The organism is Demequina activiva, assembly GCF_016862815.1.
In the GTDB taxonomy this organism is placed as follows: Bacteria; Actinomycetota; Actinomycetes; order Actinomycetales; family Demequinaceae; genus Demequina; species Demequina activiva.
Window position 1 is genome coordinate 112,000 of the sequence record NZ_BONR01000004.1, and the last position, 54,737, is coordinate 166,736.

General features: G+C 69.8%; 55 protein-coding genes, 1 tRNA gene and 1 riboswitch (1 of these 57 running past the window's edge). Of the genes, 22 read left to right on the forward strand and 34 right to left on the reverse strand.

The window, feature by feature from the left end; genetic code table 11:
* Positions 1 to 6: 6 nt before the first annotated feature.
* The 7 genes from Dac01nite_RS09585 to Dac01nite_RS09615 all read right to left on the reverse strand — a co-directional run bounded on the left by Dac01nite_RS09585 (position 7) and on the right by Dac01nite_RS09615 (position 5,631).
* A tRNA-Gln gene (locus Dac01nite_RS09585) sits at positions 7 to 78 on the reverse strand.
* Between the two features lie 54 nt (positions 79 to 132).
* The gene (locus tag Dac01nite_RS09590) at positions 133 to 1,149 is read right to left on the reverse strand and encodes a hypothetical protein (protein ID WP_203656358.1); all 1,017 of its coding nucleotides are present in this window, start codon (positions 1,147 to 1,149) and stop codon (positions 133 to 135) included.
* 120 nt (positions 1,150 to 1,269) lie between these two features.
* Complete coding sequence (locus Dac01nite_RS09595) at positions 1,270 to 2,115, reverse strand: MerR family transcriptional regulator (RefSeq protein WP_203656359.1); 846 nt, start codon at positions 2,113 to 2,115, stop codon at positions 1,270 to 1,272.
* 34 nt (positions 2,116 to 2,149) lie between these two features.
* The gene (locus Dac01nite_RS09600) at positions 2,150 to 2,491 is read right to left on the reverse strand and encodes a YciI family protein (RefSeq protein ID WP_203656360.1); all 342 of its coding nucleotides are present in this window, start codon (positions 2,489 to 2,491) and stop codon (positions 2,150 to 2,152) included.
* A gap of 105 nt (positions 2,492 to 2,596) precedes the next feature.
* Positions 2,597 to 3,331 (reverse strand): HAD family hydrolase, encoded by a 735-nt coding sequence (locus Dac01nite_RS09605; RefSeq protein ID WP_203656362.1) that lies wholly within the window; start codon positions 3,329 to 3,331, stop codon positions 2,597 to 2,599.
* Positions 3,332 to 3,340: 9 nt separating this feature from the next.
* Positions 3,341 to 4,849, reverse strand: coding sequence for a glutamate--tRNA ligase (gene gltX, locus Dac01nite_RS09610; protein WP_203656363.1), 1,509 nt, complete (start codon positions 4,847 to 4,849; stop codon positions 3,341 to 3,343).
* Positions 4,846 to 5,631 carry a fumarylacetoacetate hydrolase family protein gene (locus Dac01nite_RS09615; protein WP_203656365.1) on the reverse strand — a complete coding sequence of 262 codons (786 nt, stop codon included), beginning with the start codon at positions 5,629 to 5,631 and terminating at the stop codon, positions 4,846 to 4,848. Before Dac01nite_RS09615 ends, gltX begins: the two co-directional genes overlap by 4 nt.
* A 63-nt stretch (positions 5,632 to 5,694) precedes the next feature.
* Between Dac01nite_RS09615 and Dac01nite_RS09620 the strand changes: the two genes are divergently transcribed.
* Genes Dac01nite_RS09620 through Dac01nite_RS09630 form a run of 3 tightly spaced genes read left to right on the forward strand, consistent with a single transcriptional unit; the run spans position 5,695 to position 8,159 of the window.
* The gene (locus Dac01nite_RS09620; RefSeq protein WP_203656367.1) at positions 5,695 to 6,186 is read left to right on the forward strand and encodes a ClbS/DfsB family four-helix bundle protein; all 492 of its coding nucleotides are present in this window, start codon (positions 5,695 to 5,697) and stop codon (positions 6,184 to 6,186) included.
* Positions 6,183 to 7,262: a heparan-alpha-glucosaminide N-acetyltransferase domain-containing protein gene (locus tag Dac01nite_RS09625; protein WP_203656369.1), complete on the forward strand. Its 1,080-nt coding sequence runs from the start codon at positions 6,183 to 6,185 to the stop codon at positions 7,260 to 7,262. The genes Dac01nite_RS09620 and Dac01nite_RS09625 overlap by 4 nt, the downstream gene beginning before the upstream one ends.
* A 27-nt stretch (positions 7,263 to 7,289) precedes the next feature.
* Complete coding sequence (locus Dac01nite_RS09630) at positions 7,290 to 8,159, forward strand: 3-methyladenine DNA glycosylase (protein WP_203656371.1); 870 nt, start codon at positions 7,290 to 7,292, stop codon at positions 8,157 to 8,159.
* A gap of 24 nt (positions 8,160 to 8,183) precedes the next feature.
* Here Dac01nite_RS09630 and Dac01nite_RS09635 read toward each other — a convergent pair whose 3' ends face one another.
* Complete coding sequence (locus Dac01nite_RS09635; RefSeq protein ID WP_203656373.1) at positions 8,184 to 8,747, reverse strand: TetR/AcrR family transcriptional regulator; 564 nt, start codon at positions 8,745 to 8,747, stop codon at positions 8,184 to 8,186.
* Between the two features lie 241 nt (positions 8,748 to 8,988).
* Between Dac01nite_RS09635 and Dac01nite_RS09640 the strand changes: the two genes are divergently transcribed.
* Entirely contained in the window at positions 8,989 to 10,566 is a 1,578-nt protein-coding gene (locus Dac01nite_RS09640) for an MFS transporter (protein WP_203656375.1), read from the forward strand.
* Positions 10,567 to 10,633: 67 nt separating this feature from the next.
* On the opposite strand, the gene Dac01nite_RS09645 is transcribed toward Dac01nite_RS09640, so the two are convergent.
* The 5 genes from Dac01nite_RS09645 to rnhA form a co-directional block, all read right to left on the reverse strand.
* A complete protein-coding gene (locus Dac01nite_RS09645; protein ID WP_203656376.1) occupies positions 10,634 to 10,786 on the reverse strand; it encodes a hypothetical protein in 153 nt (50 codons plus the stop codon).
* 103 nt (positions 10,787 to 10,889) lie between these two features.
* Complete coding sequence (locus Dac01nite_RS09650) at positions 10,890 to 11,534, reverse strand: CueP family metal-binding protein (RefSeq protein ID WP_203656377.1); 645 nt, start codon at positions 11,532 to 11,534, stop codon at positions 10,890 to 10,892.
* Between the two features lie 79 nt (positions 11,535 to 11,613).
* On the reverse strand, positions 11,614 to 12,024 hold the full coding sequence (locus tag Dac01nite_RS09655) for a DUF6153 family protein (protein WP_203656378.1): 411 nt from the start codon (positions 12,022 to 12,024) through the stop codon (positions 11,614 to 11,616).
* A gap of 58 nt (positions 12,025 to 12,082) precedes the next feature.
* On the reverse strand, positions 12,083 to 13,000 hold the full coding sequence (locus Dac01nite_RS09660; protein ID WP_203656379.1) for an EamA family transporter: 918 nt from the start codon (positions 12,998 to 13,000) through the stop codon (positions 12,083 to 12,085).
* Positions 13,001 to 13,039: 39 nt separating this feature from the next.
* Complete coding sequence (gene rnhA, locus Dac01nite_RS09665) at positions 13,040 to 13,465, reverse strand: ribonuclease HI (protein WP_203656681.1); 426 nt, start codon at positions 13,463 to 13,465, stop codon at positions 13,040 to 13,042.
* Between the two features lie 59 nt (positions 13,466 to 13,524).
* On the opposite strand from rnhA, the gene ybaK reads away from it, so the two are divergent.
* From ybaK to Dac01nite_RS09695, 6 genes are all read left to right on the forward strand, one after another.
* Entirely contained in the window at positions 13,525 to 14,019 is a 495-nt protein-coding gene (gene ybaK, locus Dac01nite_RS09670; RefSeq protein ID WP_203656381.1) for a Cys-tRNA(Pro) deacylase, read from the forward strand.
* A complete protein-coding gene (locus Dac01nite_RS09675; protein WP_203656385.1) occupies positions 14,016 to 14,753 on the forward strand; it encodes a YggS family pyridoxal phosphate-dependent enzyme in 738 nt (245 codons plus the stop codon). The genes ybaK and Dac01nite_RS09675 overlap by 4 nt, the downstream gene beginning before the upstream one ends.
* Before the next feature lie 81 nt (positions 14,754 to 14,834).
* Positions 14,835 to 17,528, forward strand: a complete 2,694-nt coding sequence (locus tag Dac01nite_RS09680) for a DEAD/DEAH box helicase (protein ID WP_203656386.1) — start codon at positions 14,835 to 14,837, stop codon at positions 17,526 to 17,528.
* 89 nt (positions 17,529 to 17,617) lie between these two features.
* Positions 17,618 to 17,809: a helix-turn-helix transcriptional regulator gene (locus Dac01nite_RS09685; protein ID WP_203656387.1), complete on the forward strand. Its 192-nt coding sequence runs from the start codon at positions 17,618 to 17,620 to the stop codon at positions 17,807 to 17,809.
* On the forward strand, positions 17,799 to 18,206 hold the full coding sequence (locus Dac01nite_RS09690) for a hypothetical protein (protein ID WP_203656388.1): 408 nt from the start codon (positions 17,799 to 17,801) through the stop codon (positions 18,204 to 18,206). Before Dac01nite_RS09685 ends, Dac01nite_RS09690 begins: the two co-directional genes overlap by 11 nt.
* 118 nt (positions 18,207 to 18,324) lie before the next feature.
* Positions 18,325 to 19,029 (forward strand): VIT1/CCC1 transporter family protein, encoded by a 705-nt coding sequence (locus Dac01nite_RS09695; protein WP_203656389.1) that lies wholly within the window; start codon positions 18,325 to 18,327, stop codon positions 19,027 to 19,029.
* Between the two features lie 250 nt (positions 19,030 to 19,279).
* Here the strand turns inward: Dac01nite_RS09695 and lplAB are convergent, their stop codons facing one another.
* A complete protein-coding gene (gene lplAB, locus Dac01nite_RS09700) occupies positions 19,280 to 20,338 on the reverse strand; it encodes a lipoate-protein ligase LplAB (RefSeq protein ID WP_203656390.1) in 1,059 nt (352 codons plus the stop codon).
* Between the two features lie 64 nt (positions 20,339 to 20,402).
* Entirely contained in the window at positions 20,403 to 21,998 is a 1,596-nt protein-coding gene (gene cimA, locus Dac01nite_RS09705) for a citramalate synthase (protein ID WP_203656392.1), read from the reverse strand.
* 265 nt (positions 21,999 to 22,263) lie between these two features.
* Between cimA and Dac01nite_RS09710 the strand changes: the two genes are divergently transcribed.
* The 3 genes from Dac01nite_RS09710 to Dac01nite_RS09720 are packed head-to-tail and all read left to right on the forward strand — an operon-like array spanning position 22,264 to position 28,157.
* Entirely contained in the window at positions 22,264 to 25,449 is a 3,186-nt protein-coding gene (locus Dac01nite_RS09710; RefSeq protein WP_203656394.1) for a CDP-glycerol glycerophosphotransferase family protein, read from the forward strand.
* A gap of 4 nt (positions 25,450 to 25,453) precedes the next feature.
* Positions 25,454 to 26,908: an MBOAT family O-acyltransferase gene (locus tag Dac01nite_RS09715; RefSeq protein ID WP_203656396.1), complete on the forward strand. Its 1,455-nt coding sequence runs from the start codon at positions 25,454 to 25,456 to the stop codon at positions 26,906 to 26,908.
* Position 26,909: 1 nt separating this feature from the next.
* Positions 26,910 to 28,157, forward strand: a complete 1,248-nt coding sequence (locus tag Dac01nite_RS09720) for a DHHW family protein (RefSeq protein WP_203656398.1) — start codon at positions 26,910 to 26,912, stop codon at positions 28,155 to 28,157.
* Between the two features lie 12 nt (positions 28,158 to 28,169).
* On the opposite strand, the gene Dac01nite_RS09725 is transcribed toward Dac01nite_RS09720, so the two are convergent.
* Complete coding sequence (locus Dac01nite_RS09725) at positions 28,170 to 28,727, reverse strand: M48 family metallopeptidase (protein WP_203656400.1); 558 nt, start codon at positions 28,725 to 28,727, stop codon at positions 28,170 to 28,172.
* Between the two features lie 133 nt (positions 28,728 to 28,860).
* Between Dac01nite_RS09725 and Dac01nite_RS09730 the strand changes: the two genes are divergently transcribed.
* A complete protein-coding gene (locus Dac01nite_RS09730) occupies positions 28,861 to 29,424 on the forward strand; it encodes an RNA polymerase sigma factor (RefSeq protein ID WP_203656402.1) in 564 nt (187 codons plus the stop codon).
* Positions 29,421 to 30,443: an endolytic transglycosylase MltG gene (mltG, locus tag Dac01nite_RS09735; RefSeq protein ID WP_203656409.1), complete on the forward strand. Its 1,023-nt coding sequence runs from the start codon at positions 29,421 to 29,423 to the stop codon at positions 30,441 to 30,443. The genes Dac01nite_RS09730 and mltG overlap by 4 nt, the downstream gene beginning before the upstream one ends.
* 186 nt (positions 30,444 to 30,629) lie before the next feature.
* On the opposite strand, the gene Dac01nite_RS09740 is transcribed toward mltG, so the two are convergent.
* From Dac01nite_RS09740 to Dac01nite_RS09760, 5 genes are all read right to left on the reverse strand, one after another.
* A complete protein-coding gene (locus tag Dac01nite_RS09740; protein ID WP_203656410.1) occupies positions 30,630 to 32,453 on the reverse strand; it encodes a glycoside hydrolase family 9 protein in 1,824 nt (607 codons plus the stop codon).
* Positions 32,454 to 32,492: 39 nt separating this feature from the next.
* Positions 32,493 to 33,602 (reverse strand): branched-chain amino acid aminotransferase, encoded by a 1,110-nt coding sequence (locus Dac01nite_RS09745; protein ID WP_203656411.1) that lies wholly within the window; start codon positions 33,600 to 33,602, stop codon positions 32,493 to 32,495.
* 68 nt (positions 33,603 to 33,670) lie between these two features.
* Positions 33,671 to 34,162: a hypothetical protein gene (locus tag Dac01nite_RS09750; RefSeq protein WP_203656412.1), complete on the reverse strand. Its 492-nt coding sequence runs from the start codon at positions 34,160 to 34,162 to the stop codon at positions 33,671 to 33,673.
* Positions 34,163 to 34,348: 186 nt separating this feature from the next.
* Positions 34,349 to 35,206, reverse strand: coding sequence for an ABC transporter permease (locus Dac01nite_RS09755; RefSeq protein ID WP_203656413.1), 858 nt, complete (start codon positions 35,204 to 35,206; stop codon positions 34,349 to 34,351).
* The gene (locus tag Dac01nite_RS09760; RefSeq protein WP_203656420.1) at positions 35,203 to 36,174 is read right to left on the reverse strand and encodes an ATP-binding cassette domain-containing protein; all 972 of its coding nucleotides are present in this window, start codon (positions 36,172 to 36,174) and stop codon (positions 35,203 to 35,205) included. The genes Dac01nite_RS09755 and Dac01nite_RS09760 overlap by 4 nt, the downstream gene beginning before the upstream one ends.
* Positions 36,175 to 36,286: 112 nt before the next feature.
* Here Dac01nite_RS09760 and Dac01nite_RS09765 point away from each other — a divergent pair, with 112 nt between their 5' ends.
* On the forward strand, positions 36,287 to 36,925 hold the full coding sequence (locus Dac01nite_RS09765; protein ID WP_239066605.1) for a TetR/AcrR family transcriptional regulator: 639 nt from the start codon (positions 36,287 to 36,289) through the stop codon (positions 36,923 to 36,925).
* Between the two features lie 54 nt (positions 36,926 to 36,979).
* Here Dac01nite_RS09765 and Dac01nite_RS09770 read toward each other — a convergent pair whose 3' ends face one another.
* Both Dac01nite_RS09770 and Dac01nite_RS09775 read right to left on the reverse strand, forming a co-directional pair.
* The gene (locus tag Dac01nite_RS09770) at positions 36,980 to 37,279 is read right to left on the reverse strand and encodes a DUF427 domain-containing protein (RefSeq protein WP_203656425.1); all 300 of its coding nucleotides are present in this window, start codon (positions 37,277 to 37,279) and stop codon (positions 36,980 to 36,982) included.
* A gap of 47 nt (positions 37,280 to 37,326) precedes the next feature.
* Positions 37,327 to 37,974 carry an NADPH-dependent F420 reductase gene (locus Dac01nite_RS09775; protein ID WP_203656426.1) on the reverse strand — a complete coding sequence of 216 codons (648 nt, stop codon included), beginning with the start codon at positions 37,972 to 37,974 and terminating at the stop codon, positions 37,327 to 37,329.
* Between the two features lie 82 nt (positions 37,975 to 38,056).
* Between Dac01nite_RS09775 and Dac01nite_RS09780 the strand changes: the two genes are divergently transcribed.
* Positions 38,057 to 38,932 (forward strand): HNH endonuclease, encoded by an 876-nt coding sequence (locus Dac01nite_RS09780; RefSeq protein WP_203656427.1) that lies wholly within the window; start codon positions 38,057 to 38,059, stop codon positions 38,930 to 38,932.
* An 88-nt stretch (positions 38,933 to 39,020) separates the two neighbouring features.
* The gene (locus Dac01nite_RS09785; RefSeq protein ID WP_203656428.1) at positions 39,021 to 39,590 is read left to right on the forward strand and encodes a dihydrofolate reductase family protein; all 570 of its coding nucleotides are present in this window, start codon (positions 39,021 to 39,023) and stop codon (positions 39,588 to 39,590) included.
* A 32-nt stretch (positions 39,591 to 39,622) separates the two neighbouring features.
* Here Dac01nite_RS09785 and Dac01nite_RS09790 read toward each other — a convergent pair whose 3' ends face one another.
* The 4 genes from Dac01nite_RS09790 to Dac01nite_RS09805 all read right to left on the reverse strand — a co-directional run bounded on the left by Dac01nite_RS09790 (position 39,623) and on the right by Dac01nite_RS09805 (position 43,644).
* Complete coding sequence (locus Dac01nite_RS09790; RefSeq protein ID WP_203656429.1) at positions 39,623 to 40,348, reverse strand: M50 family metallopeptidase; 726 nt, start codon at positions 40,346 to 40,348, stop codon at positions 39,623 to 39,625.
* A complete protein-coding gene (locus tag Dac01nite_RS09795) occupies positions 40,345 to 41,295 on the reverse strand; it encodes an alpha/beta fold hydrolase (RefSeq protein WP_203656430.1) in 951 nt (316 codons plus the stop codon). Before Dac01nite_RS09795 ends, Dac01nite_RS09790 begins: the two co-directional genes overlap by 4 nt.
* Positions 41,292 to 41,732, reverse strand: coding sequence for a YbhB/YbcL family Raf kinase inhibitor-like protein (locus Dac01nite_RS09800; RefSeq protein WP_239066606.1), 441 nt, complete (start codon positions 41,730 to 41,732; stop codon positions 41,292 to 41,294). The genes Dac01nite_RS09795 and Dac01nite_RS09800 overlap by 4 nt, the downstream gene beginning before the upstream one ends.
* 100 nt (positions 41,733 to 41,832) lie before the next feature.
* Positions 41,833 to 43,644 (reverse strand): AMP-dependent synthetase/ligase, encoded by a 1,812-nt coding sequence (locus tag Dac01nite_RS09805; protein ID WP_203656431.1) that lies wholly within the window; start codon positions 43,642 to 43,644, stop codon positions 41,833 to 41,835.
* 90 nt (positions 43,645 to 43,734) lie between these two features.
* A riboswitch (SAM riboswitch) is annotated at positions 43,735 to 43,849 on the forward strand.
* 11 nt (positions 43,850 to 43,860) lie between these two features.
* On the opposite strand from Dac01nite_RS09805, the gene Dac01nite_RS09810 reads away from it, so the two are divergent.
* Positions 43,861 to 44,217: a hypothetical protein gene (locus tag Dac01nite_RS09810; RefSeq protein WP_203656433.1), complete on the forward strand. Its 357-nt coding sequence runs from the start codon at positions 43,861 to 43,863 to the stop codon at positions 44,215 to 44,217.
* A 37-nt stretch (positions 44,218 to 44,254) separates the two neighbouring features.
* Here the strand turns inward: Dac01nite_RS09810 and Dac01nite_RS09815 are convergent, their stop codons facing one another.
* From Dac01nite_RS09815 to ilvD, 7 genes are all read right to left on the reverse strand, one after another.
* Complete coding sequence (locus Dac01nite_RS09815) at positions 44,255 to 45,379, reverse strand: branched-chain amino acid aminotransferase (protein ID WP_203656435.1); 1,125 nt, start codon at positions 45,377 to 45,379, stop codon at positions 44,255 to 44,257.
* A 102-nt stretch (positions 45,380 to 45,481) separates the two neighbouring features.
* Positions 45,482 to 46,525 carry a 3-isopropylmalate dehydrogenase gene (locus Dac01nite_RS09820; RefSeq protein WP_203656444.1) on the reverse strand — a complete coding sequence of 348 codons (1,044 nt, stop codon included), beginning with the start codon at positions 46,523 to 46,525 and terminating at the stop codon, positions 45,482 to 45,484.
* Complete coding sequence (gene ilvC / locus Dac01nite_RS09825; RefSeq protein ID WP_203656446.1) at positions 46,522 to 47,550, reverse strand: ketol-acid reductoisomerase; 1,029 nt, start codon at positions 47,548 to 47,550, stop codon at positions 46,522 to 46,524. The genes Dac01nite_RS09820 and ilvC overlap by 4 nt, the downstream gene beginning before the upstream one ends.
* Before the next feature lie 72 nt (positions 47,551 to 47,622).
* Complete coding sequence (ilvN, locus tag Dac01nite_RS09830) at positions 47,623 to 48,141, reverse strand: acetolactate synthase small subunit (RefSeq protein WP_203656451.1); 519 nt, start codon at positions 48,139 to 48,141, stop codon at positions 47,623 to 47,625.
* Positions 48,142 to 48,146: 5 nt separating this feature from the next.
* Positions 48,147 to 50,000, reverse strand: coding sequence for an acetolactate synthase large subunit (locus Dac01nite_RS09835; RefSeq protein ID WP_203656452.1), 1,854 nt, complete (start codon positions 49,998 to 50,000; stop codon positions 48,147 to 48,149).
* Between the two features lie 321 nt (positions 50,001 to 50,321).
* Entirely contained in the window at positions 50,322 to 50,612 is a 291-nt protein-coding gene (locus tag Dac01nite_RS09840) for a DUF1905 domain-containing protein (protein ID WP_203656455.1), read from the reverse strand.
* A 182-nt stretch (positions 50,613 to 50,794) separates the two neighbouring features.
* Complete coding sequence (gene ilvD, locus Dac01nite_RS09845) at positions 50,795 to 52,492, reverse strand: dihydroxy-acid dehydratase (RefSeq protein ID WP_203656456.1); 1,698 nt, start codon at positions 52,490 to 52,492, stop codon at positions 50,795 to 50,797.
* 94 nt (positions 52,493 to 52,586) lie between these two features.
* On the opposite strand from ilvD, the gene Dac01nite_RS09850 reads away from it, so the two are divergent.
* The 3 genes from Dac01nite_RS09850 to Dac01nite_RS09860 all read left to right on the forward strand — a co-directional run.
* Positions 52,587 to 53,378 carry a MerR family transcriptional regulator gene (locus Dac01nite_RS09850; RefSeq protein WP_203656457.1) on the forward strand — a complete coding sequence of 264 codons (792 nt, stop codon included), beginning with the start codon at positions 52,587 to 52,589 and terminating at the stop codon, positions 53,376 to 53,378.
* Between the two features lie 106 nt (positions 53,379 to 53,484).
* Entirely contained in the window at positions 53,485 to 54,177 is a 693-nt protein-coding gene (locus tag Dac01nite_RS09855; protein ID WP_203656463.1) for an NADPH-dependent FMN reductase, read from the forward strand.
* Between the two features lie 159 nt (positions 54,178 to 54,336).
* Positions 54,337 to 54,737, forward strand: partial view of an NADPH-dependent FMN reductase gene (locus Dac01nite_RS09860; RefSeq protein WP_203656465.1) — the 5' portion only. Its footprint extends 163 nt past the window's final position; 401 of the gene's 564 nt are visible here — the first part of the coding sequence; the start codon lies at positions 54,337 to 54,339; its stop codon lies off the right edge, out of view.

Consider the following 54,737-nt stretch of genomic DNA (forward strand, 5'->3'; position numbering starts at 1 on the left):
CTCCAGCTGGCCTACCTGGACTCGAACCAAGACTAACGGAACCAGAAACCGTCGTGCTGCCAATTACACCATAGGCCAATCCGTTCGGCCGGGGCCGAACACACCGGTCGAACCCGAGGGCCGACCGGCGCACTACTCTACCGCGCTCGAGCCCTCCCGCAAAACCGACGACGCGCAGCCCTGCGCGGCGATCGCATCGAGCACGAGGTGGGCGACGGCATCGTCGCGTTCGGGATCCGCGCTCGGCAGTAGCGCCGTCTGGACGAGGTGGTCCCCACACTCGAGAATCGGCCCGGTGGCAGGGCCTTCGACGGGCAGCAACGCCTGGGGGTCCGCCGCGACACGCACCATCAGGGCCTCCCCCTGGCCGGTCAGGCCCACGAGGTCCACGAAGGCGTCCGTCCCCAGCCGCTCGCTCACGATCCACACCTGGGAGGCGTTGACGGCAGCGACGATCCGATCGCCCGCGGCGGTCCAGGTCTGCGGCGCCGGGCCCGGCGCCGCATTGCCGTCGACGAGCACCGCGGCGCGCAGCTGCGCCACGGGGTCACCCTCGAGGATGAGCGCCTGGGCCACGAATGCCACAAAGGCCTCGTCTGCCCGCGCGGCGGCGAGGGCGGCGTCGAGCGCCTCCTCGTTGTCGATGTAGAGCAGCTGCGGAGCCGGGTCGCAACCGCCATCGGCCACCCGATCGCCGACCGCCTCAGCCCACTCCTGGGCTCCCGCCGCGTCGAGGCCCTGCAGCGCCCGCGCGTTGAGCACTGCTGGCAGCGGCCCAGCGCCGCCCGCAGGATCGATTCCGAGGGCGCCTCCCACGATCGCGAGCTGATCCGCGTCGGAGTCAGGATCCGGGCGGTAGTCGAAGCCACGCTCGCGCATGCATGCGGCGATCTCGAGCTCGTCGAGCCAGAAGTGGTGGAGGATCATCGACTCCTGTCGAGCCGTGAGCCCCGCGGCGGGCGCCGCGTCGACCGCGGAGTCCTCGCCCGAGGCGTCGGACGCCGCCGGGCCCCATGCGTCGAGCGCCAACGTCCCGCCCACCACGGCGAGCACGCCTACCATCCATCTCCACTGGCGGGCGCGCCATGGCGGCGGCCGCCACCGCTCGCGCGGCGCGGTCTCGATCGACTCGACGTCGATGGTCTCCATCGCCCTCCCCGGGCACCAGCGCTGCCGGGGTCTCGCGCGTCGGCGCCCTCAGGGGAACCCTACGCCGCGTCCGCGCCGGCGTCACGGCCCGGCGGAGAGGACGGCGTCGCGCCTCTCACGCTACCGCGATGGCCGGTAGGGGAAGGCGATCTCGCACACGACGTCCTCCGCAGCCGCAGCCAGCACATCGGCGACGTACACCTCGCGCGACGGCATGGAGGCGATCATCTCCCCGTGCTCCGACACCCACGCCGCCACGGCGTCGTAGGCCGCGAGGATCGCGGGGTACTCGATGCCCGCCTTGGTGGCCGGCACGTAGGCCTCCGCGTGCTCGTCCTCACGGCGCAGCACGATGTCGCCCTCGGGTTCCGCGGGGCCATCGATCACGACGCACACCTCGACGACGGCGCTCGCGTCGGGGCTCACCGGGCCATGGAAGATGACATAGGTGGGCTCCTCCGGCGTCGTGTCGAGCGCTCTCAGGCCCGGATGGCGCTCAGCCCACTCGAACAGGGTGGAGAACGCGGACATGATGAACTCCTCCAGCTCAGGCTGGAACAGCTCCTTCGAGATGACGGCCAGCTTGCGGGCCGGCACAGTGCGGGTGTGGATGTCCATGGGGGGTTGCCCCTCTCTGCGCAGGCGCGCGATGACGTAGCGGCCGATGCCGCGGCGGTCGGCGTGGCGACGCTCCTGGCCCGACCACCAGTCCTGGTAGACGGTCAGGGCGTCGCCCGGGGAGGCGTCGAGGATTCGTGCCACCACCGCCAGCGGCACGTCGATGCGCCGCAGGTCGCCAATGAGCGTCGCCCGTGCCCGCTGGTCCGGCGAGTAGTACCGGTAGCGGGTCACGGGGTCGACATGAGCGGGGGCGAGCAGGCCATGGTCGTCGTAGTGACGCAGCGCCTTGATGGACAGGCGCGTGTGCCGGGCGAAGTCCCCGATACCTAGCAATCCCTCGTTCATGTCACCGATGCTGGCGTCTCCCCCTGCGGGAGGGTCAAGCGTCCTCTTCCGACCAGTCGTAGAACGGCCTCACCTCGAGCACGCCGCCGCGCGCCATCGGATGGCCCAGCGCCACCTGAACCGCCTCGTCGAGGCTGCCGCACTCAAGGATGTCCAGGCCCGCGATGTGCTCGTGAGTCTCCGCGAACGGACCGTCCGTCACGGAGGTCCCGTCGCGCCGGACGCGCACCGTTCTGGCTTGCGAAGCGGGGGCGAGCCGGTCGCCGAAGAACCGCGCTCCGGTGGCGTCGTGCTCCTCGACCCAGGCGGTCGGGTCGTCGTCGCCCTCGATCGGATCAGCGATGGGCTCGGTGAGGACCAGCATGAGGTACTTCATGGGTGTGCCTTTCGTCGGGCGGAGTCTCCGCCGTCGCCCTGTCCACGAATGGTGGCACGTGCGCACGACAACTCACCAGAGATGCGCTCCATGGCGACCGTGACGTCAGGGCGTCAGCTCCAGCGATGGAACCACCTGGTCAAGAGCGGACACGCGCACGATCCTGTCGAAGCCCGGGCTCGCCTCGTCGAACGCCACCCGGCCGGCGCCGGGCCGGTCGATCCAGACGCCCGTGAGCCCCGCATCGGCCGCTCCCACGGCGTCGATGTCCGGCTCGTCCCCCACGTACGCGACATTCTTCGGGGCAAGGCCCAGCCGTCGCACGCCCTCGTGGAAGACGCGGGGATCAGGCTTGCCGACGCCGAAGGTGTCGACGCCCACGAACATCTCGACGCGCTCGAGGCCGCACGCCGCAAGCTTCATGATCTGGTAGTCCGTGTCCGCGTTCGAGACCGCTCCATAGGCGATGCCGGCGCTCTCGAGAGTCTCGAGCAGCGGCAGCGCGTCCTCGTGCGCGCGCCACCCCTCCCGAAAGTGCCGCTCGAAGCCTTCATCCCAGATGTCGTAGGCGTCCTCGTCCAGGGGCGGGCCACCGTACTCGGCGTGGAGCTCGTTGGCTCGACGCTTGCGCTGCTCGCGGTGGCTGAGCTCGCCACGAGTGTGGGCCCGATACCAGCCGGAGCGATCCTCGCGCCAGAACCGCACCACCTCGTCAGGGTCGAGCCCATCGCGCAGGTACTCGTCCGCCACGCGCAGCAGCGCGTGACGGAACGCGCCGCGAGTGTCGACCAGGGTGTCGTCGATGTCGAGCAGGATGCCCCGCACGGGCCCAGCCAGCATGCCGCGCCCCTAGAGCGAGGCTCGCAGGCGACGCAGACGGGCGAGCGAGTGCTCCTGGCCCAGGATCTCCATGGACTCGAACAGCGGCGGTGACACGAGCCGGCCGGTGACGCCCACGCGCAAGGGGCCGTAGGCGAAGCGCGGCTTGATGCCCATCTGGTCCACCAGCACGGCCTGCAGCGCCTCCTGCTGCGCGGCGGCGCTGAAGTCATCCAGGCCCTCGAGCACGCCGATGGCAGCGTCGAGCACCTCAGCGGCGTTGTCGGGCAGCTTCGCGATCGCCGCCTCGTCGTACGGCAGCGCCTCGTCCTCGACGAACAGGAACCCCAGCATTCCCGGCGCCTCTCCCAGCAGGTTCATGCGGGTCTGGACCAGCGGCGCCGCCTCGGCGAGCGTCTGCTCCTCGTGCGGGGCGAGCGCCTGGGTGTCGGCGGTCGACAGGTGTCCGGATGCGTGCAGGTAGGGCACCATGCGGTCCACGAAGTCACCCAACGGCAGCGCGCGCAGGTGCTCGGCGTTGATCGCCTCGGCCTTCTTGAGGTCGAAGCGCGCCGGCGTCGGCGTGACGTCAGAGATGTCGAACGCCGCGACCAGCTCCGCGGGCGTGAAGATGTCGCGGTCCGGGCCGATGCTCCAGCCCAGCAGCGACAGATAGTTCAGCAGGCCCTCGCGGATGAAGCCGCGGTCGCGGTGCAGGAACAGGTTGGACTCCGGCGCGCGCTTGGACAGCTTCTTGTTGCCCTCGCCGGTGACCATGGGCATGTGCCCGAACTGCGGCACCCGCTCGGACACGCCGAGCTCCACCATCGCGCGATGCAGAACGATCTGCCGCGGCGTCGAGGACAGCAGGTCCTCGCCGCGCAGCACGTGCGTGATCGCCATGAGCGCATCGTCCACAGGATTGACGAGCGTGTAGAGCGGCACACCGTTGCCGCGCACGATGACGAAGTCCGGGATCGACCCTGCGGGGAACGTGACGTCGCCGCGGATCAGGTCCGTGAACGTGATGTCCTCGTCCGGCATGCGCACGCGGATCACCGGCTGGCGACCCTCGGCACGGTACGCGGCCTTCTGCTCCTCGGTGAGGTCGCGGTCGAAGCCGTCGTACCCCAGCTTGGGGTCGCGGCCGGCGGCGTGGTGGCGCGCCTCAACCTCCTCCGGCGTGGAGAAGGACTCGTACGCGTAGCCGCCCTCGAGCAGGCGGCGCGCCACATCCATGTGGAGCTCGTGTCGCTCGGACTGACGGTAGGGCGCGTGCGGACCACCCACCTCGGGACCCTCGTCCCAGTCCAGGCCCAGCCATCGCAGCGCGTCGAGGAGCTGCTCGTAAGACTCCTGCGAGTCGCGCTCCGCGTCCGTGTCCTCGATCCGGAACACGAAGGTGCCGCCGTGGTGGCGAGCGTGTGCCCAGTTGAACAGCGCGGTGCGGATGAGCCCCACGTGCGGCGTCCCCGTGGGAGACGGGCAGAACCGCACCCTCACCTCGCTCGTCTCCACCGCATCGTTCACAGCCGTCATCGGCGGATCACCGGATTGCGCAGCACTCCCAGCCCCTCGATCTCGATCTCTACGACGTCCGCGTGGTTCAGCTTCGTCACACCGGACGGCGTGCCGGTCAGGATGATGTCACCGGGAAGCAGCGTGGTCACCTCGGAGACCATCGCGACAGCCTCGGACACGTCGCGGATCATGTCCCGGGTGCTCCCGGTCTGCACCGTCTCGCCGTTGATGCGCGAGCTGATCTGCGCATCGTCCCAGCTCAGGTCCGTCTCGATCCACGGACCGAGCGGCAGGGAGGTGTCGAAGGCCTTGGCGCGGAACCACTGGTCCTCCTGGCGCTGCAGGTCGCGCGCCGTGACATCGTTCGCGCAGGTGTAGCCGTAGATGTAGTCCGTGGCGCGCTCAGGCGTGACGTCCTTGCACAGCCGGCCGATCACCACGGCGAGCTCCGCCTCGAGCTGCACATCGTCGCTGTAGTGGGGCAGCACGATGGGATCGTCGGGGCCGATCACCGCGGTGTTGGGCTTGAGGAACAGGATGGGGACCTCGGACGCAGGGCCGCGATGCGGGATCTCCCTCGCGTGAGCCTCGTAGTTCTTGCCCAGGCAGATCGCCTTCGAGCGAGGGATCACCGGCGCGAGCAGGCGCACGTCGTCCGTGAGCTTGATGCGCTCGTTGGCCACCTCCCCCGGCGTGTACATGGGATCGCCGGTGAGGACCACCAGCTCCTCCTGGCCCGGGTCGCCGTCGACGACCGCGTACCGCGGCTCGTCACCTGTCGTGAATCTCGCGATGCGCATGGGTTCCAGCCTAGCCGCGTCGCGACTCAGGTTCTTGCTCCGCGCCGTGCGTACGATGCCAGCATGACGGAGATCCAGCCGACGACGGCCGATGCGCTGATGGCCGATGCCGACGCTCAGCTGGCCGCGCTGCTGCGCCACGCCGATGCGCTCCCCGACTTCGCGGTGAGCGAGGACTTCTCCGGCGAGCGGGTCGCGGACGTCCTGGCACATCTGCACGGCTGGCACCTGCTCTTCCTGTCCTGGACCGCGAAGGAGGCGGCCGGCGTCGAGCCCACCTTCCCTGCTCCCGGCTACACCTGGGACCGCCTCGCCGAGCTGAACGCGGCCATCCTCGCGGAGCACGCGCATCGGCCGTACTCCGAGCTGCGCGGCCGTCTGGTCGACTCGCACGCCCGCATGCTCGACGCCGTGCGGGGCCTGGACGACGGCACGCTGTTCGACGTGGGCGCCCACGCGTGGGCCGGCGACCAGTCGTTGGGCCTGGTCGCGCACGAGTGCCTGGGCGGGCACTACCGGTGGGCGGAGAGCGCATTGGGCGTATGCGCGCGGTGACCTCCCCATCCACCACCAGGGTCCGCGCGCGCATCGACGGACTGGATGTCGCGCGTGCCATCGCCGTGCTCGGGATGATCGCCGCGCACATCGGCGACGAGGGCACCCGCGCCCCAGACACCGAGGGCTGGGGGTGGCTGGTCATCTCCCACGGCTTCCCGTCATCGTTGTTCGCCGTGCTGGCCGGGGTGTCGATCACCCTCATGCTCACGCAGCGCGGCGTCGTTCCGGTGGCCGACGTCGGCTCCGAGCAGCTCACGCGGACACGCATCCGTGTGGCCGTGCGCGGAGGCCTGCTGATCGTGATGGGCGTCGCGCTGATGCTGTTGGACACGTTCGTGGCGATCGTGCTGACCAACCTCGGCATCGCCTTCCTGGTGGCGCTGCCGGCGCTCGCGTGGCGCAGGCGGGTGCTGGTGCCCCTGATCGCGGTGCTGGTGCTCGCAGGCGGGTGGGTCGCGCGCGTCCTGTCCGATGCGGTGGATGCCGAGCCCTCGCGGCCGCTGCCCGTGCTCGACGCGCTGTGGTCGTACCGGTATCCCCTGCTGGTGTGGCTCGCCTACCTGCTGGTGGGACTGATCGTGGGAAGGCTGGCGCTGCGGCGGGACGTGACCGCGCTGTGGCTGGTCGCCGGAGGCGTCGCGCTCGCGGTCGGTGCACGCGTGGTCGAGGCCCTGCTCTCCGACGGGCCGCTGGAATCACCCTGGCTGTCCTCCACGTCTCACTCGTACACCCCGGTCGAGATGACCCAGAACATCGGCGTCGCTCTCGCGGTCACCGGCTCCTGCCTCTGGCTCGCGCGCCGCATTCCGAGGCTCCTGTGGCCCTTGCGCGCCACGGGGTCGATGGCACTCACGGTGTATGTGCTGCAGATCCTCGTGATCGCGCTCGTGGGCAACGAGATGATCCTCGAGCCCTCCAACGTCTCCCTGGTGGTCACCTGCGCCGGCCTCGTGGCGTTCGCGTGCGCATGGCGGGCATGGCTGGGCCAGGGGCCACTCGAGCGACTGATGACGGTGACGTCCAACGCCGCGGCCGAGGCCTACCTCACGCGGGACCGCACTGCGCTCACCTGAGAGATCTGGGCTGAGACAATGGGCGCCATGCCCACCCTCGCCGCGACCGTCCTGTCCCCGGCGGACTGGGCCGCGCGCGCAACTGCGCATCGCGATCGGGCCGATGCGCTCACCGAGGGCCGCCGCGAGCGCGCCGCGCGCGGCGAGTCCCACGCGATCGAGGACTTCCTCTTCGAGTACTACAACGCCAAGCCCGGACAGCTGCGCCGGTGGCACCCAGGCATCGGCGTCGCATTGCAGGCGGCCGATGCGCATGCCGAGCAGCGCTGGTACGTCACGCGGGACGGGGAGACGTCCCTGGATAGGGCGGCGTTCGCTGCCGAGCGCGGCGACACCGCGCTGTACATTCGTCGCCTCCTGGTCGCGACGGCCGGCCGCGCGCCGCTGCTGGGCTGCTTCGGGATGCACGAGTGGGCCATGGTCTACCGATCGGCGGATGTCGAGCGCCGGCACGGCCTGCCGCTGCGCCTGGGGTCGGAGGGGACAGATGCCGCCGTCGAGGCGAACCCGCTGGTGTGCACGCACTTCGACGCGTTCCGCTTCTTCACGCCGGAGGCGGTGCCGCGCAACTCGACGCAGCTCACGCGCTCCACGCAGCCCGACTCCGAACAACCCGGCTGCCTGCACGCCACGATGGACCTCTACAAGTGGTGCCTGAAGCTGGGTCCAGCGGTTCCGGGCGAGCTGCTGCTGGACTGCTTCGCATTGGCGCGCGACGTGCGGCGGGTGGACATGCAGGCCTCGCCCTACGACGTGTCGTCCTACGGGCTCTCGGCGATCGCCGTCGAGACGCCCGCCGGAAAGTCCGAGTATGCCGCCCGTCAGCGCGACTTCGCTCGCCGTGCCGCGCCGCTGCGAGAGCGCCTCATCGAGGTCTGCGACGCGGTGCTGGCCTGACGGCGGCGCACCGCTCGCGGAAGGTCAGGGAACCAGGTCCTCGGCGACCGCGAGCGCCGCTGCGGTGCGATCCGCTGCCGTTCCACCCAGGTCGCTGCCAGGCTTGTTGGCGAACAGCACTGACATGATCGCCATGCGCATGCGCAGCTTGTCCTCGACGCTCGCGTTGGGCGGCAGCGCCGCCGTCCACAGGCGCTGCTTGATCTGATGCACCAGCGCGGTGGTCGACCGGAGGTTGTTGAGCGCGACCTCGTTCTGCTGGACGCACTGGATGACGCCGCCGCCGGTGCCGCGCGTGATGTCACCGAGGCGGCGAACCACCTCGAGACGACGCTCCCGTGTGGAGGGCCCGGACTGCATCCACTGCACCAACCCGTCGATCTCGTCCGAGACCTTGCTGAGGAGCGAGTCGAGGATCTCCTCCTTGGTGCGGAAGTGGTAGTAGAGCGCCGCCTTGGTGACGCCCAGGTCCTCGGCGATCTCGCGCAGCGAGGTCTGGTCGTAGCCGTTGTCCGTGAAGCGCTCGAGCGCGACGGTCTGGATGCGCGCGCGGGTGTCACCGCGCTTGCGCGTTCCTGACTCGACCATGGCTCTCCCTCTGCTGCCGAAGAAACTTCACAAGAAGTCTACTTGACGACCGGCTAGCAATCGCACTAGCGTCACTCTCATAACTTACCGGACGGCTAGTTGATTCCACAAGGAACGCAACCACCATCCCCCATCGTCGCCGTCCTCGGCCGAGGCTACGACATCGCCCACCGACGGGCACGCCCCCACGCCACGGCGCGCATCGGACATGCCTGCACGCCACCTCCCCGGAAGGCTCCTCATGGACACCACCCCCGACCCCCGCCGCTGGTGGGGTCTCGCCGCGATCGGGCTCGCGCAGCTCATGGTCGTGCTCGACATGACCATCGTGAACATCGCCCTGCCCACCGCTCAGGCGGACCTGGGCATCTCGGATGCGGACCGCCAGTGGGTCATCACGGCCTACACCCTCGCGTTCGGCGGCCTGCTGCTGCTGGGAGGGCGCCTGGGCGACGTCTGGGGTCGCAAGCGCACGCTCATCGTGGGGCTCGTAGGATTCGCCGCCGCGTCCGCGCTGGGCGGCATCGCGCAGAGCTTCGAGATGCTCATCACCGCCCGCGCCCTGCAGGGAGTGTTCGCCGCGCTCCTGGCACCGGCCGCACTGTCGATGCTCAACGTCACCTTCACGGATGCCCGCGAGCGCGCACGCGCCCTGGGCGTCTACGGCGCGATCGCCGGCGGTGGCGCCGCCATCGGACTGATCCTGGGCGGAGCGCTCACCCAGTACGTCGACTGGCGCTGGACGCTCATGGTCAACGTTCCCATCGCAGCGCTCGCAGTCGTGGGCGCGGCGCTGTTCCTCCACGACCCCGTCGGGGGTCGCGTGCGGGTCCGGCTCGACATCCCCGGCGCGCTCCTCGCCACCGGCGGTCTGCTTGCGATCGTGTTCGGCCTGAGCGAGGCGGAGCAGGACGGCTGGACGTCTGCCATCGTGCTCGGATCGCTCACCGTGGGTGTGCTGCTCATGGCCGCGTTCGTCGCTGTCGAGCGCCGCACCCCGCACGCACTGCTGCCGCTGCACCTGCTGCGCGACCGCAACCGCCTGGGCGCGCTCAGCGCCGTGGGCCTGTCGCAGATCGGCATGTTCGGCGTGTTCCTGTTCCTCACCTACTACATGCAGGGCGTTCAGGGCTTCTCTCCCATGGCCACCGGCATCGCCTTCCTGCCCATGGTCGTGGGCATGATGACCGGCGCGGTGGGCATCTCTGCCCGCCTGCTGCCTCGCGTGGGCCCGCGGCGCCTCATGATCCCTGGGCTGCTGATCGCCGCGGGAGCGCTGACGTTCCTCACCCAGATCGAGGTCGGCTCCTCCTACTGGCTGCACGTGTTCCCTGGCCTGCTGTTCCTGGGACTGGGCATGGGCCTGACCTTCATGCCATCGATGGCCACCGCCACGGGCGGCGTGCGCGGGTCCGATGCGGGAGTCGTGTCCGCGACGCTCAACACCACCCAGCAGGTGGGCGGCTCGATCGGCATCGCGCTGCTCAACACGATTGCTGCCTCCGCGACCTCGGCATGGATCCTCGACAACGGCGGCCCGGCGGCAGACCTCGATGAGGCGGCCGTCGCGGGCTTCACCACCGCCATGTGGGTGTCCGTGGGTGCCTTGGTGCTCGCCGCCTTGACCGCGGCGATCCTCGTCAACGCCCACCCCTCCGACAGCCACCGGCCCCTCACTCCCGAGGAGCTGGCGGATGCCGATCTCGCCGGAGCGCCGATGTCCGGCGCAGAGGCTCCCGTCGCTCAGGCCGTGGGTGCACCCGCGACCGGCGGCTCCACCGATCCCGGCGAGGACGCGCCTGCAGTGATGCGCCCGTAGTCCTCGCCCCTCCCCTGCGACGCCCCTCGGACCGTTCCGGGGGGCGTCGCTCTGCGTCCGTGGCGTGTCACTGCCAGGCGGCGAGGAGTGCGCGTGTGAACGGCACCACGACGTCGCCGTCCGCAGCCGTGCCGTCGCCGGTCGGCGTCGAGGCGTACCCGAACAGCGCTCGCCCGCGCTCGCGCACCAACGCGTCGTGCGTCGCTCGCCACGTGGTCATCGTGCGCTCGTCCGGCCTGCCATGACCCACTCAACGTAGCCAGCGCGTGCGCGGTTGGGGCGAGGGCGCGCGGTGCCGTCACCCCGACGGCACCGCGCTCGTCTCACGCCAGCTGCATCGTGGTCACGCAGGTGGCGTCCTCACCATCATCTGTGCTCAGGCGCTCGGTGGCGGTGAGGCCGTCCCGAGTGATCGTCAGGTCGACCTCCGTGCCGCGGGGCAGCCACAGGCCCACGAAGCCGTTGTCGAAGGTCACCATGGACTGCTCGAGGAGCACCTCGCCCGATGCGGCGTCGGTGACCAGCACGTCGACCGCCTCGGAGCGCATCTCGCCTGCACACGTGGTGAGCGAGTGGAAGTAGCACTCGTGGGTGGTGTCGACGTAGGGAGCGATGGAGACGTAGAACTCGTCCTCGGGCATGGGCAGAGCGACCTCCGCGCCGCTGGCGTCAGAGATCAGCAGCTCATCCGGCCGGATCGAGGCGAACAGCTCGGACTCTCGCTCCGCGAGCGCCGTGGCGTCGAGCGTGTCGATCACCTCGCGGGCGTCGAGACCGGCGAGGCCGTAGGCCCCGAGGATCTCGTCCGCCGAGGGCTGCGGAGCCTCCGGGCTCGGAGCCTCCGGGCTCGACGACTCGGAGACCGGAGCCTCCTGCGCCGGGGCGGCGGTGCACGCCGCGAGGAGGAGGGCAAGTGCCGCGGATGCGGCGGCGACGCGGATGCGCGCCTGGGTTCGGGTGTGAAGCATGGAAGTTCCTTCTGTCAGGGGGGTGGGATGAGCGTGGGCGCAGCCGGTGCGGAGGTCCGCAGGCCGCGCAGCGCTCACCTCACGTCCGACAGATGCCGAGTGCGGACAGATCCGGTGGCCGGACCGGGCCGGGCGGCACGCGCACCGCGGTCGTAGCGAGGGGCTGGCGAATCGCGAGCCAGACCACGGGTGCGGGCCGCAGCGCGGACATGAGCGCGACCACCACGATCGTCACGAGGCATGCGATCATCGCGCCCTCGTCGTGGTCGATGCAGCCGGGGCAGTCCGCATCAGCGGCGACAGCCGTCAGCGCAGGCCCATGGTGGAGGCCATCCGTGGCGTCGCTCGCCATGCTGGCCGAGCCGCCCGCGGAGGCGTGAGCGAAGCCCATGCCGAGCACCAGCGCCAGGGCGAGCAGCCCGCCGAGCACCACCCATCGCGCCGCCAGCGGGAGTCCGGTGCGGCGTGCGCGGGTGGGCGCGCTCGTCATGATGCGTCAGTCTAGAACGGTCGACGAGCGGCTCAGACGGGACGAACGGCCCGGCGGCTCACTCCTCGGATGGACGACGATGGGCGCCGTCGGCGGCGACGTCGAGCATGGCCTCCTCGACCGCCGGCACGGCCTTGCGCCCGGCCGATGCGACGGCCCCCACACCCGCGACGGTCACCAGGGCGATGCCGGCCGCGACCACCCACGTGAGGCGCTGATCGAGCAGGACGAGGCCGGCGATCGCGGCGATCGCCGGCGCGAGTGCCAGCAGGATCGCGAAGGTCTCGGCCTTCATGCGTCGCAGTGCGCTGAGCTCGATCCCGTAAGGAATGGCGGAGGACAGCACGGCCACCGCGAGGCCCAGCGCGAGCGCCTGCGGCGCCAGCAGCGCTGCGCCCACCACCACGCCCGCGATCGGCACGGTGATGAGTGCGCCCACAGCTGCCGCCAGCGCCAGCCCCACCAGCCCCGGCATCGCCGCGCCTGCGGCCCGCGCGGTGAGGATGTAGGCGGCCCACATCACGGCGGCGCCGGCGGCGAACAGAAGGCCCACAGGGTCGAGGTCCTGCGCTCCACCCCCCAGGAGCACCACCCCGGTCGCGGCCAGGCCCGCCCAGAGCAGGCCCTTCCAGCTGCGGCTCGCGAACACGCTCAGCACCAGCGGGCCCATCACCTCGATGGTGACCGTCACGCCCAGCGGGATACGGGCGAGCGCAAGGTAGAAGAAGGCGTTCATCGCCGCGAGCGACACGCCGAAGGCCAGCACCGTGGGCCAGTGGATGGGTGCGCCGCGCCGCAGCCGCAGGAACGCGAAGGGCAGCAGCACCAGCGCGGAGAACAGCAGGCGTGACGCGATGACGCCCCACGCTCCGATGTCAGGGATGATCGTGACGGCGACCGCAGCGCCGGCCTCCTGGCACACCAGTCCCAGGAGCACCAGCAGCGGCATCGCTGCGGTGCGGGAGTCAGTGGCCATGTGCCCATCCTGGCGCACGGCAAGTCAGCCTTGGTGCTCCTAGGAGCGGCGGGCCGCCTCGACGCCCTTGTTGGCCAGCGCATCGGCCCTCTCGTTGCCGGGATCGCCCGCATGACCCTTGACCCACACCCACTCGACCTGATGTCGGGCCACCTGCTCGTCGAGCGCGATCCACAGCTCCTGGTTCTTGACGGGCTTCTTGTCGCGGGTCTTCCAGCCGTTGCGCTTCCAGCCCTTCATCCAGCTGGTCACGCCGTTCATCACGTACTGCGAGTCCACGTGCAGGGTCACCGCGCAGGGCTTGTTGAGGGTCTTGAGGCCCTCGATCACCGCCGTGAGCTCCATGCGGTTGTTGGTGGTGTGCTGCTCGCCGCCGAACAGCTCGCGCTCCTTGCCGCCGGCCCTCATCCACGCACCCCAGCCGCCGATGCCGGGATTGCCCTTGCAGGCGCCGTCGGTCCACATGTCCACGGGGGTCAGGTCGCTCTCGGTCACGCCCGACACTGTAGGGCACACTGGTGGCCATGCCCCGGAAGGACCATGCCTCGACGCCCGCTGTCGCCGTGCTGGTGCAGGCCGGGGTGCCACACGACCTTCACCCGTACGAGCATGATCCGGCCTCCGAGCTGTCCTACGGCCTCGAGGCCGCCGCTTCGCTGGGCGTCGACCCGCGAGCGGTGTTCAAGACCCTGTGCGTGCAGGTCGACGGCACGCTGACCATGGCGCTCGTCCCGGTATCAGGCTCGCTCGACCTCAAGGCCGTCGCCAAGGCGACCGGGGCCAAGCGCGCGGTGATGGCCGAGCCGGCCGCAGCGGAACGCGCCACCGGCTACGTCGTGGGCGGCATCTCGCCACTCGGTGGACGCAAGCGACTGCCTGCCGTCATCGACGAGTCCGCCCTGGACCTCGCGCGCGTCTATGTGAGCGGCGGCAGGCGCGGGCTCGACATCTCTCTTGCGCCAGCTGATCTGGTGCGGCTGACTGGCGCGACCACCGCGCCCATCGGGAAGGACTCATGACAGACCTGCACCCTCCTCAGGATGACTGGGACCCGGCGGCGTCGCTCGCCGAGGTCAAGGCGCGCGTGCACATCGCGGAGGCGGCGTGCGGGCGCGCCGGTGCGGGTGTGCAGCTCCTGGTGGCGACCAAGACGTGGGATGCGAACGCTGCCGCTGCCGTGGTCGCGGCCGGCGGGTCGCTCGTGGGCGAGTCGCGCATGCAGGAGCTCGCCGCCAAGGGCGACGCGCTGCGGGCGTCCGGCGCGCGCGTGCACGTCATCGGCCAGCTGCAGCGCAACAAGGCCGCCATCGCCGTGCAGTTCGCGGACTGCGTCCAGACCGTGGACTCGCTGCGCCTGGCCGAGCGGCTGTCGCGGCTGTGCCTGGAGGCCGAGCGCGACCTCGAGGTGATGATCCAGGTGAACGTCTCCGGGGAGGACAGCAAGGCGGGAGTAGCGCCGGACGAGGCCCTGGCCCTCGCATCGGCCGTCCAGGCCCTGCCTTCGCTCACGGTGACGGGCTTCATGACGATCGGGCTGAACTCGCAGGAGGAGGGCCCGGTGCGGGAGGGCTATCGCCGACTGCGCGAGCTCCGCGACACGGCGCTGATTCGCTCCGAGCGCGGCGAGATGCCGCTGCGGGAGGCGTGGCACCTGTCGATGGGCATGTCGCGCGATCTCGAGTGGGCCATCGCCGAGGGCGCCACGATGGTGCGCGTGGGCACGGCCGTCATGGGCGCCCGCCCCTCGAACTAGGCACGTCACGGTCACGGCTACGGCCGCCTCTGCCGCTGGAGGCAAGCCATGTCCACGCACCGGTCAGTCACAATGGACGCGATGACCTCCTCCGACGCTCCCCTCCTCGCCCGCCTGCCCATCGGCGCGCAGGGCACGCCGCCTGACCCCGACGCGCTGTACGAGGCCTTCGACGCCTGGGCCACCGAAGCGGGCCTCCCGCTCTATGCGCACCAGGACGAGGCGCTCATGGAGATCGTCTCCGGCTCTCACGTGATCCTCGCGACGCCCACCGGCTCCGGCAAGTCGCTGGTCGCCGCAGGCGCGCACTTCGCAGCACTTGCCGCTCACCGGGCCGGCACCGGCGGCCGCACGTACTACACGGCGCCCCTGAAAGCCCTGGTGAGCGAGAAGTTCTTCGCGCTCATCGACCTGTTCGGCTCGGAGAACGTGGGGATGATGACGGGCGACTCGGCCGTCAACGCGGACGCCCCCATCATCTGCTGCACCGCGGAGATCCTCGCCAACCTGGCGCTGCGAGACGGCGCTGCGACCGATGCCGCGCTGGTGGTCATGGACGAGTTCCACTTCTACGGCGACCCGCAGCGCGGCTGGGCGTGGCAGGTGCCGCTGCTCGAGCTGCCGCGCACACAGTTCGTGCTGATGTCCGCGTCGCTGGGCGACACGTCCTGGCTCGTGGAGGACCTCACCGAGCGCTCGGGCCGCACAGTCGCGGAGGTCACCACCGCGGAGCGCCCGGTTCCCCTCGCGTTCGACTACAGCGTCGAGCCGCTGCCCGAGGTGGTGGAGCGGCTGGTCGAGACGGGCCAGGCGCCGCTGTACGTCGTGCACTTCACGCAGAAGGACGCCATCGACCGCGCCCAGGCGCTGCTGAGCATGAAGGTGGCCTCGAAGGAGGAGAAGCAGGCGATCGCCGATGCGCTGGCGGGGATCCGCTTCGCGACCGGATTCGGCAAGACGCTCTCGAAGTTCCTGCGCGCGGGCATCGGCGTGCACCACGCAGGCATGCTGCCCAAGTACCGTCGCATAGTCGAACGACTGACTCAGCAGGGCCTGCTCAAGGTGGTGTGCGGCACCGACACCCTGGGCGTGGGCATCAACGTGCCCATCCGCACCGTGGTGCTGACGTCGCTCGTGAAGTACGACGGCGAACGCATGCGCCACCTCACCGCACGCGAGTTCCATCAGATCGCGGGGCGTGCCGGACGCGCCGGGTTCGACACCGAGGGCGACGTCATCGTCATGGCACCCGAGCACGTGATCGAGAACCGCAAGGCGCTGGCCAAGGCCGGCGACGACCCCAAGAAGCGTAAGAAGATCGTTCGCAAGAGCGCGCCCGCCGGCTCAGTGAACTGGACCGATGCGACGTTCGAGCGCCTGCGCGACGCCCCTCCGGAGCCGCTCACCAGTCACTTCGCCGTCACCCACGCGATGGTCCTCAACGTGCTGGCACGTGGCGTGGCGAACCCGGCGCTCGACCGCGAGGCTCAGGACCCGGTGCTCGCGATGCGCAGCCTCATCGATGCGGTGCACGAGACCGAGGCGCAGAGGCAGGGCCACCTGCGACAGGCGCTGCGGATCTACCGCTCGCTGCGCGTGGCGGGCGTGGTGGAGCGCATCCGCGTCCCCGACCCCACGCACCCCCGCGGGGAGCGCCCCTCCGTGCGACTGACCGTCGACGTGCCCCGCGGCTTCGCGCTGAACCAGCCGCTGTCCCCGTTCGCGCTGGCGGCGATGGACCTGCTCAATGTGGAGTCCCCCGAGCACGCGCAGGACGTGGTGTCCGTGATCGAGGCGACGCTGTCCGACCCGCGCCAGATCCTCGTGGCCCAGCAGCATGCCGCACGCGGTGAGGCGATCGCCGCGATGAAGGCGGACGGCATCGAGTACGAGGAGCGCATGGAGCTCCTCGAGGAGGTCACGTGGCCCCAGCCTCTCGCGGACCTGCTCGAGCCGGCGTTCGTCGCCTACCGCCGCACCAACCCGTGGATCCTGGGCGCCGAGCTCTCCCCCAAGTCCGTGGTGCGGGACATGCTGGACAAGGCGATGTCCTTTGGCGACCTCATCTCCGTCTACGGGCTCGAGCGCACGGAGGGCGTGGCGCTGCGCTACCTGGCGGAGGCCTACCGCGCGATGCGGCAGACGGTGCCCGAGGAGCATCGGACGGAGGATGTGGTCGCGATCACCGAGTGGTTGGGCGAGCTGGTGCGCTCGACGGACTCGTCGCTGCTCGATGAGTGGGAGCGCCTCATGAATCCCGAGGTGACGATGGGCGATGACGCGGATCCCGCATCGGCCGCCGCCACCCCCGCGATGGCGGGGCCGGCACGGCCGATGTCCGGCAACCCGCGCGTGCTGAGGCGCTTGGTGCGCAACGCGCTGTTCCAGCGCGTCGAGCTCGCCGCTCGCGAGGACTACCAGGCACTGGGAGCCCTCGACGCGGGCGCTGGCTGGGATGCCGCCGCGTGGCGCGAGGCGCTCGATCCGCTGTTCGAGGAGCAGGGCGACCACGCGATCGGCATCGGGCCGGATGCGCGGTCTGCGGCGCTGGTGACCTTCGTGGAGCCCGGCGGCGATCACGACGAGGGCCGGGCGCGTGCAGCCCTCGCTGCCGCTCCGGATGCCTCGCTTCCCGAGGGCACCTGGGTGGTGCGGCAGGTGCTCGACGACCCTGCCGGTGACCATGACTGGGCGGTCACCGCACTGGTCGATCTGGATGCGTCCGACGAGGCCGGCGCCCCGGTGATCGAACTGCTCCACGTGGGCCCCCAGTAGGCACGTCGCCTCGTCGCGCTTGACAGACGACCTCGTTGTCAAGCACGCTTGTCATGTCAAGGACACTTGTCATCACCGGAGGAGGGCCGATGCGCAACGACGTTCGCGAGCGGCGCGAGGCACGCGGCCTGTCCCAGGCCGCTCTCGCCCAGCAGCTGGGCGTGTCGCGCCAGACCGTCAACTCGATAGAGAAGGGTCGCTACGACCCGTCGCTGCCGCTCGCCTTCGCGATCGCCGCCCACTTCGACACCACCATCGAGGAGATCTTCCATGTCGACTAAGGCCTCACCCCTGATCGCCAAGGCCGCCGCCTTCGTCGCCGGCGCCGCAGCCGCCAGCGTGCTCGCCGCGATCGCCTACGCCGCCGGCTACGACTCCGTAAGCAAGGGCATGATCCAAGGCGCGTCCGTCATGCTGGGGATCATCCTGATCCTGTGGATCGTGGGCCCGCGCCTGGGACTCGGCTCGCGCGTCGCGAACGGCGTCGCGGACGAGCGCGACGACCGCATCCTCACGGCCGCGTTCGCGGACTCCGCGGTGGGCATGGGCCTCGCCGCCGTCGGTGCGATGGTGGGCTCGTTCTACGGACTGCCGGGCGTCGCCGTCGCCGGCATCGTGCTGTGGGTGGGCGTGCTCACCTTCTCTGCCAGCGCAGTGGTGCGTTCCCGCCGCTCCTGAACCGGCGCATCGGCCGTCCCACGACCGCCTCCTACCACCTCGCTACCAGGAAGTTCGGTGCGCCGAAGACAGGTTCGCCTTCCTAGCGCCGCCGGACGCACCGCCGTAGCCTGGCGGCATGGACACATCGCACGAGCCCGAGGAGGCACGCCTGAGCGGCCGGCTCAACTGGCTGCGAGCAGGCGTGCTGGGCGCGAACGACGGCATCGTCTCCGTCGCCGCTCTCGTCGTGGGCGTCGCGGCTGCGACGCCCGAGAACGACGTCGCGATCCTCACCGCCGGCATCGCCGCTCTCGCTGCAGGCGCTCTGTCGATGGGCGTGGGCGAGTTCGTCTCCGTCTCCTCCCAGCGGGATGCGGAGAAGGCTCAGCTGGCGCGCGAACGGCGGTGGCACGACGAGCGTCCCGAGTGGGAGCTCGAGCAGCTCGCGCGTCTCAACATGGAGACAGGGATGAGCGAGCAGACGGCGATCGTGGCCGCTCGCGAGCAGACCGCCAAGGACCCGCTCGCGATCCACGCTCTGATGCACCTGGGCATCGACCCCGACGAGCTGGTCAGCCCCGTGCATGCCGGCATCGCGTCGCTGATCTCGTTCCTGGTAGGCGGCATCGTTCCCGTGCTGCTGATCGTGCTCGTCGCGCCCGCCTGGCAGGTGCCCACCACGGCTGCGGCGGTGGTGGTGATGCTCGCCGCGACCGGCACCCTCTCCGCTCGATTGGCGCACTCGCCCTACCCGCGCGCGATCGCGCGGAACGTCCTGGGCGGCTCGCTCGCGCTGGCGATCACCTACGGCATTGGCGCGGCCGTGGGCGTCGCGGTCTGAGCCGGCAACAGGCTCACCTGCCTCCCCTCACCGCTCCGACGTAGGCAACTGATGTGCACAACCGGCGCGAGTCGACCGGCGACGAGGCAACTCATGCACATGACTGGGCGTGGGCCCGACCGCTGCGGGCGAGCTCCGGCGGCCAACGCACGCGGCCGTCCGCCCACCCCCACGTGACCATCACGTGCCTCCACGCGCTGCAGAACTCACTTCCGTGAACATGACGTGCCTACGAGGGGGCGTCGCTGGCTCAGGGCACCAGGTCGAGCCACTCCTGTGTCGAGAACTTCGACTCCACCAGCGCGTGCGCCTGCGCCAGCTCGTCCGCAGTGACGGAGCTCGGCTCGGTCGCGTACCGCGATGCGAAGTGGGCGAGGAAGGCGTCGATGATCGCCTCGCGGGTCATGCCCGTCTGGCTGCGCAGCGGGTCCACGCGCTTGTTCGCGCTCGTGGTCCCCTTGTCCGACATCTTCTCGCGCCCGATGCGCAAGGTCTCGAGCATCGCCGCCGCATCGATGTCGTACGCCATCGTGACGTGATGCAGCACGGCGCCGGCGGCGTAGCGCTTCTGCGCGGCTCCCGCGATCTTGCCCTGGTCCGAAGCGATGTCGTTGAGCGGCACGTAGCGCGCCCGGATGCCCACGTCCGCCAGCGCGCCCAGCACCCAGTCGTCGAGGAACGCGTAGGACTGCTCGAAGCTCAGCCCCTCGACCAGAGACGACGGCACCGACAGCGAGTAGGTGATGGTGTTGCCCGGCTGGATGAACATCGCTCCGCCGCCAGAGACGCGGCGCGTCACGGTGATGTCGTGCCGCGCGGCGCCCTCAGGATCCACCTCGTTGCGGCGCGACTGGAAGGACCCGATCACCACAGCCGAGGACGCCCACTCCCAGATCCGCAGCGTGGGCCCGCGCCGCCCTGCGGCGACCTCGCGCGTGATGACGTCGTCGAGCGCCATCTGGAGGTGCGGCTCGCGGGGCTCGTCGTGGAGCACTCCGAAGCTGTGGTCCTGCCATCCGGTGGCGTGCCCCAGCGCCCGGCGCACCGCGATCGCCACGGCCTCGGGGCTGAAGCCCACGTACTGCGCCTCCGGTGCCGCGCGCTCGATGGCATAGGCCAGGTCCGCGACCGACGCGCTGGCCGGCAGCCCGGCGAGCGCGCCGCTGATCGCGAGGATCGCCTCCGCTGGCTCGAGGAAGAAGTCGCCGGAGATCACCACCCGGTCCAGGGTCGCGAGGTCTCCCTCGCCAATGGCCTCGACGTCCGCCACCACGAGCTTGCCGCCAGGAACCTTGTATTCACCGTGCATGGAGTCCATTGTCTCGCGATGGAGAACGGCCGATGCGCGCAAGGGCTCCGCTGGTGAGGGGCCGTCAGCGTCGGTCGATGCCCGCCTTCAGCAGTCCGTAGACCAAGGAGTCCGCGAGCGCCTCCCACGACGCCTCGATCACGTTGGGTCCCACGCCCACGGTGCGCCACAGCTCGCCGGTCTCCTGGTGGACCGTGGTGATGAGCACGCGGGTCACGGCGTCCGTGCCGTGGGAGGCCTCCATGATGCGCACCTTGAAGTCGGTGAGCTCGAACTCCTCGATCTCGGGGTACACGCCGGCGAGCGCGGTGCGCAGCGCATGGTCCAGGGCGTTGACCGGACCGTTGCCCTCACCCACCGCGACCATGCGCTCTCCCCCGGCGCGCATCTTCACGACGGCCTCGGCGTCCGCGTCCGTGGGGTCGCCCGGCTTCGATGCGACGCGCACGCGCCACGTCTCGACGTCCCAGAAGGCGGGGTTCTCGCCCAGCTCGGAGCGCAGCAGCAGCTCGAAGGACGCGTCCGCAGCGTCGAAGGTGTAGCCGGCGGCCTCGGCGTGCTTGACGCGATCGGTCACGCGGCCCAGCAGCTCGTTCTGGCCGGCGAGGTCGAAGCCCAGCTCCTTGCCCTTGAGCTCGATCGAGGCGCGTCCGGCCATGTCGGACACGAGCATCCGGAGGCCGTTGCCTACCTTCTCCGGCTGCGTGTGCTGGTAGAGATCGGGGTCCACGCGGATGGCGGAGGCGTGCAGGCCGGCCTTGTGCGCGAAGGCGGAGGCGCCCACGTAGGGCTGGCGCGCGAAGGGCGCGATGTTGGTGATCTCGGAGATCGCGTGCGCGATGCGCGTGGACTCCACGAGTCCATCGCCCTTGAGCGCGACGATGCCGCGCTTGATCTCGAGGTTCGCCACGACGGCCACGAGATCCGCGTTGCCGGTGCGCTCCCCGTACCCGTTGACGCAACCCTGCACGTGGGTCGCGCCGGCCGCCACCGCCGCCATCGAGTTCGCCACGGCGCAGCCGGAGTCGTTGTGCGCGTGCATGCCCAGGGGCGTGTCCAGGCGCTGGCCCACGGCGGCCACGATCTCGCTGACGTCGTCCGGCAGCATGCCGCCGTTGGTGTCGCACAGGCACAGCACGTCCGCGCCTCCGGCGACCGCGGCCTGCAGGGTGCGCAGCGAGTACTCGGCGTCGTGACGGTAGCCGTCGAAGAAGTGCTCGGCGTCCATGATCACGCGACGGCCCTCGCCGGTGAGGAACGCGAACGTCTCCTCGATCATCGCGAGGTTCTCGTCCGGGGACACGCGCAACGCGCGCTCGGCGTGGCGGATGTCCGCCTTGCACACCAGGGTGATGATGGGCGCCTCGGAGTCGAGCAGCGCGCGCACCTGGGGGTCTGCCGCTGCTGTGGCTCCGGCACGGCGCGTCATGCCGAACGCCGCCAGCTGAGCGTGACGGAACGTCAGCTCCTTGCCCGCGAGCGCGAAGAACTCGGTGTCCTTGGGCACGGCGCCGGGCCAACCGCCCTCGATGACGCCCACGCCCAGCTCGTCCAGCAGCGGGGCGATCGCCATCTTGTCCGCGACGGACAGGTTCATGCCTTCCTGCTGAGCCCCGTCACGCAGCGTGGTGTCGTAGACCTCGACCGTGAGATCCGTCATCGTCGTGCTCCTCATGTCTGTCCGCCGCCACCGGCGAGTCCCGTCCCAACAAAAAAGCCTCCCAGGGTGCGGGAGGCTGCGCGTCGGGAGGTTCTCGCCGACGCGCTACGGAATGATGATCGCGGTGTGCATCGGTGTCATTGTGGCACACGTTGCCTCGGTGGCACGGGACCGCCTCTGAGAGTCGGTCCAGGTCTGCGTTGTTAGACTCCACGAATCGTACGAGTGGGGTCCGCGCCATCCGCGGACACGGAGGATGGCTCCCGTGGGCTTTGCCACGCGCAGCGACGCGGTCGCGCTTGCACAGAGCGGTGACGTCGTCACCCTTCACTGGAGACCCGTCGGCACGGCCGATGCCGCGGTTGCCGTGGCTGATGACGGACAGTCCCATCCGCTCGCCGTGACGGAGGATCGCTCGCGCGTACTGATCGACCTTCGCGACTTCGCCTCCGAGGACCAGCGCGTGTGGCACCTGCGCGTGACGTCGGGCGGCGTGCAGCATCCAGTGCGGCCTGGGCGACTGCTGGGGCACGCTGAGCTCGCGCCCGTGGTCGAGGGCGAGGCTGCGGCGATCGCCTCGGTCACCAAGCGCGGCAACCTCGTGATCCGCAGCGGCACCACGGCGCCCTCGACGCCCAAGGTCGTCACCCGCTCCCTGTGGTGCCACTCCTCCGGCATCACGGTGCGGGCCAGGGCGTGGCTGCCGGCGCATGGCGTCCCCGAGGTCTCGCTGGTGCTGCGCGAGCGCGGCAGCGCCTCGGAGACCGCGCTGCCGGTGCATGTGTCGGCGAACCCGGGCGGCAACGGCGCGCGTCGCACGGTGGACCTCCGTGCGCGCGTCGCATGGGCGGACGTGGTCGAGCGGCTGGGCGCGGCCGATGTCCTCGACGCGTGGCTCGAGTTCGCCTGGGACGGCCTCGATCCGGTCAGGGCGATGGTTCCGGGCGCTCGCACCGCAGGGGTGCAGCGCCTGCGCACGGGCTATCTGGAGCGGGGCGACATGGGGCACGCGATCACGCCGTTCCTCACGTTCAAGGCCGCACGGCTCTCGCTGCGCCAGGAACGGCTGTCCCGCGACGTGCTGCAGGTGATCCGCACGCATGGCCGTGGCGCCCGCGCCAGGGCGCTGTGGCGCCGTGCCACCCGACGCTCGCGACGCCCCCTGTGGGTGATCGGCGAGAGGCCCGAGCGCTTCCAGGACACGGCGGCGGCGTTCTTCGCGTGGGCCTCCCGCGAACGTCCCGATGTCGACATCCGCGCCGTGGTCTCTCCCCGCAGCCCCGACTTCGAGCGCGCGGCCAGCGTGGGCACCGTCATCGCGGCGGGCAGCGCTGACCACGCTCGCGCGGTGCTCGACGCGGACAGGATCATCGGCTCGCACCACCCCGACTACCTCTATCCCGTCCGCGCGGAGTCGTTCCGCGCGGACGTGCGCGGCCTGCGCATCTTCCTCCAGCACGGGGTGATGGGCACCAAGTGGATGGCGGATCTGTACGGACGTGACGCGCCCGGCTTCGAGACGGACCTGGTGATCGCGAGCTCGGAGCGGGAGCGCGACCTGCTGGTGCGGGACTTCGGCTACCAGCCTCGACAGATCGCGGTGACGGGGCTGTCGAGGTTCGACACGCTGCTGGCGCCGCATGCCGCGCCAGCACGCCGGCTGCTGGTGATCCCCACGTGGCGCGACTGGCTCACGGATCCGGAGGCGTATGCCGCGTCCGAGTACCACCGCGAATGGCACGGCCTGCTCACCGATCCCGAGTTCCGACGCGTGTGCCAGGACGCGGGCCTGCAGGTCACGCTGTCACTGCATCCCAACATGCGGGCCTTCGTCCAGGCCTTCGAGGACGCGGGCGTGCAGGTGGTGCACCCCGGAGAGCAAGACGTCCAGGGGATGATCCTGGACTCCGCGGCCCTGCTGACAGACTTCTCCTCGGTGGGCTTCGACGCGGCCCTGCTGCACCGTCCCGTGCTGTACTTCCAGTTCGATCGGGACCGGTTCCTGGGGCGCATGGGATCGCATCTCGACCTCGACGCGGACCTGCCGGGAGAGATCGCCTTCACGCGCACGGGAGTGCTCGCGGCGCTGCGGGCGGTGGTGGCTCGGGACATGCAGCCGTCCGAGGACACGGTGCGGGTGGCGGACTCCTACTACCCCGCCCGTGACCAGGGCGCGAACGAGCGCATCTTCGACGCGATCGCTCACGCGCGGCGCACGCGGACGCGGCGCAGCGCGGCCCGCGTGCGGGCCCGAGCCGAGCGCATCGGCGCCGCGATCTACCGGCGGCTGCGTGCGTCCTCGCTCTACCTGCCGCTGTGCAAGGCGGTCTTCCGCGTGGCGAGCGTGCTGCCGCGTGACCACCGCCGGGTGGTGTTCGAGTCCGGCGTGGGCAAGCAGTTCGGCGACAGCCCTCGCGCGATCTACGAGGAGGTGCAGCGGTCGCGCCCCGGGATGCGCCCCATCTGGGCCTTCAACGGGCGGCCGTCCACCATCAGCGGCGGCGCGGAGGTGGTCAAGCGGCTGTCGCTGAGGTACTTCCTGCACCTGGGCCTCGCGAAGTACTGGGTGTCGAACCAGTCGTTCCCTCACTACGTGCGCTCGGACTCGCGCCGCGTGTACATCCAGACGTGGCATGGCACCCCGTTGAAGCGCATGCTGCACGACCTCGATCAGATCACGGGCCGCGACGAGGGCTACGTCCACCGCGCCACCACCGCCGCACAGCAGTGGACCACCCTGCTGTCCCCCAACCCTCATACGAGCGCGATCATGCGCTCCGCGTTCCGCTACCGCGGCTCGATCGCGGAGCTGGGCTATCCGCGCAACGACGCGCTGTTCGGCGCCCCTCGCGCCCGGGCCGAGGCGCGCGTGCGTCGTGCCTTCCACATCCCGGCCGATGCGCGCATCGTCCTGTTCGCCCCCACCTTCCGTGACGATCTGCTGGGCTCGCGCGGCGGCGATGGGCCGGCAGGAAACATCGACGCCACGGCCTTCGCGGAGCGGTTCGGCCGCACAGCGGTGCTGCTGGTGCGCAAGCATGTGGTGGACCGCACCGTGGTGCGCATCCCCGAGGCCGCCTCGCACGCCGTGCACGACGCGTCCGCGTATCCGGACACCCAGGACCTGCTCGCGGCGGCGGATGTGCTGGTCACCGACTACTCATCGCTGTTCTTCGACTACGCGAACCTGCGGCGCCCCATGGTCTTCCACGCCCCTGACCTCGAGCGCTACCGGGATGAGCTGCGCGGGTTCTACCTGGACTTCGACACCGATCTGCCGGGGCCGGTCACGCGCACCACGATCGAGGCCCTCGACGCGATCGGGACCGCGCTGCGCGACGGGTCGCTGCCCGGCTACGACCTGGACGCGTTCGCCGCCCGGTACTGTCCGTGGGACGACGGTCTCGCCGCACGACGTGTGGTCGAGCAGCTGATGACGGACGGGGGCTAGCCGGGTGGTCTTCACCAGCACGCTGTTCGTCTTCGCGTTCCTGCCTCTCGCGATCCTGCTCTTCTACGTGTTCCCCGCACGCTGGCGGACGGTGCCCATCCTGGCCACGAGCGCGGTGTTCTACGCGTGGGGCGAGCCGGTGCTCGTGCTGCTGATCCTTGGCACGGCGCTGGTGACGTACCTGCTGGGCAAGGCACTGCTGCGTGCACAGGGGCCTGCGCGGCGCTGGATCCTCACCGCTGGCATCGTGGTGATCTGCCTGCCGCTGGCGGTGTTCAAGTACCTGGAGTTCGCGCTCGAGTCCTTCGGGCTCGACTCTGCCGCGCAGAGCGTGAATCTCCCGCTGCCCATCGGCGTCAGCTTCTACACCTTCATGTCGATCGGGTACCTGATCGACATCTACCGCAGGCGCGACGACGGCGCACCCAGCCTGCTCGACTTCTCCGCGTTCCTCACGATGTTCCCGCACCTGGTGGCAGGTCCCATCGTGCGGTGGGCGCACATCGGCCCTCAGCTGCGCGAGCCGCGCTTCGACCCGGGGCTGTTCACGTACGGCGCGATCCGCGTGGCGACGGGCCTGGCGAAGAAGGCGGTGCTGGCGGATTCGATCGCGCCCATCGTCGACTCGCAGTTCGCCACCGGCCACCCCACCTCCGTGGGCGCGGCGTGGCTCGCGGTGCTGCTGTACTCGTTGCAGATCTACCTGGACTTCTCCGCGTACTCGGACATCGCGATCGGCCTCGCGGCGATGATGGGCGTGCGCTTCCACGAGAACTTCCGCTACCCCTACCTGGCCCGTTCCGCGCGGGAGTTCTGGCAGCGCTGGCACATCTCGCTCGGCTCCTGGTTCCGGGACTACGTCTACATCCCGCTGGGCGGCTCGCGCGTGTCGCCGCCCCGGGTGTGGCGCAACCTCATGGTGGTGTGGGCGCTGACGGGGCTGTGGCACGGCGCCGCGTGGACCTTCGTGCTGTGGGGGCTCTACTACGGCGTGCTCATCGGTCTCGAACGCTACGTGTTCGGCCGCTACCTCGAGCGCCTGCCGCGCCCGCTGCAGCACCTGTACGGGGTGCTGGTGGCGATGCTGGGATGGGTGCTGTTCCGCTCCGTGGACGTGGGCCAGGCGTGGCAGTACTACACGTCGATGTTCGGGCTGGGCGGAGTGCCGCTGTGGGACGCCGACGCGACGCTCGCGCTCCAGCGCAGCGCGGGACTGGCGATCGTGTCGATCGTGCTGGCGGCGGGGGTGGCGAAGCGGCTCATGGACCGGCTGCGCGACCAGATCGCGCTGCCCGACGACGCGCCGGCGGATGCGGCCCTGGCGCCCACCCGCGCCACGCGGGTGCTGCGCGCTCCCGCCGCTCTGGGCTGGTCCGTCGTGGTCGTCGTGTGCACGCTGATCGCCACCGCCTACATGGTTTCATTGACCTACGCCCCGTTCATCTACTTCAGGTTCTGACATGGCAGCCGATCCCCAGCACGCCTCGACCCGCCGCCGCAGGGCGCTCGGGTGGACCATCCTGCCCGCTGTGGCCCTGGGCGTGATCGTCACCGCCGGCTTCGTGAGCCTGGTCGCGCGCGAGGACGGACGAGTGTCGAACCTCGACGGGCGTGCGCTCGCGGAGTTCGACAAGCCCGAGGTCGAGACGGTGATCGACAAGTCCTGGATGGCGGGAGTCGACGACTGGGCCAGCGATCAGCTCGCTGGACGTGCGACGTGGCTGTCCGTGCACGCGGTGGCGCAGCACGAGGTGTTCCAGGATCCGATCGTCGATGACGTCTTCATCGATGGCCCCGACCAGTTCATGTTCGAGAACCACCTGGACCGCTCGGTGCCGGAGGACATGGCGGACAACGCCCAGGCCTTGTCTGACCAGCTCGCGCAGCGCGACATCCCTCTGATGTGGATGTACGCCCCGCGCAAGGAGGAGATCCGCCCCGAGGTGCTCCCCGAGGCGTGGGGCAACGAGCTGCTAACGGAGAAGCCGGCACTGATGGACGCGCTCGACACGGGGGATCCGATGGTGGACCTCGCGGACACGGTGGGAGACCCGGACATCTTCAACGTGTCCTACTTCCGAACGGACCACCACTGGACTGGCGATGCCGCGCTCATGGCGGTGGATCAGACTGCGGCCGCCGCGCGCGAGCTGGGCGTGGACGTGCCGGATGACACCCGCGACTACGAGCGCGTGATCTACGAGGACGAACCGTTCTACGGGACTCTAGGACGTCGGGTGACCGCAGCGGTCACTCCCGCTCCCGACTACATCTCCTGGCTCGAGCCCGTGGGTGGCTTCAGCGCGCACCAGTGCCTCGACGATGCGTGCGATGCGCCGCTGATCAACACGTATCGCCTCGAGGAGGACTCCCTCTACGCCAACCGCTTCCGCGTGTTCCTGGGCGGCGACTCGGGCTACTTGCGCATCGTCAACGACGAGGCTCCCTCGGACACCACGGTGCTGCTGCTCAAGGACTCGTACGGCAACCCGTTCTCCGTGTACCTCGCGGAGCGCGTCAGCGAGCTGCACGTGGTGGACGAGCGCCACTACCGCGGCGATCTCGAGATCGCCGAGCTTGCCGAGGAGGTGGGCGCGGACGTGGTCATGGTGCTCCACAACCAGGTGTCGCTGCTGGGCGTCACGCGCTTCGACTCCACGTCCTGGGTCGACGTGAAGGGCGCCAGCACCTACAGCGAGGGCGAGTAGCCGCCTGCCGCTCTACAGCCTGCCCAGTCGCGCCTTGCGTTCGCGCCAATCCGGCAGGTGGCGGTCCATGAGCGCGTAGAAGCGCGGGCCATGGTTCATCTCGAGCAGGTGGCTCAGCTCGTGGACCAGCACGTACTCGGCCATGTCGTGGCCGCGGCGGGCCAGCTCCAGGTTGAGAGTGATGCGCTGGGTCGCGGCCCGGCAGCTGCCCCACTGCGATCGCATGATCCGCAAGGAGATGTGCGGCTGCTCGACCCCGAATCGCTCGCACCAGTGCGGGAGCAGATCCTCGAGCCACGCCTCGAGCTCCTCGCGGCACGCCTCAGCCTGCACCCCGTGCTCGAGACGCGGCGCCATGCCCTCGATCTCCGCGCGGCGCGCCGCGATCCAACGGGTCTTGGAGGCCACGAAGGCATCGATGCGCGCCACCGACGTCGCGTGCGGCGCGCTCACCTTCAGCTCTCCCGTGGGCGGCACCACGCGCAGGCGGATGGTGCGCATCCGCTTGCGGGTCAACGTGTACTCGGGGGCGGTGGCTCCGGAGCGGTACTCGGCATTAGTGCGTGGCATGTCGAGAACAGTATGCGACGAGTTCGAGAACCCTCCGCGCATCGGCGCTCCGCTGGGGAGACCTACAGCCCGCACCCAACCTGGGGACGGCCGAATGCGTATGACCGGGCATGAGCCACGTCAGGATGGATGCATGAGCGCCTGGAGCCGCACGCTGGATGAGCTGATGCGCGAGCGCGGAGCCGCACTGTTCGGCTACGCGTACGTGCTCACCGGCGACGCCAACGACGCCGAGGATCTGCTGCAGGACGCGCTGGTCCGCACGTTCCGCTCCGGCCGCAAGGTGGGCGACCTCACGTCCGCCCACGCGTACGTGAAGCGCGCGATCTCCTCAGCCTTCGTCGACGGCCACCGACGCGCCCAGGCCCGGCCTCAGCGCGAGAGCGGCGAGGCCGGGGATCTGGACGCACGTCCCGCATCGGCCGTCTCCCCCGACCCGGCTGGTGCGGTGACGGCGAGCCTGGACCTCCACTCGGCCATCCTCACGCTTCCCCCGCGCGAGCGCGCCTGCGTGGTGCTGCGCTACCTCGAGGACCTGCCCGTCGCGGCAGTCGCGAGCGAGCTGGGCCTCGCGGTGGGCTCCGTCAAACGCTACCTCTCCGACGGCGTCAAGCGGCTGCGCGTGATCTGCACGGACGTCGACTTCACCGAGCCGGACACCGTACCCGTCCACACCACCACCGGAGGTCCCCGATGAACACCGCACACGACGAGCTCGCCGCGATCGCCCGCGAAGGGGCCCAGCGGTTCTCCAGCACCGGCCTGGCCTCGAGCCACGCGACCGTCACACGGCGAGTGCGCCGCCATCGCGTGGCGCGCGGCTCGGTCACTGCCGTCGCGGGCGTGGGGATCGCGGGCGCCGGCGCCTTTGGCGTGATTCAGCTCCGTGGCGCCGATGCGGTGGGCCCTGCGGGCACGTTGGCTCCGTCGATCACAGGCGCGGCCTCGCCGTCAGCATCTCCCGTGCCCTCGGCCGAGGCGAGCCAGGACGAGGCGTCGGGCTCCGAGATCCACGGAATCTTCGACGTCTATCCCGGTGACCGGGCGGACGTCGTGATCGAGCGTCTCGCCGATGCCTTCGACACGGACGTCGCGACCGCGCGAGCGGCCGTGGTCGATGCGCTGCCCCCTGAGGCACAGGGGGAGCCCGACGGGTGGCTCTTGCCGGGCCGTTACTCGAAGTGGGCGGATCCCGACAATGAGTCCCTCACCCTCGAGGAACTGGTCGGGTCCGGACTGACCAGCGCCAACGCGGACCTCCTCGAGGCAGAGGGAGTGCCACGCAAGCAGTGGCACGACACACTGGTGATCGCGTCGATCGCCCAGGCCGAGGCGCAGATGCCGGAAGACATGGCCAAGGTGGCAGCGGTGATCCGCAATCGGCTCGACGCGGGAATGCGGCTTGAGCTCGATTCCACGCTTCGCTTCGAGGGCGAGCGAAACGGCATCGACTTCTCCGACCCCCACCGCACCACGTCCGAGGATCGCGCGGCTGAGACGCCATACAACACGTACGTCAACCAGGGGTTGCCTCCCACGGCGATCGGTGCGCCGTCAACCACCGCCATCACCGCGGCGACGCGTCCTGCTGACGGAGATTGGCTGTACTTTGTCCGGTTCCCATCGGGCGGGGTGCGGTTCGCGACGAACTTCGAGGAGCACCTCGACAACGTGACTGCTCTCCAGGAGCAACTCCAGTCCGGCGACGCTGAGTAGGCCTCCTGCGTCGCACAGTGCCGTCATGCCCGGGGCTGCGGACCTGGCGCGTCCTGGATATCGCGGGTGACCTTCACCGGTGCGGGACCGGCCCATCGGCGACATGCGCGATGCAGGACGCACGCTGGCGTGAGAACGTGACGCCAGTGCTACGCAGGACGCGGACCGACTCCTACGCGCGGCAACCTAGAGCTTGACCCGCGCCTCGGGGAACGCGAGGAACGCCGCGGCGGCGGCCAGCGCGGAGTTCCAGTTGATGGTGATCTCGTTGGTGGACCACGACTGGATGTCGTCCACGTAGGCCAGCTGCGGTGCGCAGTCCTTGTCCGGGTAGAGGCCGCTGATGGTCTCGTCCCACGTAGGCGTGTTCGCGTTGGGGCCGCCCGCGACGGAGCCGACAGGCGGTCGCGGCAGCGCCCGGTCCACCTGGTGGGCGAACCACCGCGAGTGCTGGTTCTTCACGAACACCGCGCCATAGCCCGTGATGTAGGACAGCCCCAGCGCATTGCGTCCCAGCAGGTAGTCCATCGACTCCCGGGCGGCCGCCAGGAGCTCCTCGTCGCCGGAGAGGTCGTAGCCCGCGCCCAGCACCACGATGTTGTTGAGGATCTGGCTGTTGGAGCCCCACACGTACCCGTCCGGCGGCAGCGCCTGGCCGAACGCCTGCCTGCGCTGCACACCGGCGATGGCCTGTGCGCCGGCGATCACCTGATCGGCCACCGCAGCACGATCCGCGAAGTCGCTGTCCACGGTCGCGAGCTGGATCTTCGCGATCCCATCGAGCTGATCCCAGCTGAAGCCGCCCACCGGGAACGAGTCCGCGGTATGGACCGGGGACGTCGTGACATACTCCGCGTACTCGGCCTCTCCGGTGGTGAGGAAGAGCTCTGCTGCAGCCCAGTAGAACTCGTCCGTCACATCGTCATCGTCGTACGGGCCTCCGCCATTGCGGCCGTCCTCGACGGGCGCAAAGAGGTCCGGGTGCTCCAGCGCGGTCCTCCAGGCTGTAGTCGCCGCGTCGAGCAGCCCCGCGGCATACACCGAGTCGTAGGCCTCCCACAGCCGTGCGCCCTGCGCGGCGACGGCCGCCAGGTTGAGCGTCGCGGCCGTCGACGGCCGGTGCAGCAGCCTGGGCTTGGGATCGTCCACGGGCAGGATCGGGATGGCCGTCCACCCGTGGTCGTGCACCTTGTGATGCACCATGCCGGCAAGCTCCTCGCCCTTGGGCACCATCATCGACACCAGAAAGTCCAGCTCCCAGCGCGCCTCGTTGAGCACATCCGGCACGCCGTCGCCGTGCTCGGGGATGTGCAGCGTGCCGTCCGCGAGCGCCTTCTGCGCCCCGCGGCCCGCCCGCATGGCCCGCTCCCACACGCCCAGCAGCTGTGCGACCGCGATGCCGCCGTTGACCACGTACTTGCCGTGGTCGCCGGCGTCGTACCAGCCACCCAGCACGTCCAGCGTGTAGTCGCCCGTCCAGGGCTCGCCGTAGACCTTCTCCGACTCCGCCGCTGGCTGGCAGGCGACGGCGAAGTCGCCCTGGTTGACGTCGTCGCCGCCGGGACGCGAGATGTGGCCGGGCTCGCGGGCGTACTCGTCGCCCACGATCGTCGCCTCGATCTCGATGCCGGAGCGCGCTAGATAGAAGTAGTTGAGGGCATCGACCATGAGCGGCGCGAACAGCCCTTCACGGATCACGAAGGAGTAGCTGGCCTCGCCTTCAGCCTCGATCGAGTAGGTTCCCTCGTCGTCCACGTCGGTGAAGTCGATCGCGTGGACGTGCAGCCCTGCGGTCTCGTCGACGCCCAGGACCGTGGTCGCGCCCTGGGCGACCACCTCCCCGCTGTACTCGCGCAGCTCCCACGACACGGCATCGTCCGTCTCGCTCACCAGGGTCGCTCGCTTGGGCGATCCCGGCTCGTAACCGTGCTGGTTCACCCTCACGCTCGGTCCGGTCTCGGGTGCGTACGCCGGCGTCTGGCTGGCGGTGTCGCGGGCGTCGTCGTCCACGGGGCGTGTCTCCTTGCGATGGGCGTCTGGGGTGGGGCCTCAGACCACGCGGCGCATCCAGCCGTGCGTGTCCTCGGCGTGGCCGTACTGGATGTCGGTGAGTCGCTGGCGCAGTGCCATGGTGACGGTGCCCGGCCCCCCGTCACCCACCACCAGGTCGTAGGACGGCGCTACCAGGCGCGCGATGGGGGTCACCACGGCGGCGGTGCCGCACGCGAACACCTCCTGGACGGCGCCGGAGGCGATGCCGTCCCGGAGCTCATCGATCGAGATGTCACGCTCGATGACGTCGCGGCCGTCGCCGCGCAGCAGCTCGATCACGGAGTCGCGCGTGACGCCCTCGAGGATGGTGCCCGTCACCCGCGGAGTCCAGATGGTGCCGTCGCGGCGGACCGCGAACACGTTCATGCCGCCCAGCTCCTCGACGTACATGTCGCGCGAGGCGTCGAGGAACAGCACCTGATCGCAGCCGTGGTCCTGTGCCTGCTGCTGCGGAAGCATCGAGGCGGCGTAGTTGCCCGCGGTCTTGGCCTGGCCCGTGCCTCCCGCACCCGCGCGGTGGAAGCCTTGGGCTACCCAGATCGAGACGGGCTTCACGCCGTTCGGGAAGTACGCGCCCACGGGCGAGGCGAGCAGCACGTAGCCGACTGTCGCCGAGGGCCGCACTCCCAGGCACGGCTCGGTCCCGATCAGCATGGGCCGCAGGTACAGCGAGGTCTCCTCGACATCCGGAACCCAGGCCGCGTCCACCCCCAGCAGCTCCTCGATCGAGCCCAGGAAGTCCTCCTCCGGGAGCGGGGGCAGCGCCATCCTCACCGCGGACGCGTTGAAGCGGGCGGCGTTCGCCTCCGGCCGGAACAGGTGGATCGAGCCGTCCGCCCAGCGGTAGGCCTTGAGCCCCTCGAACACCTGCTGGCCGTAGTGCAGCACGGTCGCGCCGGGGTGGAGCACCAGGTCGCCGAACGGCTCGATGCGGCGATCATGCCAGCCGCGATCGGCGGTCCAGGTGGCCTTGGCCAGGTGGTCAGAGAAGACCGTGCCGAACGGCTGGGAGTCCATGCGCCGAGCGCGCTCAGCGTCGGATGCCGGCGCCGGGTTGCGCGTGACCGCGAAGGCGGTCGCGTGGTGCTCGGGCGCGTGGTGGTCCATCCCGTCAGCCTACCTGCGGCGACGGCGGCCGCGACCCGCGCGAACGGGCGTGCCGCCGTGCCTCAGACCTAGCCGCACCAGTCGCACAGACCGGTCGCCGGCAGGTGCGTGAAGCAGGTGGGGCACGGGGTCGCGACCGGCTCGGTGGCCCGGGCGCGCTGGGCCGCCAGACGCTCGGCCTTCGTCACGGCCTGCGTGTCCTGGACGGCCGATGCGCGGGCGCGCTGAGGAGCGACCGCGCGAGGCGTGGTGGTCGCCGCGGGCGCGGCGTCCGGCAGCCGCAGCTCCTCGGGCTCGGCGATCTCGACGAACTCGCTGGGAGCATCGGCCGGATGCAGCGCCACATAGTGCGGCATCACGTAGGCGACGGGGCTGGTGCGGCCGTGCGCCTCGAGAGCGATGTAGGCGCGGGACTCGGGGATGTAGACGTGCTCGAAGTCGAGGCCGCGGACGGCCAGGCGGGCGCGGTCCACGGCGCCCAGGGGAAGCTCGAAGTCCGCCATGGCGGCATCGAGGGTACGGAAGTAGGTGCGGGGCTCAAGGTCACTGGAAACAGGCACCGGAAGATCATTCCCTACCGCGGGCCTGATGGGGTTCATCCACGCCGGAGTGCCTGCCACTCCGATGCCTTCTCCGACGGTTCGAACCACGTCAGCGGCGACACGCGGGGCGGAGACCCCGGGATTGGGGGCCATCCCCCGCGTGTCGCGCGCGGAGTGGTGCGAACTGTCGCGGACCGCTGGAGATCAGCGCGGGTCCCGGTACTTCCACATCGTCAGGGTGCCGAACACGGCCACCAGCGCGGCGGACCAGCCGATCACCCACACCATCTCCCCGGCTGCGGAGCCACCGTCCATGAACGCGCGAACGGCGTCCACGAGGTGAGCCACCGGGTTGACGGAGATCCAGCCCTGCAGCCAGCCCGGCATGGTGGAGGGGTCCGCGAAGATGTTCGAGCCGAACACCAAGGGCATGAGGATCATCATGGACACGCCCATCACCGCACGCTGGGAGCGCAGCAGCAAGGCCAGGAAGGTCCACAGCCACGTCAGGCCAAAGGCGAAGATCAGCAGCGTCAGCACGCCCATGAGCACGCCCACGATCCCGCCTTCCGGACGCCACCCCACGAACCAGCACACGATGCCGGTCACCGTCGCCGCGATCGTGTAGCGCACGGCGTCGCCCAGGAGCATGCCCACCAGGGCGGAGGGCCGCCAGATGGGCAGCGAGCGGAAGCGATCGAACACTCCCTTGTCGATGTCCTCGCGCAGCGTCGCGCCGGTGTACATGGTGATGAACAGGACGGACTGCACCAGGATGCCTGGCGCGAGGTACGCGATGTAGTCCTGCGTCGAGCCAGCGATCGCACCGCCGAACAGGTAGGTGAAGATCAGCGTCATCATGACCGGGAACAGGGTGACGTCGAACAGCTGCTCGGGCACGTGCTTGATCTTGAGCAGCGCGCGCCAGCCGAAGGTCACGGACGTCGACAGCGCGCTGGGTCGTGCGGGACGCGCGCCGCCGGCCAGGGCGGTGGCGATCGCGTGCGCCTGCGGCTTCGGGGCCTCCTCAGTGGCCTGGGTGTGGGTCTCGGTGGTGCTCATGCGGCCACCTCCTCATCAGTCGCGGTCTTTTCTGCGGGGTGGCCGGTCAGGGCCAGGAACACCTCGTCGAGGCTGGGCTGGCCCAGCGAGAACTGTGCGACGTCGATGCCGGCCGCCTCGAGCGCGCTCAACGCGCGGGTGGCACGGGCCCGGTCCTCGACGGAGGCGCTCAGCGCCTGCGGATCGGCCTCGCGTGCGACGTCGACGTCGAGCTCGCGCATCAGCAGCTCGCGCGCCGTGTCCCGGTCGTTGCGGTGCATCACCCGCACGTGCAGCGAGCCCGCGCCCACCGATGCTTTGAGCTCGGTGGCGCTGCCCTCCGCGATGATCTTGCCGGTGTCGATCACGGAGATGCGGTCCGCGAGCTGGTCCGCCTCGTCCAGGTACTGGGTCGTCAGCATCACGGTGGTGCCGAAGTCCACGAGCGCACGGATGATGTCCCACACCTCGTTGCGGGCGCGAGGGTCCAGCCCGGTGGTGGGCTCGTCGAGGAACAGCAGCTCGGGGCTGACGATGATCGAGGCGGCGATGTCGATCCGGCGGCGCATGCCGCCGCTGTAGTTCTTCACCTGCTTGCCCGCTGCATCGGCCAAGCTGAAGGCCTCGAGCAGCTCCATCGCGCGGCGCGACGCGGCCTGGCCGCGGTAGCCATAGAGCAGCGCGATCAGGCGCAGGTTCTCCGCCCCCGTCAGGTCCTCGTCCACGGACGCGAACTGACCGGTGAGGCCCACCAGGCTGCGCACGGCGTCCGCCTCCTTCACGATGTCGTGACCCAGCACGGTGCCCCGGCCCGCGTCAGGGCGGATGAGCGTGGCGAGCATGCGAATCGCGGTGGTCTTGCCTGCGCCGTTGGGGCCCAGGAAGCCGTGCACGCCGCCTCGCGCGATGGCGAGGTCGATGCCGTCGACGGCGCGCAGGTCGCCGTAGATCTTGGTGAGACCCTCGGTCTCGATGGCCAGATCCGTCATGTGCCCTCCCAGGCTGCGCCGTTGGTGGCGCTGTCGCATCATTCACGCTATGTTCACAGTGTTTACATCGACAAGGATTGACTGTAGACGCGATGGCGAGGAGGCGCAAGAGGTGCCGCAGATCACGAGCTCGTACCACCACGGCGATCTGCACGCCGCGCTGGTAGGCGCGGGCCTGGCGCTCGCCCGCAAGGGCGGTGTCGACGCCGTCGGCGTGCGCGATGTGACGCGCCAGGCGGGGGTCTCCCCCGCTGCGGCATACCGGCACTTCGAGGACCACCGAGCGCTGGTGCTCGCCGTGGCTCTGGCCGCACAGGATCATCTGGCGGAGGCGATCGTGGCGCGTATCGCGACGGAGACGGCCGATGCGCCCGGAGACCGCGACGCGGCTGTGGCCCGGTTGCGCGGGGTGGGGTTGGGGTACATCGACTTCGCACTCGCCGAACCCGGCTGGTTCGAGCTCGCGCTGCTGACCTTCGATCCGGGCGGCGAAGCGCCATCCGTCATGGTCGCGGAGCAGATCCCGGCGCCGTTCCTGCTGCTGCTCCAGGCGCTGGATGCGTGCCTGGACGCCGGGATCCTCACCGCCGCGCAGCGGGAGCACGCCGAGTGGCCATGCTGGTCCGCGGTGCACGGATTCGCGGACATCGCGACGCGCGGCCCGCTCAGGGGTCAGGACCCAGCCGTGCTGGCCGCCTTGGGCGCGGACGTGGTCGAGCGGATCATCGCGGGCGTGCGCGCAGACCGCTGACGCGACCGCGGGGCGCCCTCGGCTCGAGAGCGCCCCACGGAAACGGATGGAATGCTAGTCCTCGATCAGCTCGACTGCGCGGTCGAACGCCACGTACTGCGACACGTCCTTGCCCACGCGCTCCTTGGCGCTGTCAGGCATGTTCGGGTAGGCCCACGCGACGTCCTTCTGCTCGCCGTCGTTGGTCTGGTAGTACTGCGCGGCGCCGCGCCACGAGCAGGTGTACTGGGTGTCGCTCTGCTCGATCTCCTGGGAGTGGACGGCCTCCGGCGGGAAGTACCAGGCGCCGTCGATGTGCACCAGGTCGTCCTTGGGAGCCTCGGCGAGAACCTTGCCGTTGAGTACAGCCTTCATGGTGATGCCTCCTTGTTGGGGTTGGGGGGTGAGGCGAGAGCGGCGCGTCAGACCTGCTGCACGCGCTCGACGTCCGTGGTGAGCTCCTTGAGCTCCTCGAGATTCGCGCGCTTGCCGTAGGCGGGAGTGTCGCGCTCGACCTTCCAGCTCTGGTCCAGGCCGCCGAGGTCGAGCACGTCGTAGCCCAGCGCGTCGATGAAGTGTGCGACGGCATCCTTGGCTGAGTCCGTATTGCCGGCCACGGTGAGGGCCCGCCGGTCCGCAGAGCCCTTGGGCAGGCCGTCTGCCGGGATGTCCTTGGCGTTGATGTTGTTGAAAGCCTTGACCACGTGGCTGTGCGGAAGGTGCTTCTGCAGCAGCTCCGAGGTCGTGGACTCGTTGCTGTCCAACGCCTCGATGCGACCGTCGCGCTGCGGGTAGTAGTTGTTCGCGTCCATCACGATCTTGTCCTCGAACGGCTCCACGGGCAGCGCGCCGATCGCCTTCAGAGGTATCGCGACCAGAACCAGGTCACCCCGGCGAATCGACTCCTCCGTGGTGCCGGCCGTAGCCCGATCGCCGAGCTCGCTCACCAGATCCTGAAGCGTGTCCGGCCCGCGGGAGTTCGAGATCACGACATCGAAGCCGTGCTCCACAGCCGCCTTCGCGACGTTCGAACCGATGTTGCCAGAGCCGATGATGCCGATGGTTGTCATGGTGCGGAGAACGTGTGCGTTTGGGTGGGTATTCCTGGCGGCGGACCTTGCCGGCCCTGGCGGCAGCTGCCAAGCTGCGGACATGGAGTCTCCCGCGAGTGCCGCGCTGCGGAGCCGTGTGCTTGAACTTGTCGAGGCGCAGTTTCCGTCTTCATCACTCGTAGATCGCAGCGATTTGCTCGGCTTCCAGGTAGATGGCCAGCCAATGCCGCTCATCGACTACTCGAGAGGTATTCGCAATCCGCAGGCCCTCGACGCGACGCTCAGCGTGGTGTCCTCGGCCGATGGTCCTTACAGCGACGAACAAGTCGCCCCTGGGGTCTGGCGATATGACTTCCGCGCCGGCGGAGTAGGGGGCGACAACCGGAAATTGATTGACGCGCATCGCCTCGGTGTCACGATCGTTCTTTTTCGCAAGTTGCGACCGAACCTCTATCAAGCGATCTACCCCGCGCGCGTCGCGCATGTTGATCTCGAAAATGCCTACGTTCTGGTGAGCCTTGAGGAGCTCGCGGATTTGGCCGATCACGAGCCTTCCGCAGTCGAGCGCCACTGGGCCGAGTACATCGCCAAGAGGCGCGTTCACCAGCCAGCATTCAGGGGCATGGTGCTCAAGGCCTACGACACGCAATGCACGGTGTGCCGCTTCAAGCACGCCGAGCTCTTGGATGCGGCGCACATCACGGCCGATTCCGAGGCGACAGGAGATGCTGTCGTCACGAACGGCATGGCCATGTGCAAGATCCACCACGCGGCCTACGATCGCGACTTCCTCGGTGTCACGCCTGACTACACGATCAAGATCAACACGGATCTACTGAACGAGGTGGACGGGCCGATGCTTAAGCACGGCTTACAAGAGATGCACAATCTCCAGATCCAGCCACCGGTGAGGTCCTCAGAAAGACCGAGCAAGGAACGGCTTGCGGCGCGCTTCGCAGCATTTAGCGCACGCTAGTTGATTCGGACGTCGGTACTCGGCGTCGCCCACGCAACTTTCGACGGCCCACCGCGCGCGGCTGGACCACCCAACGTAGCCTCGACGCATGGGACGCATCATCGTCGAGCAGCACGTCACCGCAGACGGCTTCGCCGCGGGTCCGAACGGCGAACTCGACTGGGTGGACGGCTCGGTCTCCGAGACCGGGCCGATGGTGGACCAGGCGCTGTCCGAGCTCGAGCACGCCGACGCCATCCTGCTGGGTGCCACCACCTACAGCCTCTTCGTCAGCTACTGGCCACGGCCGGAGGCGGCGAGCGACCCTCTCGCGGAGCCCATCAACCGCTTGCCCAAGCACGTGGTCTCCTCCACGCTTGCGGCCGCACCCTGGGGTGAGTTCGCGCCAGCCACGCTCGAGACCGGGAACGTGCTCGACACGTGCGACCGGCTCACCAGCCTGTATGACCGAGACATCATCGTGTGGGGCAGCCTCGAGCTCGCTGGCGCGCTCATGGATGCCGGCTGCGTGTCGCAGGTGCGCCTGCGGATCGCTCCCGTCGCGATCGGCTCCGGCATCCCGCTGTGGACCGCGCCGTACCGCTCCCGCGCGCTGACCGTCAGCTCCGTCACTCCCCTGTCCACCGGCCAGGTCACCGTCATCTACGACGTCGACTGACGGCCGCGATCCCGCGCGACGGTCGCGACGGCTCAGCCTCCGAGGACGTCACCCAGCATCAGCCACGCACCGCCTGCCGCGCACGCGACCGTCACCAGCCAGAACACCGCCACCCACACCAGGCCGGGCACGCGGGTGGTGCGCGCCAACGCATCGGCGTCCGATCCCTTGCCAGCGGCGCCCCGCCGCGACCCGTGCAGCTCGATCACCGCGCGCACGGCACCCAGCAGCAACAGCCACGCGACGCCATAGGCCACGCCCACCCGCCAGGGATCCGGCCCGGCCCAGGCGAGCCACCCCAGGCCGCCGATCGCGACCACCATCACGAGGAAGCCGTAGACGTTGCGGATGAACACCAGCACCACCACGAGCACCAGCAGCGTGGCCCACAGCAGCCCAAAGGCGTAGCCGGCGCCCAGCAGCGCAGCCGCTCCCAGGCCCAGGACGGCGGGCGCCGGGTAGCCAGCGAAGGCGGTGAGCGCCAACGGCAGGCGTTTGGTGTCCCCCGAATGCGTGGTGAGGCCGGACGTGTCTGAATGCAACCGGATGCCACGCACCTGCCGCCCCAGCAGCGCCGCGACACCAGCGTGCCCGGCCTCGTGAGCGATGGTCACGACGTGCCTCACCACGTGCCACGCCTGCGGCACCAGCAGGCAGACCACCACCACGGCCAAGGGCACCAGCGCCGCAAGAGTGGACGCGACCACCTGCGTGGTCGCGTCCTCCCAGATGTCCTGCAGCGCGTCCACGGGGCTCATGCGGCACGAGCGCTCGAGCGCGCCCACCATTGCGTGAGCAGCGCAGCGTGCTCGGCGGCGCCGTCGATCCACGGCTGATGGCCAGTCCGGACGATGCGCACCGTCGGTTGGGGTGCGTGGCGCGCCCAGGCGCGCACACGGTCGGGGGACGCGAAGGGGTCACGGTCACCGGCGACCCACAGCGACGGCATGCTGAGGGCGCGCACGTGCGCCGGCCCGGGGGCCCACTCCGCGCGCGGGCCGCGCCAGGACGCGACGCGGCCCAGCAGGGCGAGATCGTGGCGCATGGTCTGAGTATGCCGGGCGACAGCGAGACGCCAGTCCAGGTCTGCCTGCGACAGGCGGCCGTCGTCGAAGGCCTCGCCGTGCCCCATCTGCCGCATGGACCGCCGCAGGTCCCTTTCGACCACGCGGTGTCGCACGGTCGCCTTGGCCACCGGGCCGAACGTCGCGGCCCGCATGCTCACCGGCAACCGCATGCCCCGCAGCGCCGGCACACCATCCAGGGTGATCGAACGCACCAGCTCGGGCCGGCGCGCCGCGAAGGACACGGCCGCCATGCCGCCTGCAGAGCTGCCCAACAGGTCCACAGGCTCACCCGCGACCTGCTCGACCACGGCCTCGAGCCACGCCTCGTTGGCCTCGGTGAGCCGCTCCGGAGTCAACCCCGACAGCTCGAGTGGGTCGCTCAACCCGCAGCCGGGCCGGTCCACCACGATCGCCCGCACCCCCGTGAGCGCGGCCACGAGCGGCGCGAACACTCCGCCAGCCGTGGGCATCCCATGCACCAGCACCACCGGGCGTCCCTCGCCGAACTCAACAGCACGCACTCGGGTGCCCGTGCCGCGTGCCGTCACGAAGCGCTCGACGGGATCGATCCCGTGATGCGCCCACAGCGCTGACTCCGCCGCGCGGTAGGCCGCCTCATCCACCCTCGTCGCGCTCACGCCGAGTAGGTGCCAACCAGGCGAGCCTGTTCCACCACGGCGTCGCCGTACGCGTCGATGAAGGCGCGGCGCGTGGGCTCACCCTCGACCCGCCGCGACAGCGCGTAGATCCAGAAGTAGTAGCGGTGATCGCCGTGGCCCGCTGGTGGGTACGGGCCCACATAGCCTCGCCGTCCCGCATCGTTGGGACCGGGTCGAGCACCGGCGACGTCGATCGCGCCGGACGACGGCGCCAGCCCGTAGAGCGTCCAGTGCGTGAAGCCGTCCGGCATGGGCGCGTCCGGATCGTGGCAGACGAGCGCGAGCTCCACCGCGGCCGCAGGGACGCCGGAGACCTCGATGCGAGGCGTCTGCGCAAAGTGCTCGCCCGCGAAGCGGTCGTCGATGCGCTGACCGTCCGAGATGTCTGGACTGGTGATGGTCAATCCTGCTGGCATCCGAGCCTCCGTGCGTCGATGAGAGCGTCCGCCTCTATCCTGCGACGCGCTCGCCGGATACGCGAACTCGACCCAACCATCGGCCGCACGGGGCGTGCCGTCAGGCGTCTCCGGAGGCCTGGGGCTTGACCTTCGCATAGATGGACTCGACCACGTCCGCGAAGTGCTCGAGCACCACCGCGCGGCGCACCTTGAGCGAGGCGGTGAGCTCCTCGCGCGCCTCGGAGAACTCGCGGGGGACGATGCGGTACTCCTTGATCGCCTCGGCCTTGGAGACCTGCTCGTTCGCCGCGGCGATGGCACGGCCGATGAGCTCGCGCACCTTCTCATTCACCGACGCCTCCGCGACGTCCATCGCCGGCAGATCATGCGCCTCGAGCCACGCGGGCAGCAGCACGGGATCCAGCGCGATCACAGCGGACACGAAGTGTCGCCCGTCTCCGATCACCACCGAGTCCTGGATGGCGGGATGCGACCGCATGGAATCCTCGAGCACCGCAGGCTGGACGTTCTTGCCCGAGGACAGCACCAGGATCTCCTTCTTGCGACCCGTGATCACCAGCGCGCCGTCGCGCACCTCGCCCAGGTCGCCGGTGGCGAACCAGTCGCCGCGCATCACCTCGGCGGTGGCCTCCGGCGCGTTCCAGTAGCCGCGGAACAGGTTGACGCCCTTGACGAGGATCTCGCCATCGTCCGCGAGCGTAACCGAGCACCCGGCGATGGGGCGGCCCACGGTGCCGATGCGGTTGTCCTCCACGGGGGTGCCGGTGGCCGCCGCGGTGGTCTCGGTGAGTCCGTAGCCCTGCATGGTGGTGACGCCCATGCCGCGGAAGAAGTGACCCACCTCGGGGGTGAGCTTGGCGCCGCCAGCGAGGACGTAGCCCAGCTGGCCGCCCAGCAGCTCGCGGATCTTGCCGAGCACCAGTCGATCCGCGACCGCGTAGCGCGCCTTGAGCGCGGCACCGGGGCCGCCCGACTCCTGGGCACGCGAGTACTGCCGCGCCACGGTGGCGGACCAGCGGAACAGCGTCTTCTTGATGCCACGCATCGACGTGTCCGCACGGTTGTAGATGGTCTCCAGCACGCGCGGTACCAGCGGCATCCACGTGGGCCGGAAGCTCTTGAGGTCCGCGGCGAGCGTCTTGTGCGACGGGGTGTAGCCGATGACGGAGCCGGCGCTCAGCGCGAGGATCATCGCGAAGCGCGCGAACACGTGGGCGAGCGGCAGGAACAGCAGCACTCGCGTCTGACCCTGCACGAACGCTCCGAAGCTGGGGTCGAGCTCTACGTTGGCGGCGTGCTCCACCAGGTTGCGGTGGGTGAGCATCGCTCCCTTGGGGCGGCCGGTGGTGCCGGACGTGTAGATGATGGTCGCGAGGTCATCGGAGACCACATCCGCTGTACGGGCGTCGAGGTCTGCGTCGGACAGGCGCGCGCCCTGGGTCGCGAGCACCTCGATGCCGGAGGCGTCCAGGGGGAACAGACGAGTGGAGGGCGCGACTCGGGCGATCGCGTCCTGGTGCTCGGCGGTCTGTGCGGCGATCACGGTGATGCCGGCGTCCTCGATGATCCACGCGAACTGCGACGCAGAGGAGGACGGGTAGATGGGCACCGTCACCCCGCCAGCGGCGAAGATCGCGAAGTCCACGATGGACCACTCGATGCTGGTCTCCCCCGCCACGCCCACGCGGTCGCCAGGATTCACCCCGGCGGCCATCAAACCCTTGGCGACCGCACGCACCTGGGAACGGAACTCGCCCAGCGACACGGGCGTCCAGGTGTCGTGGTCGCCCTTCACCTCCGCGAACGTTCGCTCGGGGTGCGACGCGGCTCGCGCGTCCAGCATGGCGGTCAGGTGGAGGGCGTCGTCGGCGGTGGCGAGGCCCGGGGCGGAGAGTTCGATCTGAGGCATGCTCCAGGATAACCTACGCATCCGTAGGTTACGGTGCCGAAGGACCCGGGTTGCGGCGCGTGTCAGCGGCATGGGCTAACCTTCCTGGTGGATCAAGAAGTGCGGCCACAAGCCCTCCAGCCGGCCCACTGGCAACCGCGTCCCGACACGGTGCCCCTGGAGGAAGATCCGCCCTGCGTGACATCCACGCAGGGAAGAACGGATACAGGAGCAGTCATGTTCATCACCCACCCCATCCCCGGCATCCCCGCGATGCCCAGCACGAGCTCGCGTGGGCACTGCGCCTTGCAGCACCCCGGCCACCTGCCCAACTTCACCGGCGTCAAGATGGCCTTGGGCTCGGCCGCACGGCCAGGCCGCGTCATCTCAGCCGGCGACGACGGCCTGGTGGTCGCGCTCGACTCCGGCGGCGAGCTCGAGCTCGTGACACACAAGCCCAGCCTCGACCTCGTCGCCCGGTTTCTCGGACTCGGGCGCGCCCGCATCGTGCTCTTCGACCACGACATCGCCCGCCTGGGCGACCTGTGGATCTCCCCCGTGCCACGAGAAAGGTTCGTGCCATGCGCGGGGTGAGGCACGCATCGGCCGGGCAGACCCACCAGAGCGTGACTCAGGCGATGCGACGCATCCAGCCGTAGGTGTCCTCGTCGCGACCGTACTGGATGTCGGTGAGGCGCTGGCGGATGCCCATGGTGACCGTGCCGGCGACGCCGTCGTTGATGGTCACGTCGAAGTCGGGCGACGCGAGGCGCCCCACGGGCGTGACCACGGCGGCGGTGCCGCACGCGAACACCTCGGCGATGTCGCCGGACTCCACTCCGGTGCGCACCTCGTCCAGCGTGATGTCCTTCTCGATCACCTTGCGGCCGTCGTCCTCGAGCTGCTGGATCACGCTCGAGCGCGTGATGCCCTCGAGGATCGTGCCGGTCAGGCGCGGGGTCTCGATGGTGCCGTCACGGCGCACCACGAACACGTTCATGCCGCCCAGCTCCTCGAGGAAGCGACCCTCCTTGGCGTCGAGGAACAGCACCTGCTGGCAGCCGGCCTCGATGGCCTGCTGCTGCGGCAGCAGCGAGGCGGCGTAGTTGCCCCCGCACTTCGCGTCTCCCGTGCCTCCCGGCCCAGCGCGATGGAAGCCCTGCGCCACCCAGATCGACACCGGCTTGATGCCGCCCGGGAAGTACGGGCCCACCGGGGAGGCGATCAGCAGGTAGTCGATCACGTGCGCCGGCCGCACGCCCAGGAACGCCTCGGACGCGAACATGTAGGGACGCAGATACAGGCTGGACTCCTCGGTCCCCGGCACCCACGGCTCGTCGACGGCCACCAGCGCCTCGATCGAGCCGATGAAGTCCTCCACCGGCAGCTGCGGCAGCGCGAGCCGGTGAGCGGACTTGTTGAAGCGCTGCGCGTTGGCCTCGGGCCGGAACAGATGCACGGAGCCGTCCGCCCACCGGTAGGCCTTGAGGCCCTCGAAGATCTCCTGCGCGTAGTGCAGCACGGCAGCCGCGGGGTCCAGCTGCAGCGGGCCGTACGGCACCACGCGGCGGTCGCCCCAGCCCTCGCCGTTCACCCACTGCATGCGGGCCATGTGATCGGTGAACTGGGTGCCGAAGCGCAGGTCCGCGAGCGCCGCGTTGCGCTCCGCGACGGGCAGCGGTGCCTCGTGGCGGCGGACCTCGAACGCGGCGGCGTTCGAGGCGGTGGCGGCGGCCGATGCGGTGGTGTCGGTCACGTCAGTTCCTTCTGTTCGTGCTGGGGTAGCGCCCTGGCAGCCACTGAGTGCTGGAATCCACCCGGATCCTGCACCCCGTGACTGCCAGCGCGCATGGTGTGCCTAGCCTCGGATCCGAGCGGCCAGGGCGTCGCCCACCTCGGAGGTGGAGCGCTGGGCGTCCCCCTTGGCTGCCGCATCGGCCGCCACCGCGCTCTCCACGCGCGCTGCCAGCTCCGGGTAGCCCAGGAAGTCCAGCAGCAGGCCCACGGACAGCACCGTCGCGGACGGGTCCGCCTTCTGCTGGCCCGCGATGTCCGGCGCGGAGCCGTGCACGGGCTCGAACATGGACGGCGCGGTCCGGTCAGGGTTGACGTTGCCCGATGCCGCCAAGCCGATGCCGCCAGAGATGGCGGCGGCCTGATCCGTGAGGATGTCACCGAACAAGTTGTCGGTGACGATCACGTCGAACCGCTGCGGGTTGGTGGTCATCACGATGGTGGCGGCGTCGATGTGCAGGTAGTCCCACGTCACGTCCGGGAACTCCGGCGCGACGGCCTCGACCGTGCGGCGCCACAGGTGCCCGGCGTGCACCAGCACGTTGTGCTTGTGCACCAGCGTCAGCTGCTTGCGATCGCGCTTCGAGGCCACCTCGAACGCGTAGCGCACCACGCGCTCCACGCCGTGACGGGTGTTGACGGACACCTCGGTCGCGATCTCGTGGGGAGTGTCGACGCGCAGCGCGCCGCCGTTGCCCACGTACGGGCCCTCGGTGCCCTCACGCACCACCACGAAGTCGACCTCGTCGACGTCGCGCAGCGGCGAGACCTCCCCCGGGTACAGACGGGACGGGCGCAGGTTCACGTACTGGTCGAGCGCGAAGCGCAGCGGCAGCAGCACGCCACGCTCGAGCACGCCGGAGGGCACGCTCGGGTCGCCGATGGCACCCAGCAGGATGACGTCGTGGCCCTTGATGGCGGCCAGGTCCTCGTCCGTCAGGGTGTCACCGGTGGCGTGCCAGCGCTGCGCGCCCAGGTCGAACTCGGTGGTCTCGAACGCGATGTCGGTGCCCTCGGTCGCCGCAGCCAGGCACTTGAGCCCCTCCGCGATCACCTCCGGGCCGATGCCGTCGCCCGCGACCACCGCGAGCTTGTACGTCTGGGTCATCGTGCCGTCTGACCATCCACGTAGTCGGAGTCCACGTCCGCCTTCCAGGCGAACAGCTTGCGCAGCTCGCGGCCGGTCTCCTCGATGGGGTGACCCTCGCCCTTGGCGCGCAGCTCGGAGAACTCCTTGCCACCGTTGTCCTGGTCGCCGATGAAGCGCTCCGCGAACGCACCGGACTGGATGTCAGCGAGCACGGCCTTCATGTTCTCCTTCACCTCGGGGGTGATGACGCGGGGGCCGGACACGTAGTCGCCGTACTCGGCGGTGTCGGACACGGACCAGCGCTGCTTGGTGATGCCACCCTCGTGCATGAGGTCCACGATGAGCTTGAGCTCGTGCAGCACCTCGAAGTAGGCGATCTCTGGCTGGTAGCCAGCCTCGGTCAGGACCTCGAAGCCGTACTGCACCAACTGGCTGGTGCCACCGCACAGCACGGACTGCTCGCCGAAGAGGTCCGTCTCGGTCTCCTCGGTGAAGGTGGTCTTGATGACGCCGGCGCGGGTGCCGCCGATGGCCTTCGCGTAGGCGACGGCCACGTCCCAGGCCTGACCGCTCGCGTCGTTCTCCACGGCGATGATGTCCGGGATGCCGCGGCCCGCGACGTACTCGCGGCGCACCGTGTGGCCAGGGGCCTTGGGGGCGATGAGCATGACGTCCACGTCCGTGGGTGGCTCGATGAAGCCGAACCGGATGTTGAAGCCGTGCGCGAAGGCGAGGGTCTTGCCGGCGGTGAGGTGGGGCTTGATCTCGTCCGCATAGATGGTGCGCTGGTGCTGGTCCGGCGCGAGGATCATGATGAGGTCCGCCCACTCCGCGGCGTCCGCGACGCTGGAGACGGTGAAGCCGTCGTCCTGAGCCTTCGCGGTCGAGCGCGAGCCGTCGCGCAGTCCGATGCGCACCTCGACGCCCGAGTCACGCAGGTTCTGCGCGTGCGCGTGGCCCTGCGAGCCGTATCCGACGATCGCGACCTTCTTGCTCTGAATGAGCTCGATCTTCGCGTCTGCGTCGTAGAACATCTCTGCCATGGTTCGTTGTCTCCTTGAGTGAAGCGGGGTGGGGTACGGAAGCCGGCCAGTGCATCGGCCGGTGGAAATCTGTCAGGCGCTGACGCGCTCGAAGGCGCGCTCGGTGATGGAGCGGGCGCCGCGGCCGATGGCGACGGTGCCGGACTGCACGATCTCGCGGATGTCGTGCGGCTCGAGCGCGGACAGCAGCGCCTGCAGCTTCTCCGGGGCTCCCACCGCCTCGATCACGAGCGAGTCGGTGGCGACGTCGACCACGTGAGCGCGGAACAGGTCCACGATCTGCAGGATGTCCGCACGCTGGCGGGCGTCCGCGCGCACCTTCACGAGGATGAGGTCGCGCTGGACGGAGCGGTCACGCTCGAGCTCCACGATCTTGAGCACGTGCACCAGCTTGTTGAGCTGCTTGGTGACCTGCTCCAGCGGGAGCTCGTCCACGTCGACCACCACGGTGATCCGCGAGATCTCCGGGTGCTCCGTCTGGCCCACGGCCAGCGAGTGGATGTTGAAGGCGCGGCGGCTGAACAGGCCGGACACGCGCGCGAGCACGCCGGGCTTGTTCTCGACGAGCACCGAGAGGGTGTGGGTGGTCATGAGCCTTACTCCTCCTCGCCGCGGTCCCACTCGGGGGCGATGCCGCGTGCGTACTGGATCTCGTCGTTGCTGGTGCCGGCGGCCACCATGGGCCACACCATCGCGTCGCGCGACACCGTGAAATCCACGACCACAGGCTGGTCGTCGATCTCCATCGCACGCTTGATGGTGGCGTCCACGTCCGCATCCGTCTCGCAGCGCAGTCCCACGCAGCCCATGGCCTCGGAGAGCTTCACGAAGTCAGGGATGCGCCGGGTGCCGTGGCCGGTGTGCAGGTCCGTGTTCGAGTAGCGGGACTCGTAGAACAGGGTCTGCCACTGACGCACCATGCCCAGCGACGAGTTGTTGATGATCGCCACCTTGATGGGGATCTCGTTGATGGCGCAGGTGACCAGCTCCTGGTTGGTCATCTGGAAGCAGCCATCGCCGTCGATGGACCACACCGTGCGGTCCGGCTCGCCCACCTTGGCGCCCATCGCGGCCGGCACGGAGAAGCCCATGGTGCCCAGGCCGCCGGAGTTGATCCACGTGTTGGGCCGCTCGTACTTGATGAACTGGCTGGCCCACATCTGGTGCTGGCCCACGCCCGACGTGAAGATCGTGTCCGGTCCGGAGATCTCCCCCAGACGCTGGATGACGTACTGCGGACTCGAGTGGCCATCGTCCGTGGGCGTGTAGCCCAGTCCGTAGGTGTCGCGCCAGTCGTCGATCTGCGCCCACCAGGCCTCGAGGTCGGGCTTGCCGTGGCGGGTGTGCTCGGCGTCCAACGCGGGCACCAGGGCGTCGAACACGTCCTTGAGGTCGCCCACGATGGGAACGTCAACGGCGCGGTTCTTGCCGATCTCCGCGGGGTCGATGTCCGCGTGCACGATGGTCGCGTGCGGGGCGAAGCTGTCGAGCTTGCCGGTGACACGGTCGTCGAAGCGCGCACCGAGCGCGACCACCAGGTCCGCCTTCTGCAGGGCGGCGACCGCGGCCACGGTGCCGTGCATGCCGGGCATGCCCAGGTGCTGCGGGTGCGAGTCGGGCAGTGCGCCGCGTGCCATCAGCGTGGTCACCACGGCGGCGCCGGACAGGTCCGTGAGCCTGCGCAGACCGGCCGATGCGCCGGACCGGATCACGCCGCCGCCCACGTACAGCACGGGCCGGCGAGCGGTGGCCAGCAGTCGCGCGGCCTCCTGCACGGTCTTGGCGTGGGGACGGGCGCCTGCGTTGAAGCCGGGCAGCTCGATGCGGTCCGGCCAGTTGAACGTGGTCTGCGCCTGCATCGCGGACTTCGCGACGTCCACGAGCACGGGTCCCGGCCGGCCGTGGGTGGCGATGTAGAACGCCTCGGCCACGGCGCGCGGGATGTCGTCCGGGTTGGTCACCAGCACGTTGTGCTTGGTGATGGGCTGGGTGATGCCCACGATGTCCGCCTCCTGAAAGGCGTCCGTGCCGATGCTCGCGGCAGCGACCTGGCCGGTGATGGCCACCAGCGGGATCGAGTCCATGTTGGCGTCCGCGATGGGAGTCACCAGGTTGGTGGCGCCAGGCCCGGACGTCGCGATGCACACACCCGGCTTGCCGGTGGCGTGCGCGTAGCCCTGGGCGGCGTGGCCGGCGCCCTGCTCGTGCCGCACCAGGATGTGGCGCAGCTGCGTCGAGTCCATGAGGGGGTCGTAGGCGGGCAGGATCGCGCCGCCGGGAAGCCCGAAGACGTCCGTCGCGCCCGCAGCTTCCAGCGACCGGATCAGCGACTGCGCCCCCGACATCCGCTCGCCGGCATGCGCCGTGGCGGTGGCGGTCGCAGGCGCGCGGGTGCTCGCCGGCGCGGGGCTCATCAGAGCCGAAGGCTTGGGGGCCTTGACCTGTGCCATCTTCTCTCCCGTTGAGTTGAGGTGATGAGGCGGCTCTCGCATCCGCCTCGCATGGAAAAACCCCTCGGCCTTGGTGGCTGTCGGGGTATGCGCGCGGACGATGCCTGGGCTTGAACTAGATGTCCGCGCGCCCGGTAACTACGAGAATCGTCTGCATGAGTGAGACTCTACGCCTGCTCGCGTGCGGATGTCACCATCTGGACCAACAATCTCACATTGTGGTTCACCGTCTCTCATCGTGAGACACGTGCCGCTCCTCCCCACCTGAGCGCCCCATCGGTCCGTGACTGTCGATTCCCGCCTCACGATGCGCCCCATCGGTCACGTCAGGCGCTGCGTGAGGTGCACCGTGACCTCGTCGCCGACGTCCTTGCCCAGCTGCTTGCGGAGCTTCGCGTTCAGAGACAGCATGTGGCCGCCGCGACCGGTCACCATGAGACCCGCGTTCGTCACGGGCACCCCGTCGACCGTCGCATCCACGCGCACGGCCTTGCCCGTGCCGAAGAAGTCCGCGGATCCCGGCATCTCGACGCAGGCCCACACCTCCCCCTTGACCTCGACGCCGATGGGCGCGGTGAAGGTGTGGTCGAGCGGTCCTGTGTCGTGACTCATGAAGCCAGCCTGCCACGGGGACTCCAGCCAAGCATCGGACCCGGCGCCGTCCATCTCAGGGATGCACGGAAGCGCCGCGCGCGAACTGAGCCCGCACAGCGGCGATCCCTCAGGGACGAGGCGTTCCTCCTGATGCGCCAGCTGAGGCGCGGTGAAGGGGCTCTCGTTGCGGGGAGCAGCCCTCAGGCCAGCACCGCGCCCTTCGACGCCGAGCCCACGAGCTTGGTGTACTTCGCGAGAACGCCGCGCGTGTAGGTGTGCGTCAGCGGCTCCCAGCCCTCGCGTCGAGCGGCCAGCTCCTCGTCCGCGACGTGGAGCTCGAGGGTGCCGTGGGCGACGTCGAGCGTGATGCGATCGCCGTCGCGCACGAACGCGATGGGCCCGCCGTCGACGGCCTCGGGCGCGATGTGACCCACGCACAGTCCCGTGGTCCCGCCGGAGAAGCGGCCGTCCGTCACCAGCAGCACGTCCTTGCCCAGCCCGGCGCCCTTGATCGCGGCCGTGATGGCGAGCATCTCGCGCATGCCGGGTCCACCCTTGGGGCCCTCGTAGCGGATGACCACGCAGTCGCCCGCCTGGATGGTGCCGTCCTCGAGCGCGTCCAGGGCTGCTCGCTCGCGATCGAACACCCTGGCGGTCGCCTCGAACACGTCGTCGTCGAAGCCGGCGGACTTCACCACCGCACCCTCCGGGGCCAGCGAGCCCTTGAGGATGGTGATGCCGCCCGTCTTGTGAATGGGGTTGTTGAGCGCGCGGACCACACGGCCGTCGATCTTCTCCGGCTTGAGGTCCTCCATGTTCTCCGCGAGCGTCTTGCCCGTGACCGTCATCACGTCACCGTGCATGAGGCCAGCCTCGAGCAGAGTGTTCATCACGGCGGGAACGCCGCCCACGCGGTCCACGTCGTTCATCACGAACCGACCGAAGGGCTTGAGATCGCCCAGGTGCGGCACCTTCGCGGCGACGCGAGCGAAGTCGTCCAGCGACAGGTCCACCTCCGCCTCGTTGGCGATCGCGAGCAGGTGCAGCACTGCGTTGGTGGAGCCGCCGAACGCCATGACCACGGCGATCGCGTTCTCGAACGCCTCCTTGGTCATGATGTCGCGCGCGGTGATCCCCTGGCGCAGCATCTCGACCACGGCCTCGCCGGACATGCGCGCGTACATGTCGCGGCGACGGTCCGCGCTGGGCGGCGCGGCAGAGCCGGGGATCGACATGCCCAGCGCCTCGCCCACGGATGCCATGGTGTTGGCGGTGAACATGCCGCCGCAGGCTCCCTCGCCCGGGCAGATCGCCTTCTCGATCGCGAGGCGATCCTCCTCGCTCATCAGCCCGCGCGCGCACGCGCCCACCGCTTCGAAGGCGTCGATCACCGTGACATCCTTCTCGGTGCCGTCGGACAGCTTGACGTGCCCCGGCATGATCGAGCCCGCGTACAGGAACACCGATGCGAGGTCGAGTCGCGCGGCCGCCATCAGCATGCCGGGCAGGGACTTGTCGCAGCCGGCGAGCAGCACGCTGCCATCGAGTCGCTCGGCGCTCATCACCGTCTCCACGGAGTCTGCGATCAGGTCGCGCGACACCAGCGAGAAGTGCATGCCCTCGTGACCCATGGAGATGCCGTCGGACACGGAGATGGTGCCGAACTCCAGCGGGTAGCCGCCTCCCGCGTGCACACCTTCCTTGGACGCCTGCGCGAGGCGCTGCAAGGACAGATTGCACGGCGTGATCTCGTTCCACGAGCTCGCGATGCCGATCTGGGGCTTCTCCCAGTCTCCGTCGCCCATGCCGACGGCCCGGAGCATGCCGCGCGACGCGGTCGCCTCCAGTCCGTCGGTCACCTGGCGGGAGCGGGGCTTGATGTCTGGCGTCTGCGTCATAGACGCGAGTCTAGGACGGCCCGTGCGCGGGTTGCGGCAGCGGCGCCAAAACAGGACTTGCGGTTGACGCTACGTCAACTTCTAGGCTGTGTGCATGAACACGACAGCACTCGCCGGCGCCTCGCTCGCGCAGGACGCCACCATCGACATCGCGCGGGTGGCGAGGCTCAGCGGCGTCAGCAGCCGCACGCTGCGCCACTACGACGCGATCGGCCTGCTGCCGCCCGCGTGGACCAGTGACGACGGCCGCCGCCACTACGGGCGCGAGCAGCTGCTGCGCCTGCAGCACATCCTCGTGCTGCGCGAGCTGGGCACGGGGCTCGATCGCATCGGCCGCATCGTCGACGCGGACGACCCGGCCGTGACCGCGGCGCTCCTGCGCGACCACCTCGCCGGCCTCACCGCCGAGCGCGATCGGTATGCGCGCCTCGCCGCCACCGTCGCGCGCACCATCGACTCACTCGAGAAGGGGACCACCATGACCACCAGCCAGATCTTCGACGGCTTCGACCACCAGCAGTACGAGCCGGAGGCTCGCGAGCGCTGGGGCGACAGTCAGGTGGACCGCTCCAACGAGCGCTGGGCGAGCCTGGGCAAGGACGGCCAGCAGCGCCACCTCGACACGCACCGCGAGATCGTCGAGGCGCTCGGCGCCGCCATTCGCGTGGGATTCGCGCCCGACAGCGAGGAGGTCCAGGAGATCGTCGCTCAGCACTACCGGTGGGTCTCGCTGTTCTGGACGCCCACCGCGGAGACGTACCGCGGGCTCACCCAGATGTATGTGGACGACGAGCGCTTTCGCCGCAACTACGACGAGGTCGCCCCCGGCGCCGCGGCGCTGCTGCGGGACGGCGCGGAGGTGTACGCAGGGATGCACCTGAGCTGACTGGCGGGTGCAGACGCTGTCGCATGCGGGAATGCGCCCGTCCGCTCCATAGTTGACTCGCGCACGCGAGCACGCCACCCGCGCGCTCCCCAGAGGAAGGCACTCCATGGCGACGATCGGCCTGCTGCTCGGACCACTCCCCCGGGCGCGTACCACCCGCCGCGTGGCGCGACTCATGCATGAGGCGGCGTCCTCGTCGACTCGCCTGGTCGAGCTGGATCTGACCGCGGTGCCGCACCACGCTCCCTACACCGATGTTCCGGCCGGAGCGACGGCGCTCGCGTGGAAGCGGGCCGTGGCGGACCTGGATGGCCTGCTCGTGCTCACCCCCGCTCACGAGCGATCGGTTCCCGGCGCTCTCAAGAACGCGTTGGACTGGGCCGGAGGCGCCGTTGCCCCCAACGCGCTCGCGGGCCTTCCGGTGGTGATCGCCGGGGTGTGCGAGGGTCAGGCGCCGCGCTTCAGCGCGATCCAGCACCTGCGCGCCGTGCTCGCGGATTCGGGTGCCCACCTCAAGTCACAGCCGGAGATCACGCTCACCATCGCTCCCGATTCGTTCGGCGAGGACGACGCGTGCGGAGACGACGCACTGACCGTGGGGGCGCGTGAGCTGCTCTCCATCGCCGCCGGGTTCGTCGCTCACCAGTCGCGCACGGGCATCGAGCGGGAGGCGCGCACCTTGCCCGACGCCCTCGAGCCCGATGTCCTCGTGCCTGACATCCTCGAGGCCGCGACCGGACCTCGGAGCGCCGTCGACGGCGTGCCGGTCGTCGACGAGGTTCGCGCCCCCGCCCCCTGAGCGCCGTCGCGCGACGCTGCCGTCGCCCCTCGTGGTGAGATCCGACGCGATGAGATCCGACATGGTCGGGAATAGTTGAAGCGTCACGTATTGTTGGAGGTGATGGCGCAGCCGACGCAGGCAGCGCCTCTCCCCACCCCCTCTTTGGAAGGACTCACCATGCCCCGCATCGGCATCATCGTCGGCTCGACCGCGAGCAACTCCATCAACCGCAAGGTCGCGAACGTGCTGCCCACGCTCGTGAACGACGACGTGGAGTTCACGTTCCTCGACATCGCTGACCTGCCGCTGTACAACTACGAGCTCGACGGCAACTGGCCCGAGGTCGCCACCGAGTTCAAGAACTCGGTCGAGGCCGTGGACGGCGTCATCATCGTCACCCCCGAGTACTCGCGCTCGATCCCGGGTGCTCTCAAGAACGCCCTGGACTGGGCCTCGCGCCCGTGGGGCCAGAACTCCTTCACGCGCAAGCCCGTCGCGATCATGGGCGCCTCGATCGGCTCCACCGGAACCGCGATGGCGCAGCAGCACCTGCGCAACATCCTGGGCCACTTCGACTC

What these genes read in the sequence shown, in the direction of transcription:
- Dac01nite_RS09590 (WP_203656358.1), bottom strand. Translation starts at nt 1,149, where the DNA reads ATGGAGACCATCGACGTCGAGTCGATCGAGACCGCGCCGCGCGAGCGG.
- Dac01nite_RS09595 (WP_203656359.1), bottom strand. Translation starts at nt 2,115, where the DNA reads ATGAACGAGGGATTGCTAGGTATCGGGGACTTCGCCCGGCACACGCGC.
- Dac01nite_RS09600 (WP_203656360.1), bottom strand. Translation starts at nt 2,491, where the DNA reads ATGAAGTACCTCATGCTGGTCCTCACCGAGCCCATCGCTGATCCGATC.
- Dac01nite_RS09605 (WP_203656362.1), bottom strand. Translation starts at nt 3,331, where the DNA reads ATGCTGGCTGGGCCCGTGCGGGGCATCCTGCTCGACATCGACGACACC.
- gltX (WP_203656363.1), bottom strand. Translation starts at nt 4,849, where the DNA reads ATGACGGCTGTGAACGATGCGGTGGAGACGAGCGAGGTGAGGGTGCGG.
- Dac01nite_RS09615 (WP_203656365.1), bottom strand. Translation starts at nt 5,631, where the DNA reads ATGCGCATCGCGAGATTCACGACAGGTGACGAGCCGCGGTACGCGGTC.
- Dac01nite_RS09620 (WP_203656367.1), top strand. Translation starts at nt 5,695, where the DNA reads ATGACGGAGATCCAGCCGACGACGGCCGATGCGCTGATGGCCGATGCC.
- Dac01nite_RS09630 (WP_203656371.1), top strand. Translation starts at nt 7,290, where the DNA reads ATGCCCACCCTCGCCGCGACCGTCCTGTCCCCGGCGGACTGGGCCGCG.
- Dac01nite_RS09635 (WP_203656373.1), bottom strand. Translation starts at nt 8,747, where the DNA reads ATGGTCGAGTCAGGAACGCGCAAGCGCGGTGACACCCGCGCGCGCATC.
- Dac01nite_RS09640 (WP_203656375.1), top strand. Translation starts at nt 8,989, where the DNA reads ATGGACACCACCCCCGACCCCCGCCGCTGGTGGGGTCTCGCCGCGATC.
- Dac01nite_RS09645 (WP_203656376.1), bottom strand. Translation starts at nt 10,786, where the DNA reads ATGACCACGTGGCGAGCGACGCACGACGCGTTGGTGCGCGAGCGCGGG.
- Dac01nite_RS09650 (WP_203656377.1), bottom strand. Translation starts at nt 11,534, where the DNA reads ATGCTTCACACCCGAACCCAGGCGCGCATCCGCGTCGCCGCCGCATCC.
- Dac01nite_RS09655 (WP_203656378.1), bottom strand. Translation starts at nt 12,024, where the DNA reads ATGACGAGCGCGCCCACCCGCGCACGCCGCACCGGACTCCCGCTGGCG.
- Dac01nite_RS09660 (WP_203656379.1), bottom strand. Translation starts at nt 13,000, where the DNA reads ATGGCCACTGACTCCCGCACCGCAGCGATGCCGCTGCTGGTGCTCCTG.
- rnhA (WP_203656681.1), bottom strand. Translation starts at nt 13,465, where the DNA reads ATGTGGACCGACGGCGCCTGCAAGGGCAATCCCGGCATCGGCGGCTGG.
- ybaK (WP_203656381.1), top strand. Translation starts at nt 13,525, where the DNA reads ATGCCCCGGAAGGACCATGCCTCGACGCCCGCTGTCGCCGTGCTGGTG.
- Dac01nite_RS09675 (WP_203656385.1), top strand. Translation starts at nt 14,016, where the DNA reads ATGACAGACCTGCACCCTCCTCAGGATGACTGGGACCCGGCGGCGTCG.
- Dac01nite_RS09680 (WP_203656386.1), top strand. Translation starts at nt 14,835, where the DNA reads ATGACCTCCTCCGACGCTCCCCTCCTCGCCCGCCTGCCCATCGGCGCG.
- Dac01nite_RS09685 (WP_203656387.1), top strand. Translation starts at nt 17,618, where the DNA reads ATGCGCAACGACGTTCGCGAGCGGCGCGAGGCACGCGGCCTGTCCCAG.
- Dac01nite_RS09690 (WP_203656388.1), top strand. Translation starts at nt 17,799, where the DNA reads ATGTCGACTAAGGCCTCACCCCTGATCGCCAAGGCCGCCGCCTTCGTC.
- Dac01nite_RS09695 (WP_203656389.1), top strand. Translation starts at nt 18,325, where the DNA reads ATGGACACATCGCACGAGCCCGAGGAGGCACGCCTGAGCGGCCGGCTC.
- lplAB (WP_203656390.1), bottom strand. Translation starts at nt 20,338, where the DNA reads ATGCACGGTGAATACAAGGTTCCTGGCGGCAAGCTCGTGGTGGCGGAC.
- cimA (WP_203656392.1), bottom strand. Translation starts at nt 21,998, where the DNA reads ATGACGGATCTCACGGTCGAGGTCTACGACACCACGCTGCGTGACGGG.
- Dac01nite_RS09720 (WP_203656398.1), top strand. Translation starts at nt 26,910, where the DNA reads ATGGCAGCCGATCCCCAGCACGCCTCGACCCGCCGCCGCAGGGCGCTC.
- Dac01nite_RS09725 (WP_203656400.1), bottom strand. Translation starts at nt 28,727, where the DNA reads ATGCCACGCACTAATGCCGAGTACCGCTCCGGAGCCACCGCCCCCGAG.
- Dac01nite_RS09730 (WP_203656402.1), top strand. Translation starts at nt 28,861, where the DNA reads ATGAGCGCCTGGAGCCGCACGCTGGATGAGCTGATGCGCGAGCGCGGA.
- mltG (WP_203656409.1), top strand. Translation starts at nt 29,421, where the DNA reads ATGAACACCGCACACGACGAGCTCGCCGCGATCGCCCGCGAAGGGGCC.
- Dac01nite_RS09745 (WP_203656411.1), bottom strand. Translation starts at nt 33,602, where the DNA reads ATGGACCACCACGCGCCCGAGCACCACGCGACCGCCTTCGCGGTCACG.
- Dac01nite_RS09755 (WP_203656413.1), bottom strand. Translation starts at nt 35,206, where the DNA reads ATGAGCACCACCGAGACCCACACCCAGGCCACTGAGGAGGCCCCGAAG.
- Dac01nite_RS09760 (WP_203656420.1), bottom strand. Translation starts at nt 36,174, where the DNA reads ATGACGGATCTGGCCATCGAGACCGAGGGTCTCACCAAGATCTACGGC.
- Dac01nite_RS09770 (WP_203656425.1), bottom strand. Translation starts at nt 37,279, where the DNA reads ATGAAGGCTGTACTCAACGGCAAGGTTCTCGCCGAGGCTCCCAAGGAC.
- Dac01nite_RS09775 (WP_203656426.1), bottom strand. Translation starts at nt 37,974, where the DNA reads ATGACAACCATCGGCATCATCGGCTCTGGCAACATCGGTTCGAACGTC.
- Dac01nite_RS09780 (WP_203656427.1), top strand. Translation starts at nt 38,057, where the DNA reads ATGGAGTCTCCCGCGAGTGCCGCGCTGCGGAGCCGTGTGCTTGAACTT.
- Dac01nite_RS09785 (WP_203656428.1), top strand. Translation starts at nt 39,021, where the DNA reads ATGGGACGCATCATCGTCGAGCAGCACGTCACCGCAGACGGCTTCGCC.
- Dac01nite_RS09790 (WP_203656429.1), bottom strand. Translation starts at nt 40,348, where the DNA reads ATGAGCCCCGTGGACGCGCTGCAGGACATCTGGGAGGACGCGACCACG.
- Dac01nite_RS09800 (WP_239066606.1), bottom strand. Translation starts at nt 41,732, where the DNA reads ATGCCAGCAGGATTGACCATCACCAGTCCAGACATCTCGGACGGTCAG.
- Dac01nite_RS09805 (WP_203656431.1), bottom strand. Translation starts at nt 43,644, where the DNA reads ATGCCTCAGATCGAACTCTCCGCCCCGGGCCTCGCCACCGCCGACGAC.
- Dac01nite_RS09810 (WP_203656433.1), top strand. Translation starts at nt 43,861, where the DNA reads ATGTTCATCACCCACCCCATCCCCGGCATCCCCGCGATGCCCAGCACG.
- Dac01nite_RS09820 (WP_203656444.1), bottom strand. Translation starts at nt 46,525, where the DNA reads ATGACCCAGACGTACAAGCTCGCGGTGGTCGCGGGCGACGGCATCGGC.
- ilvC (WP_203656446.1), bottom strand. Translation starts at nt 47,550, where the DNA reads ATGGCAGAGATGTTCTACGACGCAGACGCGAAGATCGAGCTCATTCAG.
- ilvN (WP_203656451.1), bottom strand. Translation starts at nt 48,141, where the DNA reads ATGACCACCCACACCCTCTCGGTGCTCGTCGAGAACAAGCCCGGCGTG.
- Dac01nite_RS09835 (WP_203656452.1), bottom strand. Translation starts at nt 50,000, where the DNA reads ATGGCACAGGTCAAGGCCCCCAAGCCTTCGGCTCTGATGAGCCCCGCG.
- Dac01nite_RS09840 (WP_203656455.1), bottom strand. Translation starts at nt 50,612, where the DNA reads ATGAGTCACGACACAGGACCGCTCGACCACACCTTCACCGCGCCCATC.
- ilvD (WP_203656456.1), bottom strand. Translation starts at nt 52,492, where the DNA reads ATGACGCAGACGCCAGACATCAAGCCCCGCTCCCGCCAGGTGACCGAC.
- Dac01nite_RS09850 (WP_203656457.1), top strand. Translation starts at nt 52,587, where the DNA reads ATGAACACGACAGCACTCGCCGGCGCCTCGCTCGCGCAGGACGCCACC.
- Dac01nite_RS09855 (WP_203656463.1), top strand. Translation starts at nt 53,485, where the DNA reads ATGGCGACGATCGGCCTGCTGCTCGGACCACTCCCCCGGGCGCGTACC.